This window comes from Acinetobacter sp. B-6 (genome assembly GCF_056930735.1).
Window position 1 is genome coordinate 1 of the sequence record NZ_JBXPBY010000010.1, and the last position, 57,671, is coordinate 57,671.

The 57,671-nt window shown below is 37.2% G+C and carries 44 protein-coding genes (1 of these 44 running past the window's edge); 36 read left to right on the top strand and 8 right to left on the bottom strand.

Features of this window, described 5'->3' with window-relative positions:
• Positions 1-127: 127 nt before the first annotated feature.
• From AC1Z3T_RS13055 to metG, 3 genes are all read right to left on the bottom strand, one after another.
• On the bottom strand, positions 128-1,105 hold the full coding sequence (locus tag AC1Z3T_RS13055; protein ID WP_262774175.1) for an MBL fold metallo-hydrolase: 978 nt from the start codon (positions 1,103-1,105) through the stop codon (positions 128-130).
• A gap of 136 nt (positions 1,106-1,241) precedes the next feature.
• On the bottom strand, positions 1,242-1,727 hold the full coding sequence (locus tag AC1Z3T_RS13060; protein WP_100884499.1) for a hypothetical protein: 486 nt from the start codon (positions 1,725-1,727) through the stop codon (positions 1,242-1,244).
• A gap of 87 nt (positions 1,728-1,814) precedes the next feature.
• Positions 1,815-3,872, bottom strand: a complete 2,058-nt coding sequence (gene metG, locus AC1Z3T_RS13065; RefSeq protein WP_100884500.1) for a methionine--tRNA ligase — start codon at positions 3,870-3,872, stop codon at positions 1,815-1,817.
• A gap of 179 nt (positions 3,873-4,051) precedes the next feature.
• On the opposite strand from metG, the gene AC1Z3T_RS13070 reads away from it, so the two are divergent.
• The 3 genes from AC1Z3T_RS13070 (at position 4,052) to AC1Z3T_RS13080 (ending at position 5,906) form a co-directional block, all read left to right on the top strand.
• The gene (locus AC1Z3T_RS13070; protein ID WP_483396695.1) at positions 4,052-4,852 is read left to right on the top strand and encodes a hypothetical protein; all 801 of its coding nucleotides are present in this window, start codon (positions 4,052-4,054) and stop codon (positions 4,850-4,852) included.
• Between the two features lie 102 nt (positions 4,853-4,954).
• A complete protein-coding gene (locus AC1Z3T_RS13075) occupies positions 4,955-5,416 on the top strand; it encodes a hypothetical protein (RefSeq protein ID WP_483396684.1) in 462 nt (153 codons plus the stop codon).
• A 193-nt stretch (positions 5,417-5,609) separates the two neighbouring features.
• Positions 5,610-5,906, top strand: a complete 297-nt coding sequence (locus AC1Z3T_RS13080) for a putative quinol monooxygenase (RefSeq protein WP_004827576.1) — start codon at positions 5,610-5,612, stop codon at positions 5,904-5,906.
• 16 nt (positions 5,907-5,922) lie between these two features.
• On the opposite strand, the gene AC1Z3T_RS13085 is transcribed toward AC1Z3T_RS13080, so the two are convergent.
• Complete coding sequence (locus tag AC1Z3T_RS13085) at positions 5,923-6,138, bottom strand: DUF6500 family protein (RefSeq protein WP_151752388.1); 216 nt, start codon at positions 6,136-6,138, stop codon at positions 5,923-5,925.
• A 195-nt stretch (positions 6,139-6,333) separates the two neighbouring features.
• Between AC1Z3T_RS13085 and AC1Z3T_RS13090 the strand changes: the two genes are divergently transcribed.
• A complete protein-coding gene (locus AC1Z3T_RS13090; RefSeq protein WP_004827580.1) occupies positions 6,334-6,531 on the top strand; it encodes a hypothetical protein in 198 nt (65 codons plus the stop codon).
• A gap of 45 nt (positions 6,532-6,576) precedes the next feature.
• Here AC1Z3T_RS13090 and AC1Z3T_RS13095 read toward each other — a convergent pair whose 3' ends face one another.
• Positions 6,577-6,876 carry a hypothetical protein gene (locus AC1Z3T_RS13095; protein WP_009583968.1) on the bottom strand — a complete coding sequence of 100 codons (300 nt, stop codon included), beginning with the start codon at positions 6,874-6,876 and terminating at the stop codon, positions 6,577-6,579.
• Positions 6,877-7,182: 306 nt separating this feature from the next.
• Between AC1Z3T_RS13095 and apbC the strand changes: the two genes are divergently transcribed.
• A complete protein-coding gene (gene apbC, locus AC1Z3T_RS13100; RefSeq protein WP_100884501.1) occupies positions 7,183-8,436 on the top strand; it encodes an iron-sulfur cluster carrier protein ApbC in 1,254 nt (417 codons plus the stop codon).
• A gap of 1,008 nt (positions 8,437-9,444) precedes the next feature.
• Positions 9,445-10,320: a 5'-methylthioadenosine/S-adenosylhomocysteine nucleosidase gene (locus AC1Z3T_RS13105; protein WP_100884503.1), complete on the top strand. Its 876-nt coding sequence runs from the start codon at positions 9,445-9,447 to the stop codon at positions 10,318-10,320.
• A gap of 24 nt (positions 10,321-10,344) precedes the next feature.
• On the opposite strand, the gene AC1Z3T_RS13110 is transcribed toward AC1Z3T_RS13105, so the two are convergent.
• A complete protein-coding gene (locus AC1Z3T_RS13110; RefSeq protein WP_100884504.1) occupies positions 10,345-10,890 on the bottom strand; it encodes a DUF2062 domain-containing protein in 546 nt (181 codons plus the stop codon).
• 455 nt (positions 10,891-11,345) lie between these two features.
• On the opposite strand from AC1Z3T_RS13110, the gene AC1Z3T_RS13115 reads away from it, so the two are divergent.
• The 10 genes from AC1Z3T_RS13115 (at position 11,346) to AC1Z3T_RS13160 (ending at position 26,884) form a co-directional block, all read left to right on the top strand.
• Positions 11,346-11,939 carry a LysE family translocator gene (locus AC1Z3T_RS13115; RefSeq protein ID WP_004827589.1) on the top strand — a complete coding sequence of 198 codons (594 nt, stop codon included), beginning with the start codon at positions 11,346-11,348 and terminating at the stop codon, positions 11,937-11,939.
• A gap of 134 nt (positions 11,940-12,073) precedes the next feature.
• Positions 12,074-12,643 (top strand): dCTP deaminase, encoded by a 570-nt coding sequence (dcd, locus tag AC1Z3T_RS13120; RefSeq protein ID WP_004827590.1) that lies wholly within the window; start codon positions 12,074-12,076, stop codon positions 12,641-12,643.
• Positions 12,644-12,992: 349 nt separating this feature from the next.
• Positions 12,993-14,372, top strand: coding sequence for a hypothetical protein (locus AC1Z3T_RS13125; RefSeq protein ID WP_004827592.1), 1,380 nt, complete (start codon positions 12,993-12,995; stop codon positions 14,370-14,372).
• A 574-nt stretch (positions 14,373-14,946) separates the two neighbouring features.
• Positions 14,947-16,410: a hypothetical protein gene (locus AC1Z3T_RS13130; protein WP_004827595.1), complete on the top strand. Its 1,464-nt coding sequence runs from the start codon at positions 14,947-14,949 to the stop codon at positions 16,408-16,410.
• A 570-nt stretch (positions 16,411-16,980) separates the two neighbouring features.
• Positions 16,981-18,435 (top strand): hypothetical protein, encoded by a 1,455-nt coding sequence (locus AC1Z3T_RS13135; RefSeq protein ID WP_004827597.1) that lies wholly within the window; start codon positions 16,981-16,983, stop codon positions 18,433-18,435.
• Between the two features lie 930 nt (positions 18,436-19,365).
• The gene (locus AC1Z3T_RS13140) at positions 19,366-20,763 is read left to right on the top strand and encodes a hypothetical protein (protein ID WP_100884506.1); all 1,398 of its coding nucleotides are present in this window, start codon (positions 19,366-19,368) and stop codon (positions 20,761-20,763) included.
• 252 nt (positions 20,764-21,015) lie between these two features.
• Entirely contained in the window at positions 21,016-22,572 is a 1,557-nt protein-coding gene (locus AC1Z3T_RS13145) for a hypothetical protein (RefSeq protein ID WP_100884507.1), read from the top strand.
• A 16-nt stretch (positions 22,573-22,588) separates the two neighbouring features.
• Positions 22,589-23,341: a DUF6160 family protein gene (locus AC1Z3T_RS13150; RefSeq protein ID WP_005031094.1), complete on the top strand. Its 753-nt coding sequence runs from the start codon at positions 22,589-22,591 to the stop codon at positions 23,339-23,341.
• Between the two features lie 25 nt (positions 23,342-23,366).
• Positions 23,367-25,829, top strand: a complete 2,463-nt coding sequence (locus tag AC1Z3T_RS13155; RefSeq protein WP_005031092.1) for a DUF6160 family protein — start codon at positions 23,367-23,369, stop codon at positions 25,827-25,829.
• A 95-nt stretch (positions 25,830-25,924) separates the two neighbouring features.
• Positions 25,925-26,884 carry a DUF6160 family protein gene (locus AC1Z3T_RS13160; RefSeq protein WP_005031091.1) on the top strand — a complete coding sequence of 320 codons (960 nt, stop codon included), beginning with the start codon at positions 25,925-25,927 and terminating at the stop codon, positions 26,882-26,884.
• 70 nt (positions 26,885-26,954) lie between these two features.
• Here the strand turns inward: AC1Z3T_RS13160 and AC1Z3T_RS13165 are convergent, their stop codons facing one another.
• Positions 26,955-28,670, bottom strand: a complete 1,716-nt coding sequence (locus AC1Z3T_RS13165) for a proline--tRNA ligase (protein ID WP_058967259.1) — start codon at positions 28,668-28,670, stop codon at positions 26,955-26,957.
• 248 nt (positions 28,671-28,918) lie between these two features.
• Positions 28,919-29,560 (bottom strand): hypothetical protein, encoded by a 642-nt coding sequence (locus AC1Z3T_RS13170; RefSeq protein WP_051070708.1) that lies wholly within the window; start codon positions 29,558-29,560, stop codon positions 28,919-28,921.
• A 284-nt stretch (positions 29,561-29,844) separates the two neighbouring features.
• Here AC1Z3T_RS13170 and pilG point away from each other — a divergent pair, with 284 nt between their 5' ends.
• From pilG to AC1Z3T_RS13270, 20 genes are all read left to right on the top strand, one after another.
• Entirely contained in the window at positions 29,845-30,228 is a 384-nt protein-coding gene (gene pilG, locus AC1Z3T_RS13175) for a twitching motility response regulator PilG (protein WP_004827613.1), read from the top strand.
• A gap of 20 nt (positions 30,229-30,248) precedes the next feature.
• A complete protein-coding gene (locus AC1Z3T_RS13180; protein WP_004827615.1) occupies positions 30,249-30,617 on the top strand; it encodes a response regulator in 369 nt (122 codons plus the stop codon).
• A gap of 3 nt (positions 30,618-30,620) precedes the next feature.
• Positions 30,621-31,157 carry a chemotaxis protein CheW gene (locus tag AC1Z3T_RS13185; protein WP_100884508.1) on the top strand — a complete coding sequence of 179 codons (537 nt, stop codon included), beginning with the start codon at positions 30,621-30,623 and terminating at the stop codon, positions 31,155-31,157.
• A 42-nt stretch (positions 31,158-31,199) separates the two neighbouring features.
• The gene (locus AC1Z3T_RS13190; protein ID WP_004827618.1) at positions 31,200-33,269 is read left to right on the top strand and encodes a methyl-accepting chemotaxis protein; all 2,070 of its coding nucleotides are present in this window, start codon (positions 31,200-31,202) and stop codon (positions 33,267-33,269) included.
• A gap of 144 nt (positions 33,270-33,413) precedes the next feature.
• Entirely contained in the window at positions 33,414-37,907 is a 4,494-nt protein-coding gene (locus tag AC1Z3T_RS13195) for an Hpt domain-containing protein (protein WP_100884509.1), read from the top strand.
• Between the two features lie 8 nt (positions 37,908-37,915).
• Complete coding sequence (locus tag AC1Z3T_RS13200; protein ID WP_009586246.1) at positions 37,916-38,383, top strand: hypothetical protein; 468 nt, start codon at positions 37,916-37,918, stop codon at positions 38,381-38,383.
• A gap of 954 nt (positions 38,384-39,337) precedes the next feature.
• Entirely contained in the window at positions 39,338-41,401 is a 2,064-nt protein-coding gene (locus tag AC1Z3T_RS13205) for a bifunctional diguanylate cyclase/phosphodiesterase (protein ID WP_010591326.1), read from the top strand.
• A gap of 397 nt (positions 41,402-41,798) precedes the next feature.
• Positions 41,799-42,335 carry a type 1 fimbrial major subunit FimA gene (gene fimA, locus AC1Z3T_RS13210; RefSeq protein ID WP_005031083.1) on the top strand — a complete coding sequence of 179 codons (537 nt, stop codon included), beginning with the start codon at positions 41,799-41,801 and terminating at the stop codon, positions 42,333-42,335.
• A gap of 53 nt (positions 42,336-42,388) precedes the next feature.
• The gene (locus AC1Z3T_RS13215) at positions 42,389-42,886 is read left to right on the top strand and encodes a hypothetical protein (RefSeq protein WP_100884510.1); all 498 of its coding nucleotides are present in this window, start codon (positions 42,389-42,391) and stop codon (positions 42,884-42,886) included.
• A gap of 19 nt (positions 42,887-42,905) precedes the next feature.
• Positions 42,906-43,607: a fimbria/pilus periplasmic chaperone gene (locus AC1Z3T_RS13220; protein WP_009585712.1), complete on the top strand. Its 702-nt coding sequence runs from the start codon at positions 42,906-42,908 to the stop codon at positions 43,605-43,607.
• A gap of 28 nt (positions 43,608-43,635) precedes the next feature.
• Entirely contained in the window at positions 43,636-46,248 is a 2,613-nt protein-coding gene (locus tag AC1Z3T_RS13225; RefSeq protein WP_005031079.1) for an outer membrane usher protein, read from the top strand.
• A 13-nt stretch (positions 46,249-46,261) separates the two neighbouring features.
• Positions 46,262-47,287, top strand: a complete 1,026-nt coding sequence (locus AC1Z3T_RS13230) for a fimbrial protein (RefSeq protein ID WP_005031078.1) — start codon at positions 46,262-46,264, stop codon at positions 47,285-47,287.
• Between the two features lie 9 nt (positions 47,288-47,296).
• A complete protein-coding gene (locus tag AC1Z3T_RS13235) occupies positions 47,297-47,872 on the top strand; it encodes a fimbrial protein (protein WP_005031077.1) in 576 nt (191 codons plus the stop codon).
• A gap of 557 nt (positions 47,873-48,429) precedes the next feature.
• Positions 48,430-49,044 carry a MarC family protein gene (locus tag AC1Z3T_RS13240; RefSeq protein ID WP_005031076.1) on the top strand — a complete coding sequence of 205 codons (615 nt, stop codon included), beginning with the start codon at positions 48,430-48,432 and terminating at the stop codon, positions 49,042-49,044.
• 317 nt (positions 49,045-49,361) lie between these two features.
• Positions 49,362-50,951, top strand: coding sequence for a peptide chain release factor 3 (locus tag AC1Z3T_RS13245; protein WP_004827642.1), 1,590 nt, complete (start codon positions 49,362-49,364; stop codon positions 50,949-50,951).
• A gap of 122 nt (positions 50,952-51,073) precedes the next feature.
• Positions 51,074-51,859 (top strand): hypothetical protein, encoded by a 786-nt coding sequence (locus AC1Z3T_RS13250; protein ID WP_373866537.1) that lies wholly within the window; start codon positions 51,074-51,076, stop codon positions 51,857-51,859.
• 229 nt (positions 51,860-52,088) lie between these two features.
• Positions 52,089-53,057, top strand: a complete 969-nt coding sequence (locus AC1Z3T_RS13255) for an RsiV family protein (RefSeq protein WP_100884511.1) — start codon at positions 52,089-52,091, stop codon at positions 53,055-53,057.
• Positions 53,057-53,881, top strand: coding sequence for a TatD family hydrolase (locus AC1Z3T_RS13260; protein ID WP_100884512.1), 825 nt, complete (start codon positions 53,057-53,059; stop codon positions 53,879-53,881). The genes AC1Z3T_RS13255 and AC1Z3T_RS13260 overlap by 1 nt, the downstream gene beginning before the upstream one ends.
• A gap of 214 nt (positions 53,882-54,095) precedes the next feature.
• Entirely contained in the window at positions 54,096-56,852 is a 2,757-nt protein-coding gene (acnA, locus tag AC1Z3T_RS13265) for an aconitate hydratase AcnA (protein ID WP_100884513.1), read from the top strand.
• 133 nt (positions 56,853-56,985) lie between these two features.
• Positions 56,986-57,671, top strand: partial view of a tRNA threonylcarbamoyladenosine dehydratase gene (locus AC1Z3T_RS13270; protein ID WP_046761446.1) — the 5' portion only. Its footprint extends 85 nt past the window's final position; the window shows 686 of its 771 coding nt (coding positions 1-686); its start codon is at positions 56,986-56,988; its stop codon lies beyond the right edge, outside the window.

Genomic DNA, 57,671 nt, shown 5'->3' on the forward strand with positions numbered 1-57,671 from the left:
AACGTTGAGGGTGTTTTTTTATGCGTGAAGAAAAGAAAAAGATAGAAATGATAAGAAGTTAAGAAGAAAAATAAAAGCGCTACCTTGTGGTAGAGCTTATATCAATTGCGGTTAAAGCAAAAATAAGTCAGTCTTTAAAGTGGATTGGAATCCATTGATAGCTTTTCCCATCTGCTGAGTAGATATGACCAATGCCTGGAAAAGGTAAGTGAGGTGCTGCTATAGTTTGTCCATTTTTAGCATAGTCTGCAAATTGTTTTAAACGTGTTTGTACAGCCATTTTAGGATCAATATCATATTCGATCGCTGTTTCTGGTCTATCGAATTGAACAGTGTGAGAATGCACAATATCACCAATAAAGATAACATCTTCATCTGTGGTTTTGAGTTTATAGCTAAAATGACCAGGTGTATGACCTGCAGTGTTGATCACTTCAAAGCCATTGATATTATCACCGAGTTTAAAGGTTTTAAATTGCTGTTTCGCTTGATAAGGTGCAAGAGCAGCTTTAATTTTCTCTACAGTTGCCACATAATTTTGGCGCTTATCCTGTGCTATTTTTTCAGCTTGTTTCGGATTTAGCCAATAACTCGCTTCTCTTTCTGAGACATAAATGGTGGCATTGGGGAAATTAGCGATACCATTTTTACTGACACCACAGGAATGATCAGGATGCAAATGCGTGAGTAAGATGGTATTAACTTGTTCTGGTTGATAGCCTGAAGCTTTCAGATTTTTCAGTACAGAGCCTAAGTGAGTACCAAAACAATCCGCAGTACCACTATCAACTAAAACTAAAGACTTTCCAGTATTAACTAGAAAAGCATTGACTGAGGTTTGTACACCTTTTACTTGATCAGCGTGGTACTTTTTTAAAATCTCTTGAACTTTGTCTGATGAAATATCTTTAAAGAGTGTAGGCGACATAAAATTTGTGCCATCAAGTAAGGCTGTAATTTGTGTATCACCAACTTGATGTTGGTAAAAACCAGAAACTTGCGGCTGTTGCTCAATAATCGGTAAAGTTTTTTGAACATCTGCCTTTGATGCAAGTGGAAATAAACAAACGCAGAGTACTGACAAAGATTGGACAATATTTTTCATTGGGTATGTTCAATATTAATTTAATGAATTATTTTGTAGCATGGATTGATCTGTCACTGAGCTTTTTATTGATGAAAAAAACTCTGCTTTTGTAAACGAATTTTTTATGATTCTCAAAAGTGTTGGTGTGAGTGCTTCAGTTGATTTGCCTTTTGTTTTGGATTCTTTTCCATTCAATAACAGTACAAATTAAGGTTGTGGGGAGGATGAGAACAAATTGCAAATAACTAAATGTGAATATAGGTGATGGAGTGAGTATGGAAAGAACAAGGATAAAGGGTGAAAGCATTAATCCTAAAATTGCGCCATAGATTATGCATCGCATTAAGCGTATTTGAGCGAGCTTTTCGGCAAAGAAATGTTGGAATAATAATTGAATGATTATTGCAGGAATAATGCCAAGTAAATAACCAAACGGTGTAATTAAGAATAATCCTCCAATCATTGGAAATATGATCGAGGGCGTAATGAGACCTTTTAAAAATCGTATTGGATCACCGAACATAATATGGCTATGAAATGTGATTGCAATAATCAAAGTTCCAATAAATGGTCCCCAAATGACAAATGCTGAACTTTGCCATTTAGCTTTTTGTGAAAGGCTGGTTTTTGTAATTGCCATATTATGAGCTTTATCTTGATTTTATTCTTGAACATAACATAAAAAAAGGCTTCCGAAGAAGCCTTTCAAAAATCATTTGATTGCTAATTATGAGACTTTGTCACCAGCTTTTGCACCAGATTCAGGTGAAATGACCCAAACACCTTCACCATTTCCAGCAGCAAGCACCATTCCATTGGAAATACCAAAGCGCATTTTACGTGGAGCGAGGTTAGCAACCATCACGACCAATTTACCTTTTAAATCTCCTGGTGCATAGAATTCACGGATTCCACTGAATACATTACGTGGTTCTGCTTCGCCAACATTTAAGGTCAGTTGAAGTAATTTATCTGATCCTTCAACATGGGCAGCGTCTACAACTTCTGCGACACGGAGATCAACTTTGATAAAGTCCTCAATACCAATAATTTCAGCTTCACCCACTTTAGGTTCAGGCTTTTTCTCAGCTTTCTTTTCTTTTTTCTTTTCAACTTTTGCTGGTTCAGCTGCAGAAGCCAAAGAGTCTTTAGATGCATCAACCATAGCAGCTACTGCTTTAGGGTCTACACGTTGCATCAATGGTTGGAATTGCGAAATTTCATGTACTGTTAAGATATTTTGACGTGAAGCAAAATCAAAACGATCCAGTTTTAAGAAATCTTGGACTTGTTGAGCAAGCGTTGGCAAAACAGGTGCGAGATAAACAGCTAATTGGCGGAACAGGTTAATACCCACTGAACAGACATCATGAACTTGTTGTTCTTCACCTTCGATTTTTGCCAAAGCCCAAGGTTTTTTCTCATCAATATACTGATTTGCACGATCAGCAAGTGCCATGATTTCACGAATGGCAGTAGAAAATTCACGTGCTTCATAAGCTTTGGCAATTGAATCACCAGCATCGATAAAGCTTTGAACTAAAGCAGACTCTGTACAGGTCTTTGATAAGGTATTGTCAAATTTGGTGTTAATGAATTTTGCACAACGACTGGCAATATTGACTACTTTGCCGACCAAATCTGAGTTCACTTTCTGTACGAAATCATCAAGATTTAAGTCAGAATCTTCAACCTTATCAGACAGTTTGGAAGCAAAGTAATAACGTAAATATTCGGGATTCAAATGCTGTAAATAGGTTTCAGCTTTGATGAAGGTACCGCGAGACTTTGACATCTTCTGACCATTCACAGTCAAGAAACCATTTACGAATAGACCTGTAGGAGTGCGGTAATTTGCACCTTCAAGCATTGCAGGCCAGAACAGCGCATGGAAATAAACAATATCTTTACCGATGAAGTGATACACCTCATTTTTAGAATCTTTTTTCCAAAATGCATCAAAATTTAATTCTGGTCGCTTGGTTTTGATGTAATTTTCAAAACTCGACATATAGCCAATTGGTGCATCAACCCATACATAGAAGTATTTATTAGGTGCATCGGGTATTTCAAAACCGAAATATGGAGCGTCACGAGAAATATCCCAGTCGTTTAAACCATTATCAAACCATTCATCTAATTTATTTGCGATAGATACAGGTAGACGACCTTCGTCACGCGTCCATTTTTGTAAATATTCTGCAAAATTAGGCAGTTTGAAAAAGTAATGATCAGATGATTTTTCAACAGGTGTCGCACCACTTAAAGTTGAGCGTGGATTCAACAATTCTGTTGCATTGTATGTGGTTCCGCAGACTTCACATGAGTCGCCATACTGATCTTCAGCTTTACATTTTGGGCATGTGCCTTTAATAAATCGATCTGAAAGAAACATGCTTTTTTCAGGATCAAATAATTGTGTTACAGGACGAATCGCGATATTTCCTGCTTCACGGTTTTTGATATAAATTTCTTCAGAGCGAGCCTTATTTTCATCACTATTGGTTGAATCATAGTGATCAAAATGCACACCAAAACCATCGAAATCACGAATATGTTCTTTCTGAACATTGGCAATTTGTTCTTCAGGGGTAATTCCATTCGCCTCAGCGCGAAGCATAATGGCTGTACCATGAGCATCATCCGCACATACATAAGTCACATCATGACCCATTGCACGCATGGCACGAACCCAGATATCTGCTTGGATGTAGCCGAGTAGATGACCCATATGAATAGGACCATTTGCGTATGGAAGGGCGTTAGTGACTAAGATATTTCGCACGGATATAACTCTCTTTCTCAAAGTTAAGGCAAGGGTATTGATTTTAACGTAATTGCTATCAAGATGCACAACTGAATAGGTGAATTCTTTTCAAATGTGGATTTTTAATCATATTCATATACCCAACGATTTATTATTATAGAATCAACGATTGAAGCATGCTCATGAGTAATAAAGTAATGATTGATGAAGATTATTTTGATGATGATCAACCTGTAATTCGTATTGCACAAAATCAAAAAACCAAAGCACAGTTTGAAAAAAATATTTTAAAACAAGCACAACAGTATCTAGACGATATTTCTGAGGATGAGCATCAGTTTTTAATTCAGACGCTCAGAGATATGGCGCAAGAAGAAAAATATTTCGATGTACTTGCAGATCAATTAGATCAACCTGTGGATGCGAAGGTTGCTAATGATGCATTAAACCTTTTGTATTTTTGGCAACTCATTCATGAGGCTAAAGAGATTTCAGAATTTAATCTTTTGGATGTGATCAATACTGAGTTTTTTCAAAGCAGCTTGCTAGATGCTTTTGAGCTATTAGATATTGGTGAGTCAAAAGCTCAATACAAAGCTGTATTAGCACAAAGTTTTAAACTCTATGAATTAGAACTTTATGCAGGATGTATACCTTTGCTATATGCACAATTAGAAGGTTTACTGACAGCAGTTTTACTTCAAAATGGGTATTTGAAACAACAGGACACTAAATTTATTGATGTTTATAAAATTGTGCCAGGTTTAAAAGGTCATGAGATCAAGAGTTTATGGCATAAGGTCAAAATTGCCAATGAATTGAATCATTATTTCTTAGAGCTTGCTGCATATAAAATGGACAATAGTTCAACCGTGAGTATGACACGCCACAATATTTTGCATGGTACAGAGTTGAGCCATTTTAATCAGGGGCGTAGCTTTGTATTGTTTATTTGGTTATTTAGCGTTGTAAGTTTTATGAGCTCATTAAAATCCTAAGCAAGGAAAATATCAAAAACTTCACTTAAATTTCACCGAAGAATCAAATATTTTACATTTATGTTTTAGACACTGATGCCAAGATCGGAAAAGGAGAACAGGATGCGATCTTGGTATTTATATATGGTTTCCGCTGCTCCCAGTCTTAGCGCTGTTTTGAGCTTAGTTGTTCCATTCAGCATGTCATTATATTTTTATCAGGGCGATTTTCTTGGCATCGCTTCTGAGCGAAACCCAAGTCGTGGTATGGAAGTGTTTTTCTATTTCACACCATTGCTATTTTTATTGGCATTCTTTAGCTACCTTCTGATTTTTAGCATTCTAAAAAAGCCTAAAGCAGTGATTGAAATTGCTCAAATGCTTAAAGTGACAGGCTTCATTTTTTTGTTCATTTTGAGCTGTCTCTTTCTAATTTTATGTTTAGAGGGAACTCTATATCGTTTTCTCGAAATGTTGCCATATTTATGTATTGCTTATGCCTTGTTGTTAATTCCTATTTTTATAGGCTTAATGGCTGGAAATACATTATATTTATATTTGTCTAGAATATATCTAAAAAGGTAGTGCTTAATCAAGATAAAATCATTTGAAGAAATATCTGTGCTAAAAAATAAATTTTTTTGACCTTTATTATTCATGTTGTTGAATTTTTTTAAATGTTTTTTTATAAAATTAGAAAGATGGTCAATCATCATTGTCCATTCAGTTTGTTTTCTATGCTATGTTGCAAGTCATTATTGTCATTTAGAACTGATTGATGCTTAAACTCATTGCTGAAGACTTTATTCAAATAGATAAAATTGATCTTGTTTTGCCTTTATATCAAGAATTAATTGACAAGACGAAACAAGAACAGGGCTGTATTGCTTATGACTTGTACCATGATTTACGTAATACAGGTCATTTTGTTTTTATTGAAGAATGGGTAGATCGAGCTGCATTAGATGCTCATGTCCAATCAGCACATTTTCAGAGATTAGTGCCTTTGATTGACCAATATGCAAGACAAGAAGGTATTTTTACGCATATGCAGCATTACCAAGAACTATTTTAAAATGCTAAAGCACCTATTATTCGTTTTCTATCATTTGTTTAATTTTGCTCGCTTTTTCAAAGTGATCAAGCTGATGGGTTTTAATCCACCATTCTGCGACTTGCATTAATGTTTCTGGATCATCATTTTTATTCGCGAAAAAAGCATAAAAGGATAGTCCGACTTGATCACCCTTTTTGGCAATTTTTTCATTACATACTCGAATAATTTTTTCTTTGATGGCTTGTTGCATAAATAATCTCGATGTATCCATTAGATTGAATTCTTTATATGGATTTAGCTGTTGTGACTATTTTATTCATTTTGAAACAAAAAGATACATCGCTACATTCTGTGGGTGAATTGTTTCTGAAATGCAGTTTTTGACGTTTTATCTCGATTCTGTTGCTATAACTGTTAAGTAACTTAATCAAAATAGGAACGACAGATGACTAACTTAGACGATTTAAAGAATAAAGCTTCTGAAGTAATTGATGATGTAAAGTTAAAGGCAAAAGAAGCAAAATTGGGTGCGGAAAAGGTCGCTGATGATTTAAAACATAAAGCCAAAGAAACCTTATTAAAAGGTGAGCAAAAGGTCAATGATTTAAAACATAAAAAAGATGACGAGAGTGATAAGAGTTAAGTAAAAAAAGCCTTTGAGGAAAATTTTCTTCAGAGGCTTTTCCTATTATAGGTCTTTACGTGTCCATTCAATATGGCGAATGTGATTTTCAATAACTGTAAATGTATAATAAATCTGATCAATTTCATAAATATAATTTGAGACAGTGACTGTCGTTTTCCCTTCTTTCTTTTCGTAGGTGTGCATTGAGATTGGAGACTGAGCAATCCGTGTGCTCATATCTGCATAACTATCACCTATAGAAATGAGTTGCCCAGAAATGGTCCTTACAGTATTGGTAGATGTTCCCGCAATCACAGAACCAGAAATAAATAAAGATAGCATCAAAGCATGGCGAAGTTTCATTAACGGTAAGCCTTGTTATTATTAAAATCAGAAGCATCACTATAGCCGTTTTTTTACGCATTTTGTATGAAAATGATCTATTAAAAACGATACCAATTTAGATTGATGAGATTGCACTGACCATTAAAGATTATAAAAGTGCTGAATATAGGTTAGAAATGAAGTTTTACCAATAAATTCCGACTAAATCAGTAGGATTAATAAAGACATTCAAAAAGCTGAATAGAACTTTGCTTACCCTCAGCTCAATTTACAGTTAAACTATAGTTTCAGTATTTGTTGTATTTGCAAACTTGGAGCAAATCTATGTCTTGGCTTTCTTCACTTAAATCAGTTTTTTCTCCCGCGCAGGAGGTGAAAGAGGAAGAAGTCCAATCCGTTTTGCAAAATTATATGTTGCCAAACTCGAACAACGCTTTAAAGGATCGTATTACTCAAGTGAATGTTGTTGGACGAGTATTACAGCTTACGATCAATACATATCCCAATGAAGCGGATGACTTGCAAAAAATCCATGATGATCTTGCCGATGCTTTAGAAAAATGTGGTATTCAAGAATTAAACATGCATGTGATTCAGCAAAAAATTCAGCATGACTCAAGCTGCTCAAGCGAACAACATGGAAAAGCAGGGCATAGTTGTTCTAGCCAACCCAAAGCAGAAAGTCATACATTACCGCCTGTTGTCGATGCTTCACCAAAGCCTGCCCCAGCAGAAGTTGATCCTAATAATCCACCGATTCAGAAAGCTGCACCACAACAACGGGACATTCCTAAACATCCACGTATACAAAATGTCATTTTGATCTCATCGGGTAAAGGTGGCGTAGGAAAATCGACAACTACTGTAAATATTGCGCTCGCACTCAACAAATTAGGATTAAAAGTGGGTATTTTAGATGCTGATATTTATGGTCCAAGTATTCCAACGATGTTGGGCAATGCTGGACAAACGCCCAAAATTGAAGGTGAAAACTTCGTTCCACTTGAAGCGCACGGGATGGCAGTTCTTTCAATCGGGCATTTAATTGGTAAGGAAAATACCCCCGTTGCATGGCGTGGTGCGAAAGCTACAGGGGCATTGATGCAACTTTTTAATCAAGCCTTATGGCCTGACCTTGATGTACTTGTGATTGATATGCCACCTGGTACAGGTGATATCCAATTGACCCTTGCACAGCGTATTCCTGTGACAGGTGCGGTGATTGTAACAACACCACAAAATGTAGCTTTAATGGATGCAGTAAAGGGCATTGAACTCTTTAATAAAGTTCAAATCCCTGTGATGGGTGTGATTGAAAATATGTCGACACACATTTGTTCGAATTGTGGTCATGAAGAGCAAATTTTTGGTGCAGGTGGGGGTGATCGTTTGTCTGAGCAATATGCTATTCCATTGCTTGGTCGATTACCTTTAAATGTACAAATTCGAGAAAATGCCGATGCTGGTCATCCTTCTGTTATTGCGGGAGATGCAGCAGCAGAGAGTTATATGTTGATTGCGGAAAAAATTGCCAAGGCTTTGCCTCGAGTAGAAAAAGATCCACATCGAATTTTCTAAATTTATTCTATACGATCGCCTTTCTTGATATTTACCATTTAATTCAAGAAAGGCGAATGAGGATAAGTCAATGAAATATTTTAACTTACTCGATAATAAGGTTTTTGTTAGTCTCGCCAATAGTGCCAATGGTGATGTTAATAGTGCTACTCGTTTTTATTATTCCCAAAAAAGATTAGGTGATTACTGCCAAGAATGGGGGAGAGTGGTACAAATTAGCAAGATGCTGGAAAGATACTTTCAGATTTTGAATCTGTAATTAACCTGAGTTCGATGTAATTAAATATTCAACTCATTGAAAAATAATAAATCTCTATGGAGTCTTGCTGCGTTTTCATCAAATTTTAGGATGAGGAGCGGAGCTCCTCAAGCGCAACTATCAATAGCATTTCATTTCTCTTGATCAATAAAATGAAAGCAATCAATAGATTGTTTGATGATCTAAAGCTTGCACTGCCACGCTTTACTTCTAAAGTTTAAATTGTTTTGCGTAGGCGATGCCTCACTTTTCAGAGATGAAAAGTGACAAAAATCTTTCGTTGAGCGAGGGGTACATCCTCATACCCCCGCTCAACATGGCGACATCCATGTCGCCTCACGATAGCAAGACCATCTATGATTCAAAAGTACAAAATAAATGAATCATCCAAATCACTTGTATGAATAATCAGGCGGTTTGGCTATATCATCTTTCATCAAGGATTTTTATCGAACTCAGGTTAATTAACATTTCACTATCACTGGTGAACTTAGATTTTGGCAATGTAAAACCAAAATTGAATTGTTAGATAAAGATGTCACTAAATTAATTGATGATTGGTAAGGGGAAAGTGCTGATTTATCTTCAGATCATTCTGAATTGATTAAAATCGTGCTGAATTAACTTCAATCATAGCCAACATATTCAAATCATATATACTTTAGTTTTGATATAAAAAAATGAAATTTGTGGAATTGGTATATTCATTGCTTAAATATCCAGTTCTTATTTAAGCTGTTGAGCAAATGATGCAATTCAAAAAAATAATCCATGTTATTGGCATGTGCGGTTCCCTGCTATTGGCAGCGTGTAATAATGATTCACACAATACAAGTCAAAATAGCGATACTCAGAAAGCTTTACAACCCATTGTAATTCAAGGCGCATTACCTGTTGAGTCTGAGCAAATGGCAGCAAAATTGACCAATGCGACTGTTGAAACTGTGGGGGGATGGAAGTTTTGGAAAGGGACTTATCAAGGCTATCCCGTGATTATCTCTAAAACCCGAATGGGAATGAGTAATGCGGCAGCTGCAACTGCAATCGCAATTGAGCGGTATAAGCCTATTGCGATTATTAACCAAGGGACATCGGGCGGGCATGATCCAGAGCTCAAAGTTTATGATATTGTTTTGGGACGATATACAACAAATATTGGTGCTTTCAGGACCCCTAAAAAAGCGTTGGGAGAAGGTTCAAACGCTTTAGAATGGAACGAAGCCTTTGATGTACTACCTGATGATGAATCTGATCCAGAGCCGATTGCGATTCGGAAGTTCGAAGCGGATGCTGAGCTTTTAACAGCAGCTCATCGTGCTCAGAATAATTATACACAGGGTAATGTTGTTGAAGGTACTATCGGTTCAGCTGATGTGTGGAATAATGAATTAGATCGAATTGCATTTTTCCATAAAAACTATGCTACATCGGTTGAAGAAATGGAAGCTGCATCTGTTGCACAAATTGCCAGTCAATTTAAAGTCCCTTTTTTGGGTATTCGAGTGCTATCAAATAACATTACCAATGGTGGCGCATATGATGCAGGCACAGGTGAAGCATGCCAGCACTATGTTTTAGATGTCGTGGTTGAATATATGAAAGCAAAACAAGTGGCTTTGAAATAACAATCAATCCTGTCGGACGCGGTTTTAAAGTGGATGATTCTTACGATCATTCCATTTTTTAACCACACTCCAACGCCAGTAAATACGTGTCACAATAAAAAGTAAAGATGCACAGACCAATGCTTCAATAAAAAGCCCTGTGGCTAAAATTTTTGTCAAACTAAAATCAATATGACCATGCCCAAAGTTTTTAATCCAATGGATGATTTGATGGAAAACGCCCAGTAGCATCTCTTTGTTGATCATATGCACATGATAAATTTTAGAGCCAATCCAAAATGCAAAAATCAAAATGGGAACAATAGTGATTGGATTCATAATCCAAGCCAAAATTAAACCAATTGGAAGATTGGCTTCAAACAATAACACAGAAAAAATGATCAACAATGTATGAAACGGAATGGGTAAAATTCCCCAGAATGTACCAATAAACATTGCCTTAGAAATTGACTTTCGATTGACGTACCAAAGCTGGGGACTTAAGGCTTTATCACCAAAAATCTTCATAAATTTCAAATTATTGACCCGCTCGGGGGAGGGAAGCCAAGACTGAAAAAAATGCTTTGCCATAAAATTAAAAAATGAAAGAAAGGCTACTATTGTGCATCAATGTAGAGAAAAACAACAACCTTTCGGACAAAATACCTAAAATAGTGAAGGGAGGTTTTGATTGAATAATAGACATTAAAGCTGAAAATTTGCTTAAAATCAGTCATATTCGGTCAAGACATTCACTGCGCTCCATTTTAATAAGCTATTTTGTGAACTGGTTCACTTTATTTTATGGAACATACTGATTTAAAAGATAATATTTGGAATATAATAATGAAAATATGATTATTAAAGGAACAACTAATGATGAAATGACTTAACAGTCTTTTGGTGATATAATGTTATAATATATTGAAAATAAAAGATATTTGTGTATTTTGCTATCCATATTCATATGTTCTCTTACAATTCTTTTTTTGCCAATCTGAATCAAAAGATTTAATCTGCGGTCAATTGATAGATGAGGTCATTTAATGATTTCATGGTTTTTTATCGGTCTGGTGGTGACGATTCTTTTAACCCCAGGACCAACCAATACGCTTTTAGCATCTTCTGGAATCCAAGTTGGAATTCGAAAATCTCTCCCTTTAATTCCAGCAGAAGCGCTAGGATATTTTATCTCCATTTCTGTTTGGGGATTAATCATTGGAACTGTATCTAAGCAGTTCCCAAGTGTGCCCGTTATTCTGAAATTATTCAGTGCTGGTTATATCTTATTTCTAGCTTTAAAGTTATGGCGTACAGCGAATCAAGACGAAGACTTTAGTCAAGCAACAATTCGTGCGCGGGAGCTATTTGTAGCAACGCTGTTAAATCCTAAAGCCTTACTTTTTGCTTCAGCAATTTTTCCAACTTATGTCTGGCAGAACACTTCAGCTTATACCTCTCATATGCTGGTATTTTTATTGTTGATTATCCCGATTGCATTCTTTTGGACATTTATTGGTTCAGTGATCTGTAGTAATAAAGTCACTTGGTTAAATCAACGTAATATGCAAAGAACAGCTTCTTTGGTTTTAGTCAGCTTCACCGTACCACTCAGTTATTCTGCTCTTTTAAGTTTATAAGGTCGTTCCTCGTGAAAGGCTGTGGATTTTGCTTACAGACTGAAGCAAAGCTATTTCGCAAGAAACATTCCTTTCAAAAGCAATTTCAGTTAAAGTACAGCGCAGTAAACAGCACAGTTTTGGGATAGAAATAAATGGCCATTAAGTCTGATCGTTGGATTCGCGAAATGAGCGAAAAACACGGTATGATTGAACCGTATGCAGAAAACCAAGTTCGTTATGATGAACAGGGTGAGAAGCTAATTTCTTATGGCGTTTCAAGCTATGGTTATGATGTCCGCTGTGCACGTGAATTTAAAGTCTTTACAAATGTACATTCTGCAATTGTAGACCCTAAAAATTTCGATGATCGTAGTTTTATCGATATTGAATCTGATGTTTGTATTATTCCACCAAACTCTTTTGCTTTAGCACGTACAGTCGAATATTTCCGAATTCCTCGCAATGTTTTAACTGTTTGTTTAGGAAAATCAACTTACGCTCGCTGTGGGATTATTGTCAACGTCACACCGCTTGAACCTGAGTGGGAAGGTCACGTGACATTAGAATTTTCCAATACAACCAATTTACCAGCTCGTATTTATGCAGGTGAAGGTGTTGCTCAGATGTTATTCTTCGAATCGGATGAAGTTTGTGAAACATCTTATAAAGACCGTGGTGGTAAATACCAAGGTCAAACAGGGGTCACTTTACCTAAGACCTAAAAGAGAATCAGTTTAAAAAGCAAGTGAAACACTTGCTTTTTTATGTTTAAAATGATCAATATAATAAATGTAATGTGATATATAATTTTATTTAAATCTTCGATTTTTAATAATTAAAATACAAAGTTAAGAATAATTTAAATGTCTATTAAATTATTTTAAAATAATGATTTTTATCGGAATATACAAATATTTTATCGGTATAAACTTTGATCTGTGCTACAAATGAAATCATTAAATATATGCTAAATATAATGTGATTTATATTGTGTTATTCATATCGGATTTGAATGATTATTTAGCGTAGTAATAACAAATAAGGTCAAGCTTTGCTCAGGATGGAAGCGCTATGTCCCAGTTTAAATATCTCAATGTTGCATTACTTGCATTCAGTGTCTTAACCATGGCTTCAAGTGATGCTGCAACTCTACAGCCACTTACAGATCAACAGTTGTCAGAAACGACCGGTCAGGCGTTGATGAGTCTAACTTACACGGCACCAACAGATGCGAATAATTTAGAATCTAAACGCGATGGTGGTGTAAAAAATATTGGATTTTATAAGCTGGGTTTAGAAGCAGATCTTGAACTCAATGCAAATATTAAGAAACTCCAATTAGGTTGTGGAGGAGTAAACGGGGCAGGGAATTGTGATATTGATATTGATAATTTAAGTTTAAGTGGATTAGGTAATTCAGCAACGTCAAATACGAATAGTGATTCTGATCGAGCTGCACGTGTAGGCTCAAGTGCAGTTTTAACCAATCCCTTTATTCAGTTCGCCGTTAAAAATCCAAACAGCGCATCCACACGTGAAATTGTAGGAATCAATTTAAGTTCGGAAAAAGCAATTGGTTTGTTAACGTTTGGACAAGAAAATAGTAACACTAAAAATGGTATTAATTCTTTAAGTGGCTATATGAGAGTTGCTGCAACTACAGGGACGGCTTTAGTTAATGGTTTTGGAACAAGTCTCGTCTCTGGAGAGGCAGAAAGAACACAATTAAAACAATCAGATGGTTATAACGCAATTAATGGTCAGGCTTGCTGTGTTTTATTTGGTGGAACATTGGGCTTTACTACGAATTCTTATAATTTGAATTTAAGAGATAAAGCTACAGGCAGTAATATTTTAAAGGGTGATTTAGTTTTACTTGAGCAGCCTATTACAGGAAAACGTATTAATAGTGCGCAACTGACAGCGAGTGCAAAAGTTCGAGAGATTGATTTAACAGGAAATATTGTTGCTAATGTAATTGGTTTGAATCTCAATAAAGAGACATATGGGACAATTCAAAACTTAACGGTAGATGTGAGTATTAATGAAGATTTGGGCTATTTTCATAAGGCGAGTTTAAATGGAACACCTGCTTCATTATCTTTGCAATCTCAAGACATACAATGGACTGCAAATAAATCAGTATCTCAAAAAGGATGGTGGTTAGAATTTTCTAATCCAATTGATATTGGGCAAATTGACCCAACTGATCGGGTTGACATTCCTAAAGCGACCTTGAATGAAGTCATGACTCAGGTGAGCAGTTATTTAAATAAGAAACCAGTACAGTGTGGTCCGGTTCTACTTTTAAATTGTCTTTTAGGGGACTCCGTTCCTGTGGGTACTGTTGATTTAAAAGATGCACCTAATCCAAGTATGACATTAACGAACTTGCAATTATCAAAACAAGATTTCACTCCAAACTGTTATGGGAATTTGAAATTCTGTTAACCGTAGGCTCCTTTAAATTTGTTTAGGGGAGTGTATTCTTCTAATTTTAAGAAAGTTTAAAAAATTAAATGTCTACTGATGCCTTTAGGATCATTTAGATAATAAAATTTGAATTGACTTAATTTATAGCGTTTTTTATTGTCATTTTTAAGAGAGTTTTGTTCAGTATGATGACTGTAGTGTTTAGAAAAAATAACAAATATTTTTTATTATAGTAAATCACTAAGATATGAATTTAGAGTTTTTTTTGATACTGTTTAGTGATATTTTTATGAAAATAATAAATAAAATAAATGCTGTTTTTATTAGATTTAATTGTTAATAATTTAAAAAAGTTCTTTGTTTTACGATAAGAATTTATATCTTAAACAATCAATGTCTATAGGCTTTCAAAAAAATTACATTTTTTTAATTCTTAATATTTACTAAATAAAAATATGATAGCTTAAATTAATTAGCAGAGCTCTGAGTTAAATCAATTTTAATGAGATCGAAATATTGATTTTATTTAAAATGATACTGAATTGTTAAAAGTTAGAGCTGAATAATTTTGGACATCATCTAAGGACAGAAAATGTTCACGTTTAAGCCTTTGTACTTTACTCTTTTTTCTTTCAGTGTTTTTAGTACATCTATTTTATATGCCGAATCTTTGTCTTTATACCGTTTGACTGATGAGCAGTTGGGTGAGACAACGGGGCAGGCATTGATGAGTTTGTCTTATATAGCACCAAACGACTCAACCAATCTGATGAATAAATATAGTAGTGGTTCCAATATTGGGTTTTACAAGCTTGGGCTTGAAGTTGATATGGATTTAAATGCAAATATCAGAAATTTGCAACTCGGTTGTGGTGGAATAAATGGCGCAGGACAATGCGATATAGATATAAAGAATCTTTCACTCAGCGGATTACCAGCAAATTATAATCCATCAAGTGGTAACCCTCCAGATTTTGGGGCAGCTGGTCGAGCTTCTACAAGTGCTCAATTGACTAATCCATTTATGGAGTTTGCTGTAAAAAACTCAAATTCAGCATCGACTCGTGAAATAGTTGGTTTACGTTTTAGTGCGGAAAAAATTACAGGACTTCTGACTGCAGGTTTAATCAATGGAATTACTCCAACTTCCACAGATGGGATTCAGTCACTGAGTGGTTTTATGCGTATTGCAGCAACTTCAGGTGAAGCTTCGACAAAAGCAACTGTGTTCGGGAATCAGGCAAATCATCAGATTCAAGGTTTGCTCAGTGCATTGGGAAGTAACAGAACATTTACTTCGCAACCCAATAGCCCAGATACTCAGGGCATTACTCTCCCTTCATTGAAAGCAGCATTTTCAATACCTGAGTTTCAGGTTAATGGAAGTCGATTGGATAATGCAAGTGTTAAGGGAATTTCAACAAAAATTGATTCAATCGCATTGGATAGTGGTCCACTGAATCAACTCAAAGTTAATTTCCCTTCGATATGTGTTTTTATATTTTGTGCTTCACAGTCTAAAATTAAATTGGCAAATGGATCGGCTGTACAAAATTTAAATATGGATATTACTTTTAATCAAGCATTAAGCATGTTTCATAATATACCGCTCACAGGTTCTGGTGGATATCTAAGTTTACAACAGCAAGCCATACTTTGGCCTGGAAATTATGTAGATTCAAATGATATGACTGGTAAAACAATTGCAGAGATGCTTAACAGTGATGTTGCAAAAAAAGGATGGTGGATGTCTTTCGCAGAACCAGTGCAATTAGGTTATTTAAAAGCAACTCAAGAAGTAGATATTACAAATGTGTTACCGCAGGTAGCTGGTTTAATGACTACAGAATTATTAAAAGAAGAAAATAGGGTAAAGGTTCCTGCAGGTGCTGCTATTGGTGCAATTGTTGGTCTAACATTGACAACGCCTAAACCAATCGTGGTTGACTTGAATAATGCAACGCTTGCTAATCCAGTAAAACTGACCTTAGCCAATCTGCAGTTAGCAAATCAAAATTTGACGCCGAATTGCTATGGCTCATTAAAATTTTGTTAAATTAATTTTAGCAACAATAGCTTAACTGTTGTGTTATGACTTTAAGGTGATGATTTGTGTTTTTTATTTTTTATAAGTTGTTGATTTTAATATTATTTAATTTATGGTGTGCGTAAAATAACTAAAATTAACGACTTATATTTTGTGCAGTAAAACTGTTCAGAATTACACCGTATCCAGGGTGTTTGGAAGTGCTTTACCAGTTTTAACTCTTTTAAAGTTAAGTAAATATATAGAATAAATTTAAAATGAGTGTAATTTGAAAGGATTACTGTTAAGTTTAAGTATTTTGTGTTTATTATTGATTTTTAATTTAATTTTCTCATGGTTGATGGGATTATGCGCTTTTTAAAATCAATTAAATTTAAATTATTTCCCTATTTTTAAATTACATTTTTGTTATTTTGTTAAGATTAATTAAATAATTGTTATAATAACGCTAATAAACAATATAGCTCTGCATATACATTTCTAAGCTAAAAGTTTAATTTTATTAATTTTTAAGATTAGGTTTTGCTTTAAATAAAAAAAGGGCTCAAGAAGTTTTGAACATAGTTTAAGGATGAAGAAATGTTCACGTTTAAGCCTTTGTACATCACGTTTTTTTCTTTAAGTGTTTTTAGCATGCCTGCTGTATATGCAGAGTCTACGACGCTGCAGCATATGTCTGATGCACAATTGGCTGAAACAACAGGACAAGCACTCATGAGTTTATCTTATATAGGACCTACTGATGTCACTAATCTTGAATCAAAAAGGTTGGGCGGAGATAAAAATATTGGATTTTATAAATTAGGTTTAGAGGCTGAACTAGAGCTTAATGCAAACATTAAAAAACTCCAATTGGGTTGTGGTGGCGTAAATGGTGCAGGTGGATGCGATATTGATATTGATAACCTAAGTTTGAGTGGTATAGCCGATACTCGGATAGGTAGAACTTCTTCAAGTGCTAAATTAACTAACCCGTTTATTGAGTTTGCTATAAAAAATCCACAATCTGCATCACAAAGAGAAATTGTTGGTTTACGTTTAAGTGCTGAAAGGGCTGTTGGGTTATTAACAGCTGGGCTGGAAAATTCTAATCAAGCAAATGGAATAAATAGTTTAAGTGGTTATATGAAAGTTCAGTCGGGAATAGGTGATTCAGTGGCTGAACAAAGTAAAGTCAAAGGATATGCAAATACAGCAGCACAATACATGGATTTATCCAAATATCAAATAAAAGGAAATCTTGTAGCGTTAGGATTAGCTAATGCTAGTTTTATTACAAATGGGGGAGGATTTAGTATACCAGAAATGAATAAATTACCTTTTGAAACTCAACAATTAATAGTTGTGGGGAATCGTAAAACATCGGCAGAACTTTCAGCAGAAGTGAGTATCCCAACAATTAATTTAGGAACTGGTGCAAATTTTCCACCAGCAGGTAGGGTAGAAAGTAATATCTTTGGTACAACAACAGCTGTTTATACCGCTGGTTCACCAGTAAATGCTGCTGTAACAGGTTGTCAAAATTTAACATTCCTTCCGACCTGTATAATCGCATGGAATGGGCGTCAATTTTCAAATATTCGTATGTCTGGAACTGTGAGCGGTGCTAAGGCTAAAGTTAACTTTTCTGAAAGCTTAGGTTTTATACATAATCTAAAAATTGATTCGCCTGTTTCATTGAGTTTGCAACAAATAAAAATACTATGGCCAGGTTCTGAAAGTGCAAACTTGGCTGAGCGCGGTTGGTGGTTAGCATTGCAAGATCCAGTTTCAATTGGTGTGGTAGAGCCTACAGATAGATTATCCATTGAGCCACTTCTAGGGCAATTTGCGCAAAAGGCAGGGAGCTACTTACAATCAAACCCTGCAACGACCTCTGATCTATTAGGTGTTTTAATTGGTAATGGAATCAGTGCGAATCTAGGAAATGTAAATTTGTCTGGAGTTTCTCCTTTACAGATGAATCTTTCAAATTTAAGGCTAAAGGGGCAAGATTTTGTACCAAATTGCTATGGTTCACTAAAATTTTGCTAAGTTTCTGTGGATACGCATTTATAAAGATAATTGAATAGATCCATAGGTCTCTATCATGTTGTTTAACTTTCTTTTATGAATTGAGCTTAGATAACTAAACAGGTCAAAATATATTTTGATCTTTAAATTTTTGTCATTGATTTTTATCATTTTATAGGTGGTATATCAAATATAAAAGTATGTTGTGATTTTAAAAACTAAGAATTTTATTTGATATTTTTGATCTAATATTCCTGTATTTATCCATAATAAGAAAAACTATTTTTGATTATTAAATTTCTAATTTTGGCTTTATCAAATCTTCCAATGTTTAATAGCTTATGTTGATATGAATAAAATACTGAGTAGGTAGGTGCATGCCTTGGTTAAATATTCTTATAAGTATTAAGTTTTTATTTGAATTTTTGAAAATCAATAAAAAGTGAAAATTGAATCATAGTGAAATTGAAAAAGTTCTTTCTTACCCTTCATGTTGCTAGAGTGAAGTGAATTTTAAGACTAAATGATAATTTAATTGAGAACTTTATAAAAATATTATTGTAAAGATAATATAAAAAATCATGTATTTTGCTGAAAAATTGAGTAAGTCATAATTCTTTAGAGTGTTTAATGTATAGATTAAATCATTTTATTTAAGGTTTTAACTTTAAACTTTTGTTTTATATTGATAAGAAATAATTTTTTCTTGGTTTTAATTGTTGTTTACATGTGGGAAGCTTATTTTAAAAGCATTAGCATTTTGTCGGAAATATAGCTTAATTTTAAATAATTGTGATAATTTACACAAAATGTGATTTTCAATTGAAAACTAAAAAACTTTTTAATGTGCTAAGGGATTTAAATTTATAAAGTTTTTCTTAAATAAAACTTGGCTAATTAAAAAATAGAGTGTGACAATTCTGAGCATAATCTAAGGATAAGGAGATGTTCATGTTTAAAATAAAAATCTTATGTTTGACATTTCTGTCTCTTGGTATGGCGACCACTCATGCTGACTTTACTCATTTGCAAAGTATGTCAGATGAACAGCTCTCTGAAACTACTGGACAAGCATTGATGAGCTTGACTTATATTGCACCCACTGATGCAACTAATCTTGAAGCGAAGCGTAAAGATGTTGCTGGAAATATAATAGGGGCAAAAAATATTGGTTTTTATAAATTAGGTTTAGAGGCTGAGTTAGAATTAAATGCCAATATAAAGAAACTGCAATTGGGGTGTGGTGGGGCTAATGGTGCGGGTAACTGTGATATTGATATTGATAATTTAAGCCTAAGTGGTTTAGGGAATTCTGCAAGCTCAAATACAGGTAGTACAGCTGATCGAGCTGCACGTGTAGGATCAAGTGCTGTCTTAACAAATCCCTTTATGCAGTTCGCAGTTAAAAACCCTAATAGTGCTTCGACGCGTGAAGTTGTGGGGATTAATTTAAGCTCAGAAAAAGCCATCGGATTATTGACATTTGGTCAAGAGAATAGCAGTGCCAGAAATGGTATTAATTCTTTAAGTGGTTATATGAAAGTTGCCGCAACTACAGGAACTGCTTTAGTAAACGGTTTTGGCACAAGTTTGGTATCAGGTGAGGCTGCTAGAAGGCAATTAATACAATCCGATGGTTATAATGCAATTAATGGACAAGCTTGTTGTGCTGCTTTTATATTTCCTGTCGGTTTTACCACAACTGCATATAATTTAAATTTACGTGATAAAGCGACTGGGAGTAATATTCTAAAAGGCGATTTGTCTTTATTAGAGCAAGAGATTACTGGAAAACGTATTAACAGCGCAACTTTGAAGGCTAGTGCTTTGGTACGGGATATTGATTTAAGTGGCAATATTATTGCAAGAGCGCTTGGTTTTATTAATTTGGACAAAGAAACTAGTGGTACAATTAAAAACTTGAATGTAGATGTGACTATTAATGAAGATTTAGGGTATTTTCATAAAGCAAGCTTAAACGGAACTCCTGCATCATTATCATTACAGGGACAAGATATACAATGGCCAGGAAATAAATCTACGGCTTCAAAAGGTTGGTGGTTGGAGTTTTCTAATCCAATTGATATTGGAAAAATTGATCCAACTGATCAGGTAGATATTCCTAAAGCTACTTTAAATGAAGTGATGAATCAAGTAAGTGATTATTTGCAAGATAAACCAGTACAATGTGGGGGGCTAGCACTAGAAAATTGTCTTTTTGGTAGTACGATTCCTTTAAAAGAAGTCGATTTAAAAGATGCAACTAGACCTAATATGACATTAAATAATTTACAATTAGCAAAACAGGATTTCACCCCAAACTGTTACGGTTCTTTAAAATTCTGTTAGTTAAATTATTTAGCTGATTAAAAGCAACAGTATGGAAGTTTACTGTTGCTTTTTTATTTTAAACGTTTATCGGAAAGTCATATATTTTACATAAAAGTCTTTGGCATAATAAAAAATATTGCATAAGATAAAGTGTGATATAGATAACAAAACTGTATAGACAAGGAAAGACTATTTTATACAGTGTCGTAGGGATTACAGAAATAAAATAAAATATGGTGCGGAGCATCGTATAACACAGGAAGGTCATAGATGACTACACTCAATTATACGGCAAAATTTCATAAAACTGTTTTGGCAGCTTTTATTGGCTTAGTCATCGCCCAATCTAGCTTCGCTTTGGAAGCAATGTCTGATGAAAAATTAAGTGATACGACAGGTGAAGGCATCGCTTTATTACCTACAAATGCTTATATGGTGTTTCAGGGAGCTGGAGCAAACCAGTTACAAGATACAATTCTGACTAATCGTAGTCTGGATACTGGTTATATCTATTATGTGCCAGTAGGTCCATTGTCATCTCTTGTGCAAGATACAAATAAAGATGGTACTGTGAACTCAAGTGATCACTCTGTTGGTAAAGCTGATTTATATTTATATGGCTTAGCATTGTCTAGAAATGCAACCAATAATGCCAACCTTCGCTTAGATTCAGGACAAACCAATGGTGTGGCAAATGCAGCGATTCGAAGTTGGGGAACGGCAACAAACCCATGGATATTTAACGTAAAAACAGATTCAAATATTCCTGATTTTGGTACCAGTAGTGGCTCTGTAACCTATTTGAATTTTGAAGCGCCGTTGTATGAAAATATATATACATTTGCTTCGGATAACAAAACCGTAACGACGAATGCCTTTGTAAATGATGCAGGTGGAGAAGACGCATATAATCTTAAACTTGCTTTATGGGCAGATGCTTTTGTACGTGATCAAAGTAAACCAGATCAGGATGCGAACCAATTTAACTTAGGTGAAGGGTTTAGTAGCACAACAACAGGTCGGGCAAATCGTATTCGATTACAAGGTGTATTTAACGGTTTTGGACTGAATGGAAGTAAAATTCAATTATTCCAGACACTCGGTGGTGCAACCAATACTGGGGGAATGAGTGCCTTCTATAACAATACCTTAGGGGTGGCTGGAGTTATACGCTTAAATAGCGGGGATGGTTCTAAATTGTTAGGAACATCTGCAGCAAATTCTTGGACAATGCCTGCGAATTTGATGAACCGAGTTTTGAGATTAAGCACGCAAGAGTGTGGCGTTGGAAATTTGAATGGTTGTACCACAGGTACAGCCCAAGATATTTTATCGACTCCAGCGATCAATGGTGGACTGGCTCCAACTTTCTCAGATAAGGAAGGTATTTATATTTATAACCTGAATACGAATTTAGTATTAGGTTCATTATATCAGCCTTTAATTCTTGGTTCTGATGGTACAAACTTTAGTTTAGAGCTGGCACGAATACCAAATAAAGAATCAATTTATAAACAAATATATACAGACTATACAGGTGCTGATTCGTCTTATAAAGGCTCTACATGTAATGTTTATAATTGTGGTTCAAGCTCAATTTCAGGTTATCAAGGAAGTTCAGCGACACATAGCAGTATCAGTATTGGGACGGTCTATAGTCCAGATGCTGGAAAAACTTTGCTTGCTGACAAAAGTGCGGGTGCTGTCGGAATTTCATTTAACCAATTGAGTAATGCATCAACTTCAAATGCCCAAAATAATTTAGGTTCCGCAGTCATTGATGGTATGCTGATTCAACATATGAAAATAACAACCAAAGGCTTATAAAATAAGGAGAAATATGATGAAGAAAAGTGTACTTCTTATTTTAACCAGTATGTTGAGTGTTTATGCTGTGGCAATGGAACCTTTATCTGACTCGGACTTGCAACACGTTGAAGGTCAGGCTGGGGCAGACTTATCACTCAAGCTAGTACTGAATCAGATCAATGCCAACGATTCATATTATCAAACAAATAATGCCTATAAGTTTGATAATGGTGTTGGTGGAATTTGTGCAAATTTAGAGTTTTGTCGTTTAGCACTTTCAGTCAATAACCGTTATGTAGATTCAGGTGGTGCTGCAAGTAGTGTCAGTGGAAATAAACTTTGGGTGGTATTTAAGGGTATTCAAGGAACGATTAATATCCAGAAGTTAGGTTTAGATGGTGCGGATTTGGTCTATAAGAATATTGCAAACCAACAAATGATAAAACCTGCGTTTCAATTATCTTTTGATGCAGATAAACCCATTCAAATTCGTAATTTTGGATTTAATTCACTTTCCATAGAAAAGGATGCATTTACCAGTATAACCAATCCAGATGGAACAGTTACTGAAAACTCATTGGGTGCAACCGCAGCTCAATATGGTTATCTAAAACTGAATAAATATGCTGCTAAAGCCCAAACAACAGGTCCAAATGGTTCTACTGCGAACAATTATGATACAGGGCGTGAAACTGGGTTTATGGGTATGCAGATGAATGGCAATCTTGCACTTCAGGGAAAGTTAATGATGTTTAGCTGTGATTCAAGTATGAACAAGCGTTGCTAAGTGAAATAAGTCTGAGGGTTTAGGGATGAAAATAAAACAAGAACAGCGAAAAGGATTTATTTTAAATACATTGGCATTCAGCTTATTGGCAATGCATGTACCTGCTTATGCACTTCAAGCTTTGGATGATGGTGATCTGCGAAATGTGAATGGTCAAGATGGTGTGAATATAGAAGCCACATTAAAAGAAGCCAACATTCAAACACTATATTGGACAGATCAGGCTGGGCGAGCTGAAACAGATGCGACAAGTCAAGCCCTTACAGCAACCGCAGATACGGTTAAGATTCAGCAAAGTAATACTTCTACAGACCCATTAAAAGCCAATGTAAAACTCAATATGGGCACAGTGAGTGGTAAAACAGGCGTGAATCTAGATGTATCACTTTCACCTATGTTATTAACAGTAGACTCTTTCCGAGTGTGTGATAGTGATCCAAGTGGAGCACGCTGTAGTGCAAAGATTGGTACATTAGCTGTTCAAACAGCATCGAATACCAGTATTGGATTAAAAACAACCAATGGATTGCTTGGTAAAAATGACCAAGGTACGCTGGCTTTAGGTTTGCAAAATGCCAATATCTATTTGGGTCAAACCAGTGCAATAAATCAATTAAATCAGCTAATTTTAAAGAATTTTAATTTTAATTTTAATGCAAATGGTTTTATGTTTATTGATGCTGCTGAAGGCTTTAAATTACAAACCAATTCGGGATCAAACATTGCTGGAAGTACTCAAACACCAGATGCAACTTATGGTTATGCCGATTTAGGTCGCGTTGTTGATCCTGCTTCGACTAAGTCGGGATTTATGAATACAGGTTCATATGGAAATGGTACAACAACATCCAATGCAGGTCTAAATCTTGAGATTATGTTGAATAATAAGGGAGCCAACCCTTCAGCAACATCTGTTTATGCAGTGGATCAGTATAATACTCCCTCAGGTGCAAAAGGTTTAATTCGTGTTGGTGCCAGTGGGCGGATGGTTAACAGTTCACTTCAGTTCCGTGGTGTACAAAATGCAAGCAGCTTAATAGGCTCTGCTGTGAATTCATCAGGTATAGATACTGGAAAAGATATTGTTGGCGGTTCTGGCATTGCATTTCGTATGAAAACTGATTTCACTAAAGATGGTGATAGCATGCTTTCAGGTGGTGCTGATGCGACAACTTTAGAAATAGGTGGTGCTGGACTAAATAGCTATGGATTTGAATTTGGAAATCTAACTGGTTTACAAAAAGGAAGTCGTGCATCTTTTGACACTGGAAGTGTATTTTTAAATCTTATGGATTCTAAACAAGTCACTTTGCCCGTTAACTCTACATTCCAATCTTCAAGTTTTGGTAACGGTCAGTCATTAACCAGCTTGAATGACTATAAGCAAGATGTTTATACAACATTAACTGCTGGGAATCGTCCTTATAGCGTGATGACCTCAATTCGAAATGCGGCATTTCAATCTTTTTCTAGAAGAGGGCGATTTACTACAAGTGCTGGTGTAGCGGCAAATAATTTATTTACCGACAATGGGCTGAATAACCAATGGGGATTGGCACTACCATTTTATAATCTAAATGCAAACTTAGCGATGTATGGCACTACTGTGGATGCAGATAAAGTTTATTCTTATTCAGTTGATGGTACACAAAATAAAATAGCAGGTTCTGGTCAAACCGCTCGGCTTGGTTTTTCATTAGGGTTAACAACGGAAGGTGTAGATAAAAATGGCGCGAATAAGATCGGTAACAATACTACTTCAATATTGGTCATTGATGGTGGACTGAGAAATGGTCAACCTACAGACTATTATATGGGGCTTAGAAATATCGATATGCTACTCAAGGGAAATGGTAGCGTTGGTGTAGAAAATGGAAGTTTAAACCTAAGCTTAAAAAATATGCTGGTGGTGATGGCAGCAGAAGTTGCTGGTGGATATTTGCCTGGAACTACATATAAATCCTGTGCACTAGGCTTAGCTACAACCTCGGTTGCATGTGGTAATAAAAGTGTTTCAGATACCAATAATTTTGCGAAAAGCGATGATGTGCTCTTCGGTTTGAAACTTCGCTTTGGTGGAGATATGGATTTATCTTTGATTCCGAATAGTGAGATCAAAGATGATGGTACTGGGAACCGTCTGAATGTAGTGGGTGATTTGAAGTTAGCCAATACCAATAACACTATTCAGATCAGTGATCCTGTCAACGGTTCTTCATTGGGCTTAGATAATTTGACAGGAGATATTCGTTTTAATAATGCGATTGTGATCAGTAAGAATTCAAATACGGGAACAGGGCAGGTTGGATTTAATACCAGTCTGCAATTTAATCCAACACAGTCTGTAAATGGTGTATTTAGAGCAAGAGATTTAAACTTTTATCCTCCAGCAGCTTCAGGTGCCTTGGTTTCAGGCGCACGTCTAGGTGAAATCGCCTTAACAGGTGGTCGATTAAGTAGTGAGCTGAATATTATTCCTCGAAATTGATCGGTTATTGGTCGGGTTATTCTTCCATCACCAAAAATTTCAAACTAAACTGTGATGTGGTCGGCAATATATAAAGTTTCCTAAGGATTAGGATAATGAAGAAAAACAACAAGCTAGGGTGTATATCATTATTGGTATTGAGTCCAGTTGCAATGGCAATGCAGCCACTGGATGATCAAGGTCTTTCTCAAACAACGGGTCAGGCAGGGATTGATGTTGGTATAAATATTAGCAAAGTCCAAGTGAATCAACTGTCTATTATTGATCGTGATGGCTTAGGTACAACTGTGAATGATGCAAATAAAGCATCGCTTGTTGTTGCAGGTAAAAGTGCTGGTACACTTGCAGATCAGAGCATGAATGTAAGCTTCTTAGGTGCTTCTAATTCGTCAACGATGAATGTTGTGATGGATACTGATGGAAGTGCGATCAGTGGTTCAACAGGTAAGCCTTTTGCCAATATTGGTCTCAGTTTTGGAAGTAATATTACAGGGATAAAGGTTTCACCTTTTGCGCTTTACTTGGCAGGTGCAAATTCATCTTCGGGTCCAGCAAGCTATCAATCTATTTTCACAGGTACTTCAGAAAAGAGCGATGTCATTAAAATATTAAAAATGGACAGTGGCATTGACATTAATTTTGCAGCATCAAAACCAACGATGAATTTACAGCTCGGCAATGCGCCTCAAGGTCGTATGATTGCTTTTGGTGGAGCAATTCAGTCGATTTGTGGTACAGGAACTGGTTGTGCCATTGCACTTTTATCGGATGATAGTGATGTAGGTGCAAATTTTAATTTTCAACTGACAGGCACAGACAAAACCAATGGTTTTTCGTTAAATGGTTTCTATGCGGGTGTGGAGTCAAGTGGCTTTGTATTTGGCAATACGGGTGAGTCGAGTAAATTTGATCTTGGAATCAATCAGATGATCATGGGAACGAGCGGTGCAAGTGCAGCGACTGTTTTTAATGGCCTTCAGAATGGTTCGATGGGGAACTTTGGTGCGATTGGGACATCTGTTACAGATTTAAAAGTGAAAATTAATGGCTTATAGCGATGAGTTAAAACATGATTAAATAAAAAACCCGCATTATAATTTGCGGGTTTTTTTATTGCTGGTCAAATTACTTCGCTAATTTAGCCAACAGGTCTGCTTTGCTTAAATCAACAGATTCAGCATCTCTACGACCTTTATATTCGAAAGTACCAGCATCCAAACCTTTCTCACCAATTACGATACGATGAGGGATACCAGTCAGCTCTAAATCAGAGAATTTAACACCAGGGCGTTCATTGCGATCATCAAGCAATACATCATAACCTGCTGTTTGCAATTCATTGTACAGTGCTTCAGCAGCTTCAAGTGTACGTGGTGATTTTTGAGCATTCATTGGAACAATAGCAACTTCAAAAGGTGCGATCGCCGTAGGCCAAATGATCCCTTTGTCATCAAAGTTTTGCTCTATTGCAGAGGCAACTACACGTGTTACGCCAATACCATAACATCCCATAGTCACCACTAATGGTTTGCCATCATCACCGAGAACTTTACAGCCCAAAGCTTCAGAATATTTTTTGCCTAATTGGAAAATATGACCAACTTCAATACCACGTTTGATCATGATGGTGCCATGACCATCTGGAGAAGGATCACCTTCTACAACATTGCGTAAGTCAAACACTTCAGTAAACTGAGCATCACGTTCCCAGTTTACACCAATAGCATGTTTATCAACTTCGTTTGCACCAGCAACAAAGTCAGAAAGCACTGAAGCGGCACGATCAGCAATGACTACTATGCCTTTTTCCACCAATCCTTGAGGACCGCAGAATCCAGCTGTCAAATCTAATGCTTTTAATTGTTCGTCAGTCGCAAAAGTCAATGGTGCAGCAATCAGAGGGTGCTTTTCAGCTTTGATTTCATTGAGCTCATGATCGCCACGTAAGAACAATGCAACTACTGGAACATGACCTTTTTCATCTGCAACGCCTTGTACCAATAAAGCTTTAACAGAATGGGCTGGATCTGTATTTAAAAAGGCAGAAACATCTGCAATGGTTTTTTGATTCGGCGTATCGACAATCGTAAATTGTTGTTTTGGTGCAGCACGTTCACCGACCAAGATTGCTTCAGCCATTTCAACATTGGCTGCGAAATCTGATTCGGTAGAGAATGCGATATCATCCTCACCACTTGATGCAAGTACATGGAACTCATGTGAGCCAGAACCACCAATCGAGCCAGTATCCGCTTGAACAGGACGGAAATTTAAGCCCAAGCGTGTAAAGATTCGGCAGTATGTGTCATACATGACATCATATGTTTCTTGTAGTGACGCTTGGTCGACATGAAAAGAATATGCATCTTTCATAATAAATTCACGTGAACGCATCACACCAAAACGAGGGCGAATTTCATCACGGAATTTGGTTTGAATTTGGTAGAAATTCATCGGAAGTTGCTTATAACTTTTTAGCTCATTGCGCGCTAAATCAGTAATCACTTCTTCATGAGTTGGACCGAGCACAAAATCGTTGGTATGACGATCTTTAAACCGTAAAAGTTCAGGACCATATTGCACATATCGACCTGATTCTTCCCAAAGTGAAGCAGGTTGTGTTACGGGCATGAGCGTTTCCAATGAGCCTGCGCGATTCATTTCCTCGCGTACAATTGCTTCAACTTTATTGAGTACTCGTACACCCATCGGCAGCCAAGTGTATAAACCTGAAGCCAACTTACGAATCATCCCCGCACGTAACATCAACTGATGTGAAATGACCTCAGCATCGTTTGGGGTTTCTCTCAACGTAGCAAACAAAAAGCGACTCGCGCGCATGGAAACTGTCCTAAAATTTTTAGATTTAAAGGGAAGATTATACGATAAAATAATACGATAAAAAATTAGCTGAAGGTTTTTAATGCCCGATTGGGCTGAAATACAAAGATCAGATGATATGCGATGTGTTATTCATGGTTATTGTATGAGGTTCAAACTTAAAAAGTTGAGTGAAAATATAAATAGCTTTGGTCTTTGTTGAGATTTTTTCAATAGAGGACATGAATTTTTTTTGATTTAAAAGTTGATTATTCAAGTTTTTTGAGCCGATTAATAACATCGTCATACTTGCTTTGTGTACTGCGATAATTATTTTGTAAATTTTCAATGTAGCCTTTTGTTTTATCTATATTTTCTGCATTGTATTTGATTCGATCTTTAAGCGTAGACGGTACGGTGTTGCCTTTTCTATAATATTCCATTTCCTGTCTTTTTAATATGATTCGATCACTTTGTAATTGCTTAAGATTTTGATTTTGTAATGCTATTTGCTGTTTTAAGTTGTTGAGAAGCTCATTGCGTTTATTGGTGGCAACGGATGAGTTTCCATAAGCACGCTTAAGACGGGCATCTTGTTCTAATTTACGCACTTCAGAGGCACGTAAGGTCGACTGTTGCAGATCCTTTTCAACGTTGTAGGCTTGATTGCGTCTAATCACCTGCATATTGCGATCAAGTGCTTCATAGCCATTTTTGATGTGTGCAGGCGTGACAGAGGTACTAATATTTGCGACCCCATTTTTATCATAATATCGATACCAAGCCGCTCTAGGTTGCGATACATCTGCATATGCCAAAGCACTACAGGTGATCAAACTCATTGCCAAGGTCAAACAGCGTATTTTTTTTGTTTTTGAGTCTGTATTTTGGTAATAGATTATTCTATCCATTCGAAGTCTGCCATCCCCAAAAAATAAAGTCAGTTATATGATTTTAAAAACGATCTTTGATCATTTTATGTGGTTACAAAATTTTAATAAACAATTAAGTTCTAAAAAAATACAGAATATTTTTTTTTATGTGAGCTTTACTGTGTTTTTCTATTTGAAGTGAGATTTATGACAAGAAATGTTCATTGATAAAGTGAGTTAATATATGTTAAAAAACCATGATTAATTGTAAAAATAAATCTGTACAGCACAATTCATTCCAAGCTTACGGAAAGGGGCATTAAATGGACGATAAATTTCAAAATCTTAAAGTCATGGTGATCGATGATTCTAAAACCATTCGTCGTACTGCTGAAACATTATTACAAAGAGAAGGTTGTGAAGTAGTAACTGCGGTAGATGGTTTTGAAGCCTTGTCTAAGATTGCTGAAGCTAATCCAGATATCGTTTTTGTTGATATTATGATGCCTCGTTTGGATGGTTATCAAACCTGTGCATTGATTAAAAATTCTCAAAATTACCAAAATATTCCAGTCATTATGCTATCAAGCAAAGATGGCTTATTTGATCAAGCAAAGGGTCGCGTTGTCGGTTCTGATGAATATTTAACCAAACCATTTAGTAAAGATGAATTATTGAATGCAATTCGCAACCATGTGAGTGCATAACGGTTAATTTGGGGGAAAGAATGACAAAAATTTTAATCGTTGATGATTCACCAACTGAAATGTTTAGATTTAAAGAAATTTTGGCTAAACATGGATTTGAGGTGATTGAAGCAACCAACGGTGCAGATGGGATAACCATCGCACAAGCCGAGTTACCAGATCTTGTATTGATGGATGTGGTCATGCCTGGGGTCAATGGCTTCCAAGCAACTCGTCAAATTGCTCGTGGTGCAACAACGAAGCATATTCCAATTGTGATTGTAAGTACCAAAGATCAAGAAACTGACCGTGTGTGGGGCAAACGTCAGGGTGCTTGTGATTATCTAACAAAACCAATTGATGAAAATCAGCTGATCAGCACAATCAAGCAGCATCTGCAAGCAGGATAATGTATGGCAGCAAATGGATTTATCGAATTACTTCGATTGTCTAAGCGAGGAAATAAAAATTACGCTGACAATGAAAGTGAAGTAAACCGATGGTCAGGCATTGCATTTGAAATGATGGGGCAATATTTTGTTGCTCCATTGGGGGAAGTTTCGGAAGTTATTTATCCGCCAAAATATACACCAGTTCCCAATGTTCAGGGCTGGATAAAAGGTTTAGCGAATATTCGCGGACGGTTATTGTCGGTTTCCGATTTGGCTTTTTATTTAACGGGGCAAAGAAGCCAATTTCTACCTACTCAAAAAGTCTTATGTATTAGTCATAATGACCATTATGTTGGTCTGGTCGTAGATCAGGTTTTGGGGATTCAACATTTTAATAAAAAAAGCTTTTTTTCTAAAAATAATCAACTGGAAGAAAAGCTTCAAACTTATTGTCAAGGATATTTCCAACAGCATAACCAAGCTTGGAACATATTCTTATTCAGTCGTTTGTTGAATGATCCTCAATACATGAACGCATCAGAAAAATTTATAAACTAGCTTTGACGCCTAATTAGAGTTAAGCGAATCGGGAGAAGCTGAATGGGCTTTAAACTAAAAAAGAAAAATACAGGGGATACTGCTCAAAAAAGTAGTCCGGGCGTATTAACAAAAACCAAATCGAAAATTGATGAGTTTGCAAAGTTATTTGGGGAAAGTGACAAATCAAAACCATTTATTCAAATGGCGATTGTCAGCATCATCGTTGCGATTATTTTACTTTTGGTTTTATTCTATACAGTTCCTCGAAATAACGACTTAACTCGTAGTTTGGGTGAATTAAAACTTTTATCTCAAACATTATCGCGTCAAGCAACAGAAGCAACAGCTTCAGGGTCAAAAGAATCGATCAATGCTTTAGTGGCATCACAAAAGAAATTTAAAGAAAACTTGGATATTGTGAAAGATATTCATGCATCTTCAAAAGCAGTTGAAGGGGTTGAAAAAACCTGGAATCAGGTTTCTGCTGATATTGACATGATTGCGACCCATCAAAAAATCATTAACCAGTTATATGACACCAATATCGCCGTTGCAGATGTGATTCCTGGCATGCAGGCTGAATATAACTTAATGGTTGACCAAATGGCACGTGATAACATGCCAAGTACACAGGTTGTAATCGCGAAAAACCAAGTATTCCTTGCAGAACGTATTTTACGTTCAATTGGTTCAGTACTCGGCGGTTCAGATAATACGCGTGCTTCTGCAGAAGACTTTAATGCCGATACTGAAACTTTCGGAACATACTTAAATGCGCAATTAAATGGTAATGCAGATTTGGGGGTAACTCGTATTGACAAGCCTGAATTGCGTGAATCTTTAGAAAGTATCAAATCAGATTATAATGAAATTGTGCAATTGGCATCGACTTCAGTATTGAAGAACTCTGATCAAATTTTTAAAGTTCGCCAAGCTTCATCAAATATCTTTGCAGAATCTGATAATTTATTAAAAGGCTTAGATCGACTTTCAGTAAATACAGGTGTAGGTACAATTTTACCCGCCTTAATCTTATTGTTTGCTTTAGGCGCATTCTTATTTGCTGTATTTAAATTGATTGGTTTACGTAGTGAGTCAGATAAAGTACGTGTAATGCGTTTACAAGACGAATATGACCGTAACCAAAATGCGATTTTACGTTTATTGGATGAAATTGCCGATTTGGCAGATGGTGACTTGAGTTCGTATGCAACGGTATCTGAAGACTTTACAGGTGCAATTGCCGATTCGATTAACTTTGCGATTGACCAATTACGTGATCTTGTATCGCGAATCAATGAGACTTCTCAAGAAGTTGCACAATATACCCAGAATACTCAACAAATTACCAACCAGTTGGCTGAGGCATCTGAACATCAGGCGCAAGAGATTGCGGGTGCATCGACAGCGATTAATGAAATTGCACAATCAATTGACCACGTATCTGCCAATGCTGCCGAATCAGCAGAGGTAGCACAACGTTCAGTACAAATCGCGTCAAATGGTGCAGATGTTGTAAACCGTTCAATTGAGGGGATGGATACGATTCGTGAGCAGATTCAAGAAACATCAAAGCGTATCAAACGTTTGGGTGAATCTTCTCAAGAGATTGGTAACATTGTCTCGCTGATTAACGATATTGCTGACCAAACCAACATCTTGGCATTAAACGCTGCAATTCAGGCATCTATGGCAGGTGAAGCAGGTCGTGGTTTCGCCGTGGTAGCGGATGAGGTACAACGTCTTGCAGAACGTTCAGCATCAGCGACCAAGCAGATTGAAACATTGGTAAAAACCATTCAGACCGATACCAACGAAGCCGTAATTTCAATGGAACAAACCACTTCTGAGGTTGTGCGTGGTGCGAACCTTGCAAAAGATGCGGGTGTTGCCTTGGGTGAAATTCAAACAGTATCGAGTAACTTGGCAGGTTTGATTGAAAGTATTTCTGAATCAGCGAAATTGCAGTCTGCATCAGCAGGTCATATTGCCAATACGATGAATGTTGTACAAGAAATTACTTCGCAAACTACGGGTGCAACGTTTGATACAGCACGTTCGGTATCTGAATTGGCAAGTATGGCGGATTCATTACGTCAATCAGTTTCTGACTTTAAATTACCAGACTAAAACGATTGAGACTTGATATGCGCAATTTCTACACTAAAACGGTAGTGATTGCGCACAGTGAAAAGCCTTCTAAAGCCATTCAGCTTGACTGTATTTTGAAAGGTTTTAGTCCCAAAATCGGGAACTAACATAGAAGCCTGAGCTATGAAAGAAATATTAAAACATTTAGTTGAACACGTCACTTTACCTGAAGATGCTTATCTTGATCAGGATGATGAGATTTTAGAAATTTTTGTAGAAGAACTTGAAGAAATTTTTGAACAGTTGCAAGCTTCTCTTGATCAATGGCTAAATGATGAGTCCAAAGATAAGGAATTGGTGAATGTACGTCGCTATTTCCATACCCTTAAAGGCTCTGGACGTATGGTGGGGGCAAAGCGTTCAGGTGAGTTGGCTTGGACTGTTGAAGATACATTAAATCGTGTAATTGCAAAAAACTTGGAATTAAGTACTGAAATTCAACAATATGTCAGTGCTGTATTTAATGTGTATAAGTTCAAATTGTATGCTGAGTTTTTAAATAAACAACCACATCATTTAGATTTGGCACCATTGGTGTATTTGGGGCAACAATTACAGCAAAAACAGAGTTTAGAACCTGCATTGGCGGATCTACTGTCACTTGCGCATACCCTCAATCATGAGAATGTGCTGACGGGTTTAGAAATTGCTGATAGCGAGCCACTTGTAGAGCATATAGAAACAGTAGCAGCTATGGCAAACCACGAAAATGCCGAAGAGCATGCAGTGGCAGACCCGATTCAAATTGATGAATCTGCAGCGGAAACAACGCCGACTTCGGATGAAAGTTTAATCTCTGAAACCCTGACGATTTTTGTTGAAGAGTCGGAAGAACATTTGGCAACGATCAAAGACTTTTTGCATTTAGAGCAACATACACCTGAACAATATAATCGCTTGATTCGGGCATTACATACTTTGCGCGGAAGTTCTTCTATGGCGCATATTCAGGATGTATTTGAGGCAAGCGGTAAAGTTGAGCATTTGTTTAAGGTGTTGGTCCAAGAAGATACGGAGTCTTCTAAAAATGAAAACGCCTTATTGACTTATTATGCTGAATTCGTCAGTGATTATTTGCATGTGCTCAAACAAACCGGTGATCAAGATACGCAATTAGCCCAGATTTATCAAAAATTTAATGATGCTTGGGAACGTTATGATTTCCAACATCAATATCAACAAGACCATCAGTCACAAGCGGGCTTAGTGACTCAATTGGTCGATTTGGAAATTGATCTATTGTTGGATGCTGAATTTGAGTTTGATAAACGCGCTCAAGTTGAATATCCAGAATATTTCCAACAACTGATTCACCAGGCTCAGATCCTCGTCGATCATACTGACAATCGTGCGTCACAAGGTATTCATGATTTCAGTCTTGCACTCAAAGACGGATATACACAGATTATTGCCAAGCCTGATTTGCTGAATACGGATTATGCTTTCGAAATATTCTCTAAAGCACATCAAGAATTCATTCATTTATTTGATACCTTGGCATCTGGTCAGCGTGTCAGTTTGAGTGGTGCAACTCAGGCGATTTTGGATGAGCTTCATGATTATGTACATCAAGAAATTGATGTAGATCAGATTCAAATTGCTGAACCAAGCATTGAGCCAGCAGTTCAACATGAGGCAGTAGCTGTATCTGATATTAACGCTGTTGAGACAGGTAATCATTATGTCTTAACTCAAATTAATCTCGATAAGCAAAATATAGATTCTGCGCAAAGTCAGCGTGAGTTTGATGCTGACGTTCTTGATATTTTTATTGAGGAGGCCGATGAGTTGTTGGTAGGTATGGATCATGACCTAAATACATGGTCAAGTCATCCAGATGATACCACTGCACTCAATAATTTAATGCGCTATTTGCACACTTTAAAAGGTGGCGCAAATATGGTTCAGGCGACGCATATTGGTTTAATTGCTCATGAACTCGAAACAATTTATGAGCGCGTGATTAAAGGTCAGCTCAAAGCTGGACCACAAGTTATTCAATCTATTCGTTTGATTCAAGATGATGTCGCAGATCGTATTCAGTTGATTCGTGAAAAATCTATTGATTATCCTGCAACACACATTCTTGAGGTTTTACAGCATATTGATCAACAGCAATTCTTGCATGATACGAATGTTGAGATAGCTGAAAAAGCCCAAGATGAGATTGTTTTAGTTGACGAGTCTGTTACTCCAGAATTTGATGTTATTTCTGCTGATCAGCAGCAAGCAACGCTTGAACAAGCGGAGCCATTCGTTGAACAGATTCAAGTAGATGACTTGGATGACGCTGAGCGTGTTGCTCAAGAAACCTTCATTGAGGAAGCTCGTGAGCTGATTGATGATGGGTTAAATATCTTAAGTCAATGGTTTGATCAACGAAGTAACCGTAGTTTACTACTTCAATTGCAACGTATTGCACACAGCTTAAAAGGCGGTGCAAAAATGGTGAAATTGGAAGGTGTTGCGGATATTGCTTATGAGCTTGAAAATGCATTTGAACAATTTGGTCAGCACAACTTTAATTCCAATGTGTATGACGGTTTATTGGAAAGTGCTTTTCACTGGTTAGATGCAGCAATTTTCAAACAGAGTTACGATAATTTTGATGGTTTGAAGTTAAATTTAAACCGTATGCAATATGTCGATGTTTCTGCTCAGCTTCCAGAAAAATTATCTCGAACCAATTTGATTTTTGAACAGACCAATAATGAGTTTGTTCAAGGAGATGGAACTGAACCACCTTCTATGTTGGGTGAATGGGATCTTTCTGAGAAAACTGAAACCAATAATGAGATGATTCGTATCTCTGCGGATTTGGTTGAGAAGATGATTGATCTTTCTGGTGAAAATGCCATTAACCGCTCGCGTATTGAAATGGATTTGGGTCAATTGGGAAATACATTGACCGATATGGAGCTTGCGATTCAACGATTGGCAGATCAGCTTCGTCGAATGGAAGGCGAGTTGGAAAGTCAAATTATTGCTAAACATGGGGATTTAAGTGCGCGCTATGCGGACTTTGACCCATTGGAAATGGACCAATATTCATCCTTGAATCAATTGTCTAAATCGCTTGCTGAATCTGCATCCGACTTGGTGGACTTTAAAACCACCTTAGCGGAGAAAATTCGTGATACTGAAGGCTTATTATTGCAACAGTCACGTATTCAAGCTGAAATTCAAGAAAGCCTGATGCGTACCCGACTTGTTCCTTTCTCTCGTTTATTACCACGATTACAGCGTTTGGTACGCCAAACAGCCTCAGCGGTCAATAAGCCTACCGAACTGTTGGTGAATAATACGGAAGGTGAATTAGATCGTAATATTTTGGAGAAATTAGTATCTCCATTAGAGCATATGTTGCGTAATGCCATCGACCACGGGATTGAAGATACAGAGCAGCGACAAAAAGCTGGCAAGCCATTGACTGGTCGAATCGACTTGAATATTAGTCGCCAAGGTACCGATGTTTTGGTGTCCTTTAAAGATGATGGTAAAGGAATCAATCCTGCAATTATCCGCGATAAAGCTATTGAAAAAGGTTTGATTAAATCAGATCAGCATTTAGAGCCAGAAGAAATTTTACAATTTATTTTCCATCCTGGTTTTAGTACAGCACAACAAGTCACCCAGATTTCTGGACGTGGTGTTGGGCTGGATGTGGTTCAAAGTGAAATTAAATCGCTAGGTGGGCAGGTCAGTGTAAGTTCTGAACTGGGTCATGGCTCTACTTTTACCATCCGTGTACCAACAACAGTTGCTGTGAGTGATGCATTGATGGTGAAAGTCGGTGATCAACAGTTTGCTGTGCCATTATCGCAAATTGATCGTATTGTGCGAATTTCCCCAGCCGCTCTGGAAGAGTATTTCGAAACTCAAAATGACTATTTCGATATAGATTACCAAAGTTATAAATTGCGTTATCTTGGTGAATTTACAGCCAATCAGGTGACGCCACGTTTACATGGCTTTGCACATTCATTACCTGTGTTATTGATTAAAGGGAGCTTAGGTCAATCTGTCGCGATTCTGGTTGATCAGTTAATTGGTTCACGTTCTCAAATTGTAGTAAAACCGATTGGGAAGCAATTTGCGGCAATTAATGCGATTGCCGGTGCAACGATTCTCGGTGATGGTCAAGTTTGTTTGATTCTTGATGGGCAAAATATTGCGCGACAAGTTCAGGGTTCAAGTCGTGGTGGTGCAGAATATTTACAACAAGATAAACAACGTCATCGCGATCAACGTCGTCTGATTATGATTGTGGATGACTCGGTGACAGTGCGTAAAGTAACGTCACGTTTATTGGAACGTCAAGGTTTTGATGTGATTACGGCTAAAGACGGTGTTGATGCGATTGAACAACTTGAAAATGTCAAACCAGATCTGATGTTGCTCGATATTGAAATGCCACGAATGGATGGATTTGAGGTGACCAATTTGGTTCGCCATCATGAAATTCATCGTGACTTGCCAATTATTATGATTACCTCACGAACAGGTGAAAAACATCGCGAACGTGCATTCAGCTTGGGTGTGACAAACTATATGGGTAAACCATTCCAAGAGGCTGATTTATTAGCCAATATTGATGCTTTGTTGACGGTTAAATAGGAGCGCTCATGGCAGGAAATATCGAAAAATCTGCGCTTGATAAAATCAGTACGCAGGAACTGCAACATCTGATTACGGTGTCTACAGGGTTTATTGATGCTTATATTATTAATTGTTATGGCAAAGACCCGATGTTGTTGCCACAGAATGTGGTGCTGTCTGCGCAGAACAGTCCAATTCACGTGCCTGTAGTGGAATGGCATGAAAAGAAATTACCCACCTTTAGTGTCAGTGATCCCCGAAAGGCTTTGGGAGTTGCTTTGATTATTGAGGGTGAAGAGGCGGATGATCGTTTTGCTTTAATGTGCAATGAAATGCCGAACTCTATTCGTTTACGTATTTCTGAGGTGGTGGATGTTGAAGACGCTGTTGAAGACAAAACCATTTTTCAATATGTCAAAATAGGTAATGTTCGTTACCATGTTCCAGACTTAGATCAAATTCAGCTAGAGGTTGGGTTAAAAAAAGCTGAGTGACTTACTGAAATGTTGCATGCTAAAAGTTAACGCTATTTCATTTAAAACCGAGCGATATGTGTTGCTCGGTTTTCTCTTTTTATATATTTATTTTTCAACAGATTTGACTGTATTAACCTGAGTTCGATGTAGTTAAATCTTCAACTCATTGAAAAATAATAAATCTCTATGGAGTCTTGCTGCGTTTTCATCAAATTTTAGGATGAGGAGCGGAGCTCCGCAAGCGCAACCATCAATAGCGTTTCATTTCTCTTGATCAATAAAATGAAAGCGAACAATAGATTGTTTGATGATCTAAAGCTTGCACTGCCACGCTTTACTTCTAAAGTTTAAATTGTTTTGCGTAGGCGATGCTTCACTTTTCAGAGATGAAAAGTGACAAAAATCTTTCGTTGAGCGAGGGGTACATCCTCATACCCCCGCTCAACATGGCGACATCCATGTCGCCTCACGATAGCAAGACCATCTATGATTCAAAAGTACAAAATAAATGAATCATCCAAATCACTTGTATGAATAATCAGGCGGTTTGGCTATATCATCTTTCATCAAGGATTTTTATAGAACTCAGGTTATATTAGCGCAAGTCAAATTTAAATTTGGATAATAACAAGTCAATATATACAGCTTCTACGATCCATTGACCTGATTTGTGAATTTTAAGAGGTTTTTTCATCGTTACTCTAATTTTTTCGTTTAAAAAGGGGAGGCTAATCACACTAAACTGTTTTAATTCTTTGATCTTTCTTTAATTCCACAAAATAAGCTCTAACTTAATCAACTATTTCAAAATTAGCTTGATAATTTTAAGAAAAATAACTTGACCTTCAATAGGATAGTGATATTTTAAGAAATATTAGAGTTCTTAAAAAGTGAACCTTTTTGCCATTATACGTCGTAAAACATTGGGGTTTCTTATAACAATAATAGGTTGACTACTGGAAGAAAAAATTTATGAGTTATATGAGTTATGATAGTAGTCTCGTAATAGGTTCTGCGTGCATTGCAGTGATTATCTGTTACATTGCTATTTCATTAGAACAACTCATTTTTACACCTCATGCGGCGCGTATTCAAAAAGTAATTATCTGTTTAAGTGGTATGGCACTTGGATTTGCCATTTGGGCGATGCATTTTGTCGGAATGTTGGCTTGCCATTTACCAGAAAATCACACTTTTGATCTAACACTCACTGTAATCTCTTATATTATTGCAACATTGGCTTCAATATTTGCAGTTTGGTTAACAACACAGGACACATTACCTCTTCCGCGTTTAATTTTAGGCGCTTTACTGATGGGATTGGGGATTGCCGGCATGCATTATGTCGGCATGATGGGGTTGGAAATTCCAAACCAGCAAATTTATTATCATCCAATTTTAGTCATACTCTCTGTGACGATTGCAATCAGTGGTTCGGGATTATCGTTTTGGCTGGCATTTAAGTATAAAAATACCTTTAGTCATAAGCTGTTGTATAAAGCCGCCGTATCCATCATGATTGCACTGAGCATTGTAGGGATGCACTATACGGGTATGGCGGCGGCAACGTTTTCGTCAACGCATGTCAATCATTTTGAAAATCAGTTGAACGAAGGGCAAGGTGTTTTGTTGTTCACTATTATTTTTGTGGCAAGTTTAATTCTTGTTTCTGCCTTTTGTGTGGCAATTTTAGAACGAAGATTAGAAGAACGCAGTTTACAATTAATACAAGCCAATAAAGAGCTTGAAGGATTGGCATTACAAGATAATCTCACCAAGTTACCTAATCGTCTTTTTTTAGTTGAATATACGGATGCATTATTTCTAGATTATAAGGAAACAGCAACAAAAATTGCCTTTGTTTATATTGATCTTGATCGTTTTAAGTCTGTGAATGATGCCTTTGGTCATCATATTGGCGATGAACTGCTGGTGAAGTTTGCTCAACGTTTATATCCATTATTGACTGAAGGACAAAAGTTGATTCGTATTGGTGGTGATGAATTTATCCTGATTCTTGAAGATTCAAGCCGTATTCAAGCCGAGCATATTGCTGAATTATTCTTACAAAAAATCCAGGATAGTTTTCAAATTTCGGGTAAAGAAATCAATATTTCAGCAAGCATAGGAATCGTCTTTTTTCCAGATCATGGGCAAAATTTACAAGATTTATTGATTAATGCGGATTCCGCAATGATGCAATCCAAAGAACAGGGGCGAAATACCTATAGTGTGTATAGCTGCTCTTTGGACCAGCAGCATCACAATCGAAGTCAATCTAAATTGATTAATGATTTATATAAAGCAGTTGAAGAACAACAATTTATCCTATTTTATCAACCAAAGTTTACCGCTGATTATCGTATTTGTGGTGTTGAAGCACTGATTCGTTGGAAACATCCAAGTTTAGGATTATTAGCACCCAGTATGTTTATTGGTGGCGCTGAACAGACAGGCTTAATTATTCGTATGGGCTATTGGGCTTTAGAACAAGCCTGTATGCAGATTCAACAGTGGGAACAAAAGAATTATGCCTTTTGTCCTGTTGCCGTTAATTTATCCGCGGTGCAATTTGAACATAAGCATCTGATTGGAAATTTAGAAAAGTTAATTCAGAAATATCATGTCAAGCATGGAAATTTAATTATCGAAATTACTGAATCAACAGCGATGCATCATATCGATGATAGTATTCAAACTTTTGAAAAACTTAGAAATTTAGGAATTAAACTGGCGATTGATGACTTTGGAACAGGGCATTCCAGTTTTTTATATTTAAAAGATTTACCTGTAGATGAATTAAAAATAGATCGTGAATTTATTCGAAATCTGTGTGAAGGTTCAAAAGAACAAATTATTTTAGAAAGTATTATTCATCTGGCAATCCGTTTAGGCTTGGTCGTCACCGCAGAAGGTGTCGAAACTGAACAACAAGCGCAAATTCTTAAACGTCTAGGTTGTCAACAATTACAAGGCTATCTTTTAGGAATGCCATTGCCTGTCGATCGTTTAGAAGCCAATTATCACTCTCCATAAATAGCCAACAGTGGTTGTTTCTGCGTTATTCACATCACCATTTTATTTCGCAAAAAATCAAATTAAATATTTAAATTGATAAAGTTAAGTATTTTTGATCAAAAAATAACAAATGTAATGTGTTGAAAAAAATAACTTTTTATATATCTATGCAAAAAACTCAGCAATCATCTTGAGTAAAAATCATTTTTCTTAATAGTAACTCAACGTCTACAATCTGCTTAGTTTATGTGATGACTGTCTCATAATTTTATTAAAACAAGATATATCTCAATTTGTTTAGATAAAATAAATGAAATTTTAATCAAAGCTAGATGATTGAAGTTAAAAGAATATGTATCAGTAATCACAATAAACCTTAAACATAATTTGTTTTCTCTTTTGAAAGGGTTATTTCATGAAAAAATTAGGTCTTCTTGCTGCTGCTTGTGTTATGTCATCTGCATCTTTTGCAGCACCAGTAAACGGTGGAACAGTTCATTTTGTGGGTGAATTAGTAAATGCTGCATGTGCAGTAAGTACAGATACAGCGGATCAAACTGTAGATTTGGGTCAACACCGTACTGCGCGTTTAGCTGTAGCTGGTGACAAATCAGGTCCAGTTCCATTCAACATTCAATTGGTTGACTGTGATGCTTCACTTGTAACTAACGGTGTTTCTTTTGCATTCAATGGTCAAACTGTAAGCACAAACAATAAATTATTGGCTGTAAACGGTGGTGGCGGTAACGCACCTGCTGCAACAAATGTTGGTATCGAAATCACAGATTATGCATCTAAAATTTTGGCTGTAGATGGTTCTGATTTCTCTACAGAAAAAGCAATTATTGATGGTACAAACACTTTCCCATTTACAGCACGTTATGTAGCGACTGGTGCATCTACACCAGGTAAAGCAAATGCTGATGCAACTTTTGTTGTGAACTATAACTAAGGATTCATTCAAATCTTGATTTGAATAAATCACACTGAATGGGCTGATTTCATATGAACAAATATTTAACTGTACTGGTTGGGATGTTTTTATTTCAAAGTGCTTTTGCAGACAGTTATGTATTTGGTGGAAGAGCCCATTTTAGTGGTTCCTTAGTGAATCCAAGCTGTTTATTTGCCCAGAAAAGCAACTTCAAGTTTGGTGAAAATCGTGAAACTGAGTCTCATTTAGAATTGAATGTTTCAAATTGCTCTTCAACGGTTTATTACAACCTCGCCATTGCTTTGAAAGATGCCAACAACAGTCATCTTATCTCTGACTCATTGGCGTTGCCTGAACAAACATTTTATTTGATGCCTAGCATGAATTTGCATCATTCAAATGTATATCAACGATCAACATTGTCTCAGGTCGCTCACGAAGTCACAAATATGACTCAAGAGCCTGAACTAACAAATATTGATGAAACAGTTGTATTGCCTTTATCGAAGCTCAATGGTCAGTCGACTGAAAATAGTAAAAATATTTTGATTTCTGTTTTTTATCCATAAGTTGTTTTGGAATATTGATATGAATTTAAGCATGTTTAAAAACGGTGTATTGGGTGTGGCTTTATCATGCCTAGCTTCCTTTTCATATGCTGAAGGTAAGGCGATTGGTGGGGTATCTTTAGGTGCAACACGTGTGATTTATCCGATGGAAGCCAAGCAAGTTTCTCTATCTGTGATCAACCACAGTAAAAAAGATCGCTATCTGATTAACTCATGGGTTGAAAATAAAAAAGAAGAAAAAGTTAAAAACTTTTTGGTGACGCCACCTTTATTTGTGGCAGAGCCAGCAACAGAAAATACTTTGAGAATTGTGAGCTTAGTAAAAGATCTGCCACAAGATCGTGAGTCAGTTTTTTGGTTAAATGTAAAATCAATTCCATCTGTAGACAAAGAAGTTCTTGCGGAAAAGAACATTTTACAGCTTGCTGTACTGTCACGAATCAAGCTGTTTGTTCGTCCAGAAAAATTAAAGATTGCGCCTGAAGACGCAATAACAAAAGTCAAATTTGTAAAAACTGCGGAAGGTGTAGAGGTGGATAACCAATCTCCTTATCACATCTCATTTGTCAATTTGGTGCTGAATGAGACCAAGTTAGATAGCGTGATGGCTGCACCATTTGAAAAAACAAAAATTTCAAAAACCTCAGGGAACAAGCTGAGTTATCAAACTGTGAATGACTATGGTGGTGTGACACCAAAAGTAGAAATAAACCTAAATTAATAATATGTGTTGTATAGGTACTTGAGTGATGATGCCGAATAAACCGATGTATGCAAAAATGAAAGTATTGCCAATGTGTATTGCATCGGCGATGGCGGTCAGTGCTGCATGCGTAGAAAACGCGCATGCAGAGCAAGTATTTAATACTGCCTTTTTAACTGATGGTTTGTCGAATGCGCAAATTGCAGACTTGACCAAATTACAAAGTTCACCACAACAATTACCAGGCGTTTATCGGGTTGAGATTTATGCCAATGATGAATATGTGGTTACTCGTGATATTCAGTTTGTGGAAAAACAAAATACTGCAGATGCAACAGGGTTAATGCCTTGTTTAGACCTTAAACTATTAGAAAGTTTTGGGGTAAATATGGCGGCTTATCCTGAGCTATTGGCATCGTCAAATCCACAATGTTTAGACATCAGTCAATTGATCAATGGTGCAAATAGTCGCTTTCAGTTTAGTAAGCAAAAACTCTATATTGATTTACCACAAATCTCGTTAAAAAATCAGGTGCGCGGATATATTCCACCAGAACAATGGGATGAAGGCATTAATGCGATGTTTTTAAATTACCGGATGTCAGGATATAACAACTCTGGTTCAGTTACTGCAGGAAATGGTCTATATATCAGTGTAGACAGTGGCATGAATTTAGGTTCATGGCAATTACGTCATTCTGGCAGTTTTAATTACAGTTCTAATAATAACTTGAGTACGCATGAGTGGACCAATCTCAATACTTATGTGCAAAAAACACTGATTCCAATCAAAAGCCAACTTAGAATTGGTGATGGTGCGAGCGAAGGCAGTATTTTTGATAGCTTCAGTTATCGTGGTGCCGAGTTATCTACTGCCGATGCCATGTATCCTGATAGCCAACAGGGTTATGCACCGAATGTGCGTGGGGTTGCTAAAACCAATGCCAAAGTTGTGATTCGACAAAATAATAATATTGTTTACCAAATCAATGTCGCTCCTGGTCCTTTCTTAATTCAGGACTTGAACCCTGCTTTTGGTAGTGGTGACTTACAGGTATCCATTGAAGAAAGTGATGGTTCAATCCAAAGTTACCTTGTGCCGTATTCAAGTTTACCGATTTTACAACGCGAAGGGCGTACACGTTATAGTGTTTTAGCGGGTGAATTCCGCAATGGTTCTCGTAACAACAGAGAAAATGAAAATGTTGTGCAAGCGACTGTTGTACATGGATTACCAAAAGGGCTTTCGATTTATGGCGGGACTCAACTGTCCTCGAACTATCAAAGCACTTTACTCGGCTTTGGCAGTAACATGGGGCAGTTTGGCGCTTTTTCTTTCGATTTAACGCATGCAAACAGTGAGTTGGTCGATGGTTCCAAGCACCGTGGTCAATCGATGCGTTTCCTCTACTCTAAATCTTTACTGCGCTCAGGAACAAGTTTTCAGCTTTTGGGTTATCGCTATTCAACGCGTGGCTTCTATACACTCAATGATGTCTTTTACGGGCAAATGAGTGAAAACTATAGTGAGGCTGAAACTCAGGACGGCAATTTGGCAAATGTAGGTATCATTGCCAATGGCTATGATCTGAACCATGCTAAAAAAGGTCGTTTGCAAGCCAACATTTCGCACTCAATGGGGCGTTATGGTTCACTTTACTTTGCAGCAAACCAGCAAAGTTATTGGGGAACTGCCAAAAAAGATGAATGGATACAGGCTGGCTACAATGGTGCATGGAATGGCATAAGCTATTCGCTCGGTGTCAGCCGCAACATGTTTTCACAACTGGACAAAGTAAATACACTTTATACCGCTAATGCATCTTTTCCGCTCGGTCGTCTGCGTTCTAAAGCGAATTTCCGTGATAACCCTTGGGCGAATACCTATGCAACAGTATCGACCACACAAAATTCAGATGGCAATAATTCTTATCAGACTGGAATTAGCGGCACTTTATTGAAAGACCGCAATTTGAGTTATAGCATTCGCCAAGGTTATGTCACTGAACAAGGTTCAGCAGGCGCCATTAATGTGGGCTATAACGGAACTTATGGCAATGTAGGTGCAGGTTATAGCTATGATGGAAACAATAATCGCTTTAGCTATAGTGCAAGTGGTGGCATGTTGCTGCATAAAGATGGATTGACCTTTGGTCAGATTCTTGGTGATACCAGTATTTTAGTCAAAGCTCCTGGTGCTAAAGGAGTCAAAGTTGAAAACTATAATGGGGTTAAAACCGATTGGCGTGGTTATGCAATCTTGCCGTATGCCTCTGAATATCGTTTAAATCGTGTGGCATTGGATTCAAACAGTTTTGATTCAAATTTAGAAATCAACAGCAATGTCAATAATGTTGTGCCAATTCGTGGTGCGATTAGCCGCGCAACATTTGATACCAGTATTGGTGTACGTGCTTTGATCGATCTCAAATATCAAGGGCAACCGATCCCTTATGCCAGTAATGTGACGGTCACTGCGAGTAAAACTGTAGGTATGGCGGCAGAGTCAGGGCAAGTTTATATGACTGGCTTACCGCTTAAAGGTGTGCTTGAAGTAACTTGGGGCGACGCAAACGAACAAAAATGTGTTGCAGATTATGATATTAGCACTGCTGACTTAAGCCTTGCAGTACAACAGTTTGATGTTGAATGTAAGTAACCGGAGAATATTGATGAAAAACCAATTACTTGCTTCAACTCTATTAATTCTGACTGCGATGGATGTTTCAGCAGGCTGGTGGCGTGAAGAACACAACAAAAATTTATATGCGGACTTTGGTACCTATACGTTTACCGATCCTGCCGATAATACGGCAGGAAAGACCTTTGATTCAGTCCTGACAGTCAGTGTAAATGGTGATCCTTGGACGACCCATTGTGATAACGGTACGACGCTCACTGGCGCTTCTATTCCTATTTATATGACTGCCTACTACACAGGACCTCGAGTCATCATTGGCGGAAAAAGCTATATGCAAGTGAATGACTACTTACAAGCCTCTGTTCGATATACCTATAATGGAACCAATATTAACGTACCCGCTCAAAATGGGCGCTTTGGTTTTCCATCTGAACGCTGTGGAACTTCTACACACACTGGAAATACACAATATACAGTGACCATGAGGATTTCTAAACCTTTTGTTGGATTTACGGATATTGACATTCCATTGGCTGACTTCTATGTCGGTGATAATGCTGCTCCGTATGGTTCTGCACTCATTAATGGTGCAAAACAAACCTTACATCTAAGAGGACGAGTGATTGTTCCTCAAAACTGTATTATTAATGATGATGTTGAATCAATTGTTGATTTTGGAAATATCCCAACTTATAACTTTAAAAGTGCGGGTATAGGCAACAAAATTAACGGTATTCCGAAAGCCAATATGCCGTTGTCAATAAAATGTAATAGTTTTATTAGCGATAATGCACCACTAACGCTACGGGTCCAAACAGACAAAGTTGGTGGACCTGCCAATGACATCATTGTGTCCAATAATCCTGATATTGGTTTTAAAATGTCAGACCAAAATGACAATGTACTGATTCCTAATAATATCAACAGTAAAATTCATTTCAACAATACCAATCCTGCCAATATCGTGGTGAAAGCATGGCCTGTTAGTGTCACTGGAAACCAGCCTACACCAGGTCCTTTTCAGGCGCGTGGCTATTTCAGAATAGATTTTGACTAGGGGTTGATGATGAATATATTAAAGCAAAATCTTTATCGTACGGCTTGTTTGCTTATGGTGAGTATGGGTCTGTACAGTTATGCACACGCTGATTTGGGAACCTATAACTTTACTTTAAAAGGCAATGCGACAAATTCAACCTGTGGTGTTGAGGAGAGTCAGGCGCATAAAATAGTCGATATGGGATTAAATTCTACACGTCAATTAAAAACACCCGGAGATAAAGGTCCACGTGTCGCGATTCCATTTAATTTGGTTCAATGCCCTGCGGGAGCAGAAGTCAGGTTTACGTTTATGGGTGAACAGAACCCTGTGAATAATCAACTTTTGGCTTTAAGTAATCCTAATGCAACATCAACTGCACAGCACGTTGCGATCGAGTTAACAGATTCTAATCGTAATCGCGTTCCAATTACTAAAACAAATAGATTTCCAAATGATGTTTCTAGTAAAAGTCGTCCTTTTTTAGTGGATGCGAATGGCAATGCCTCAGTAGTATTTTATGCCAATTATATTGCAACGGATGCGCCTGCAACGCCAGGTTTTGCCAATGCCTATGCTGAATTTTGGATAGACTATCAATAAAAAAAGCACAGTAAAATATTTGATTCTTCAATGTTTTTTAGGGGGCAATAAACAGTATAGCCATCAAATGTTTTACTTACTCAGATAACTGATTTGGATCAACATGCTCATTCAAAATAAGTTGATCTTTTGCTATAAACATTTACACCTAGATTGACGATCTTGCTGATCGTCTATGAGAGAAAGTTTTGATCGATAACTAAATTCTAAAAGTTATTAGATTAGATGTTATTGTAATTTTGATGAGTTTAAGATTTAGCATAACTACGCTTAAAAAATAAATAAAATCATAATGTTGAAACTTTTTAAAGGTAAGGCATCTCAGCGCTACTTGGTTCGTTTTGAATTGTCCGTTTTGATCATGCTAAACGAAAACCAATCTGATGACTGAAACCAGTACCTGCATAGTTACAATTTTTTATCATTTTATGTTTTATAAGTGAATGAATCCTAGATAAGTTTACAATTTTAAATAATGAGTCCGACAAAATTTATGAAGATCGGGCATTACACTTTATTTAGTCATAAATTGATAAACTTTTTTGTGGAAAGTTCTTATGTTTTCAAACTATATCCATTCTTTTGCTTTATTTTTTTCCTTGCTCAATCCTTTTTTAATGAGCATCTATATGATTGGAATGATTCGACATACTGAAACGAAGGTGTTTAATAAAAGTTTAGCCCAAGGGGCATTGATTGCTTATGTGGTTTTTTTACTGTTCGCATGGGGTGGCGAAGCAATCTTTAGTTCTTATTTAAATGTTCGTTTTGAATCCTTTCAGATTTTTGGTGGACTGATTTTCTTGGTGATCGGTTATCGTTTTGTTTTCCAAGGTGCGGATACGATTGGAGAGATGAGAGGAACGCCAGCACATTTGGCAAGTACGATGGCGATGCCTTTCATGATTGGTCCAGGTACAATTAGTGCGGCTGTGGTCACTGGTGTCAGTATGTCTTTAGTCGAATCAGCACTCTTGATTGCATTCACTTTATTTATCAGCTGTGGCATTTTAATGATTATGAAATTTGGTCATGATCATCTGCGCTATAGTCATGCCAAATATATTGATCGTTATTTTGATATTGTTGGGCGTTTATCCGCACTTTTAATAGGCACCATCGCAATTGATATGATTGCCAATGGAATCATTGGATTGATGAATAAATATTAGTTAAAAAATCTTCTATTCAATCTATTTTAAACACGGATCAGATTCTCTTGATGAAAAGAGGCTAAAGCAGTTTTAACCGCAGATTGGTTTTTGAGTATAGTATGCAAGGTTGATTATTTTTCAAATCTCATTCGCGTTCTTATTTTAATCTCGATGAGACTTTTAACGGCTATGTACAGATAAATTAAGCCTGATTAACAGGCGTTAAAATAGCAATGAAATCTGATACAATATTGCCAATTTTTGATTTCTCATTTTTCAGTTCAAGTACATATTTCTCAATGTGTACGTAACTGTGCACCTATTGTAGATTTTTTATGTTTAAAGAACAGTTGGCTACAGAAGTAGCAGCGCGTAGGACTTTCGCGATTATTTCCCACCCCGATGCTGGTAAAACCACAATGACAGAAAAACTGTTGTTATGGGGTAAAGCAATTCAGGTTGCAGGAATGGTAAAAAGCCGTAAATCAGACCGTGCTGCGACATCGGACTGGATGGAAATGGAAAAAGAACGTGGGATTTCGATTACCACGTCTGTGATGCAGTTTCCTTATAAAAAGCATGTCATTAACTTGCTGGATACCCCAGGGCATGAAGACTTCTCGGAAGATACATACCGTACTTTAACTGCGGTTGACTCTGCATTGATGGTGATTGACGGTGCAAAAGGTGTCGAAGAACGTACCATTAAATTAATGGAAGTGTGTCGTATGCGCGACACACCGATTATTTCATTCGTCAACAAAATGGACCGTGAAATTCGTGAACCATTAGAACTACTTGATGAAATTGAAAATGTTCTCAAAATCCGTTGTGTGCCAATCACTTGGCCTTTGGGTATGGGTCGTGATTTTGCGGGTGTCTACAATATTCTCGAAGATAAGCTTTATCTTTATAAAGCTGGCTTTGGTTCAACCATTACAGATATTGAAATTCGTGATGGCTATGACTATCCAGATATTCGTGACAAAGTTGGTGACTTGGCATTTGCATCTTTTGAAGAATCTCTAGAGTTAGTCAAAATGGCGAATGATCCGCTTGATCCAGCAGAGTTTTTGGCAGGACGACAAACCCCTGTATTATTTGGTACAGCTTTAGGAAACTTTGCCGTTGATCATGTGCTTGATGCATTTATTCAATGGGCACCCGAACCGAAAGCACATCCAACACATGAACGTACTGTTGAAGCAACAGAGGAAGGCTTCAGTGGTTTTGTTTTTAAAATTCAAGCCAATATGGATCCGAAGCATCGTGACCGAATTGCATTTATGCGAATCTGCTCAGGAAAATATGAGAAAGGTTTGAAAATGAATCATGTGCGTATTGGCAAAGATGTACGAATCAGTGATGCTTTAACCTTTCTTGCCGGTGAGCGTGAGCAACTTGAAGAGGCATGGCCAGGTGATATCATTGGTCTGCATAACCACGGTACGATTCAAATCGGTGATACCTTTACCTCAGGCGAAAACCTTCATTTCACGGGTATTCCGCACTTTGCACCAGAAATGTTCCGCCGTGTACGTTTAAAAGATCCATTAAAATCTAAACAGCTTCAAAAAGGTTTGAAAGAACTTTCTGAAGAAGGCGCAACACAAGTGTTTATGCCCCAAATCAATAATGATTTGATTGTAGGTGCTGTGGGAGTGCTTCAGTTTGATGTGGTTGCATATCGATTGAAAGAAGAATACAAAGTGGATTGTATTTATGAACCTGTGAATATCAATACCGTGCGTTGGGTTTCATGTGATGATGAAAAGAAATTCAATGAATTTAAGAAAAAAGCACATGACCAGCTTTCAGTTGATGGTGGTGGTCATTTAACTTATCTTGCACCTAGTCGTGTGAATTTACAGCTGATGCAAGAGCGTTATCCTGACATTCAGTTCCGTGCAACGCGTGAACATTAAGTTCAGCTAACTTATTGCAAAATGTAAAAACAGCTTCCTAGTGAAGCTGTTTTTGTATCAAAATACAATGCTTTTTGTCCAAAGGGATTTATGCGGTGCAATATTCAAAAAAAATAATCACGATGTTTTGTTTAAGTACCTTGGTTTTGATGGCATGTGATTCAAAAAAAGATCAAGATAAAGACGGTTCAGTATTACAACCTAAACAAGAAGCCGCTGAAGTTTTACCTTATTTAAATATTCAAGAAACCAAAGCAGATTATGCTTTGCCGTTTTGTGAGAAAAAGAATTGCATCGAAATCGACATTCAAACGATTAAAACTCAAGATGCTTGGTTAAACCAATGGATTAGCAATAATCAGGCGACTGTGATTCAAGCACAAATTGATTTAAAACAGAACATGACTTTACAACAAGCGATCAATGCTTTTGTCAAAAAATCAGATGCATGGCAAGAAGAGTTTCCGAAAAACAAAGCGTTTGAATTACACATGCAGACCCGAATGGCATCACAACGTAATCAATATGTTTTACTGCAAGTTGCAGTCAATTCACTACAAGCAGATGTTAGTATTCAAGAACGTCAATACTTTTTCGTTGCAGACCGTAAGTTGAAAAAAAGTTTAAGTATTTTGGATGTCATTCAAGCAGATCAACAAAATCAGCTGAATCGTTGGGTGCAAGAAAAATATGCAGCATGGTTAGAAAAGCAAAATACGGATGTGAAAAAACATGCGCCGAAAAAGCTGTATTGGGGGCAGGCAGATTGGTTCTTTGATGGAGAAGGCGTGGGCTTACATTATCGCGCCAATGAGATTGTAGAAGATGGCACTCAGTTAGATATTTATTTAAGCAAAGAACAAACCCAAAAAATACTGAAAGCTGAAGTATTTCAACGCATGTTTTAGATTTGATCTAGTCAGTACAACTCATCAAGATATGATTTATATGTCCTATCGCTCTGACAACGATTAATGATTGAGGGCTTGATCGCTACCTTAAACTAACGATGAAGAAGATGTTAATAAGGCTTCAATTTTGATACAAATTTTGATTGAGGATTGAGACAGAGAAGAATAGGCTATCTTCTATAGAGATAGAAAAATCTTGGCTTGGATCGTTGGATAGGTTTGTGAAATGTTGAATCAAAAAAATACCTTAGCACTTTCAATTGTGTTAATCACCTTGGGATTAACAGCGTGTCAAAAACCAGACTCTAAAAAAGTAGAGTCAGCTGTCGATCAAACTGCTGCGTCTCAAGTTCCAGACACGTCACTGTTATTGCAAGGCGATCGAGCCAAATTAAAATTAAACTTACCTGAGTGTGATGGAAATACATGCCCTGAATTTTCAATTGAACGATTGCAAAGTAACCAGCCCTTTGTAGATAAAGTGATTGATCAAGCGATTTTGGATAATCTGGATAAAATGTTGGATATTGCACAGTTGAGTAAAAAAGTTGCGGATCAACAGCAAGCCAGTTCACAAGCTTCAGCCAGTGAAGTCAACACAGACAAGACTCCAACGCAACAATTACAGGATCGTGTTCAACCTTATACAAACTCATTCTTGGCATTGGATAAAGAACTTAAGACATTGGGTGCAAGTGGTCAGATCACAATTAGTTTAAGCCCTAAAATATTAAATTCTGACAAGCCTTTAGCCACTGTTGTATTAAATAGCAGTAGCTACTTAGGTGGTGCGCATGGATCATCTGCACAAACTTATTTTAATTTTGATTTGGTCAGTAAAAAGCAAGTCAACTTGAATCAAATCATAGAAGCAAATCAAAAAGCAAAATTTGAAAAACTCGCTCATGATGCTTTTAAAGTTTGGGTTATCGATTCAAAACTTGCTGATAATGTGAATGAGTATGAACAAGCGTGGAAATTTCAATTATCTGATAATTTCTATTTAGGTAAACAAGGTCTAATTTTGCAATATGGTGAATATGATATTGGACCATATGTGGTGGGCTTGCCACGCTTAACCATTCCTTATGATCAATTAAAAGGTATATTAAAACCGCAATATTTTCCTGCAGAAATGCAAGTCGATCAACCGAATAGTTCTGCGCCAGTGGCAGACAACAAAACGAAATCATAATGTCTTTGAGACTGTTTGATACCCATACCCATTTCGATGTTCCTGATTTTGATCAGGATCGAGAGGCGTTGGCGTACCAAGCAAAACTGGCTGGGGTTGAACATCTGGTTTTAATTGGTTTTTTACAGTCTCGTTTTCAAGATTTGATCCAAACTCAACATGCGCTAAACCAGTTAAAGAATGCACCCCGTAGCCATCTAGCGCCCGGGTTGCATCCTTTTAATATTGAGCAACATGATTTAACTCATCTCAATGCACTCGAACAGATTCTTCAAACAGAACAGTGTATTGCTGTTGGAGAGATTGGTTTAGATACCTTTCTCAAACAACATAAACAGTCTGAAATTTTGGACAAGCAAAAAGCATTCTTTTCAGCACAGATTGAACTGGCCCAACAATTTGATTTGCCGATTCTTTTACATATTCGTAAATCACATGCGGATGTACTTACGATGTTGAAGCAACACCAGTTTCAAAATGGCGGAATTGCTCATGCTTTCAGTGGCGGCGTAGAAGAGGCCAAGGCATTGATCAAATTAGGATTTAAAATTGGGGTTACAGGGCAAATTACTCAGCCAAATGCCAAAAAGCTCCATGCTGTGGTACAGGCAGTAGGAGCTGAGCACCTTGTTTTAGAAACAGACTGTCCAGATATGACGCCTTTGTGTTGTCAGACATCTACAGAGCATCGAACCCGCAATACACCCGTCAATTTACCCTATGTTTTGGCAGGCTTAGCTGAGTCTTTAGCGATAGAGCCTGGACCATTGGCAGATATTTTGTGGAACAACACTTTGACATGCTTGAGGATGGAAAAGGTTTGATCATATGTTAAATTTGCCAAGGCTCGGTCTATATCCACTCAAAATATCTTGAGTAGATGGGGAGAGATCACTGGTCAATCGTTGTTGCATTTGATCGCATAAATTGAATAAAAATAACCAATTCACAACACCTAAAATAAATATTTGTCTTAGATTGAAAGAAGTACTCCAAGTAGCTCAATAAGAAATTAACGCCAAGCTGGAGGTTCACTCAATGGCAAAGTATGGTCGTATAAATAGTTTGAATTCGCTACAGAACTTAAATGTCGGGAATTCAACATATAAAATTTTTAGTTTGAAACAAGCCCAATCTGAATTAGGTGATCTTTCAAAACTACCGAAATCACTCAAAGTACTGTTGGAAAATTTACTGAGATTTGAAGATGATCTCACCGTAAAGCGAAGTGATATTCAGGCAATTGTAGATTGGCAGAAAGCGAAAACATCAGATCAAGAAATTCAGTATCGACCAGCACGGGTATTAATGCAGGATTTCACTGGTGTTCCTGCTGTTGTCGATTTAGCTGCAATGCGTGCTGCTGTTCAGGCGGCGCATAAAGATCCAAATATAATTAATCCTTTATCTCCTGTAGATTTGGTGATTGACCATTCGGTAATGGTGGATCATTTTGGAACAGACCAAGCCTTTGATGAGAATGTTGAAATTGAAATGCAACGTAATGGTGAGCGTTATCAATTTTTACGTTGGGGGCAGTCATCCTTTGATAATTTTAGTGTTGTTCCACCGGGCACTGGGATCTGCCATCAAGTTAATCTAGAGTATTTGGCGCAGGCTGTTTGGTTAGGTGACAGTGATGGTGAAAGCTATGCTTTTCCAGACACTTTGGTCGGGACTGACTCACATACCACCATGATCAATGGTTTAGGTGTATTGGGCTGGGGTGTTGGAGGCATCGAAGCTGAAGCAGCAATGTTGGGGCAACCGATTTCGATGCTGATTCCTGAAGTGATTGGTTTTAAATTAACAGGCAAGTTAAGAGAGGGAATCACAGCAACCGATTTGGTATTAACCATTACTCAAATGCTACGCAAAAAAGGCGTGGTTGGTAAATTTGTCGAATTTTACGGTGACGGTCTTGCAGATCTACCGCTTGCTGATCGAGCAACCATTGCCAATATGGCACCTGAATATGGAGCAACTTGTGGCTTTTTCCCCATTGATGAAATCACACTTGGCTATTTAAGATTAACAGGCCGACAAGATGATCGGATTGCACTGGTAGAAGCTTACTGTAAAGAACAAGGATTGTGGCGTAATACTGGAGATGAACCTGTATTTACCGATACTTTGGCATTGGACATGAATACAGTTGAAGCCAGTGTTGCAGGACCAAAACGTCCGCAGGATCGTGTCGTATTACCTGATATTCCAAAAACCTTTAGTGCATTGATGGAATTAGACCTTAAACCTGCCAAAATTGAGAAAGAACGCTTGGTGAATGAGGGTGGTGCTGGCACAGCCATTGATTCAAAACAATCTGCATTACAAAATGAAGAGCCGCATTGTGTCATTGATGGTAAACGTTATCCATTGACCGATGGTGATGTGGTGATTTCTGCAATTACGTCATGTACCAATACATCTAACCCAAGTGTAATGTTAGCAGCAGGCTTATTAGCCCAAAAGGCTATAGAGAAAGGCTTGCAACGTAAGCCGTGGGTTAAAAGTTCTTTAGCACCAGGCTCTAAAGTCGTAACGGATTATTTAGAGGCGGCAGGATTGCTGTCATATTTAGACCAGTTGGGCTATAACCTTGTGGGTTATGGTTGTACTACCTGTATTGGTAACTCAGGACCATTGCCTCAGCCGATCGAAGATGCAATTCAGTGCTATGACCTCAATGTGGCATCCGTACTTTCAGGCAACCGAAACTTTGAAGGACGTGTGCATCCATTGGTGAAAACCAACTGGTTGGCTTCTCCACCATTGGTTGTAGCGTTTGGGTTATTAGGCACGATACGCAGTGATATTACCAGCACAGCATTAGGGCACGATCAACAAGGTCAACCAGTATATCTCAAAGATATTTGGCCGAGTCAAATCGAGATTGATGAGGTGCTGGAAAAAGTGAATACGCAGATGTTCCATAAAGAATATGCGGCAGTTTTTGATGGTGATGAAAAATGGCAAGCAATTCAGATTCCTGATTCTGAAACCTATGAATGGGATGAACAATCGACCTATATCCGTCATCCTCCATTCTTTGAAGGCATTGATCAACCCGCGAAACCAATTCAAGATATTCTCAATGCCAATATCTTGGCCGTTCTTGGTGACTCAGTCACTACAGACCATATTTCTCCTGCGGGGAATATCAAGAAAGAAAGCCCAGCGGGGCGTTACCTAGAAGCGCAAGGTGTGGATCAAAAAGACTTCAATTCATATGGCTCACGTCGTGGTAATCATGAAGTTATGATGCGGGGAACATTTGCCAATATTCGTATTAAAAATGAAATGTTGAATGGTGAGGAAGGCGGCAACACACTGTATATCCCAACAGGCGAAAAATTGGCGATCTATGATGCTGCAATGAAATACCAACAGGATTCGACACCTTTGGTGATCATTGCAGGTAAGGAATATGGTACAGGTTCTTCACGAGACTGGGCAGCCAAAGGAACCAATCTTTTGGGGGTGAAAGCGGTAATTACCGAGAGTTTTGAACGGATTCATCGTTCAAATTTAGTCGGTATGGGGGTACTTCCTTTACAGTTTGTGGATGGGCAAACCCGTCAGTCGTTAAATTTAACAGGTCATGAGCAACTGTCGATTTATGGCTTATCGGATGATATACAACCGCATCAAAGCTTAGATGTGGAAGTTAAACGTGCAGATGGTTCACAAGATCGTTTCAAAGTGTTATGCCGTATTGATACCTTGAATGAAGTGGAATACTTTAAAGCAGGTGGTATCTTGCATTATGTATTACGAAACTTAATTGCTTCCTAGTTGAACGCTTCCACATAATTTTTCAGTTCTCCAAGCCCTGTATACGGTACAGGGCTTTTTTTATTGCATCTAGGCAAGACACATTGTCGAGAAATGAGTAAAATAATGCGGTATTTTTGAGTTGATGCTGAACATGACTGACCATTCTACTGATGATGAATATGAACGCCGTTTTGCTGGTGTTGCCAAGATTTATGGAGACGATGCGTTTAGTCATTATGAAAAAAGTCATGTGATGGTGATTGGCATAGGTGGGGTTGGTTCATGGGCTGTGGAAGCCTTAGCCAGAACGGGTGTTGGAGAGCTAACACTGGTCGATATGGATTCAGTCGCTGCTTCAAATATCAACCGCCAATTGCCCGCGATGAGTTCAACTTTAGGGATGGAAAAGATTGAAGTCATGGCTGAACGTTGCCGTTCGATCAATCCACGAATCAAGATCAATTTGATAGATGATTATCTCAGCCCTGAAAATGTCAAAGAAATTTTAGAAAAGACTCCTGATATTATTTTAGACTGCATCGATGATGTAAAAGCAAAATTTGCACTGATGTTGCATTGTCGTTTTAATAAAATTCCCCTGATTGTTTCAGGTGGGGCAGGTGGTAAGTTAGACCCTTTAAAAATCCGTGTTGCTGACTTATCTAAAACAGAACAAGATCCTATGCTTGCAAAATTACGTAGTCAGTTACGTGCCAAAGGTATTTGTAAAAAGCCAAAAGAAAAGTTCGGTATTACATGTGTTTATTCGATAGATAATCCATTTTCCAGTGCAGATGTATGTGCAAGTGCAGGTTTGCGCTGTGGTGGTTATGGCTC

Excerpts from the sequence above, each read along its gene's own strand:
- AC1Z3T_RS13055 (WP_262774175.1), bottom strand. The coding sequence starts at position 1,105 with ATGAAAAATATTGTCCAATCTTTGTCAGTACTCTGCGTTTGTTTATTT.
- AC1Z3T_RS13060 (WP_100884499.1), bottom strand. The coding sequence starts at position 1,727 with ATGGCAATTACAAAAACCAGCCTTTCACAAAAAGCTAAATGGCAAAGT.
- AC1Z3T_RS13070 (WP_483396695.1), top strand. The coding sequence starts at position 4,052 with ATGATTGATGAAGATTATTTTGATGATGATCAACCTGTAATTCGTATT.
- AC1Z3T_RS13075 (WP_483396684.1), top strand. The coding sequence starts at position 4,955 with ATGCGATCTTGGTATTTATATATGGTTTCCGCTGCTCCCAGTCTTAGC.
- AC1Z3T_RS13080 (WP_004827576.1), top strand. The coding sequence starts at position 5,610 with ATGCTTAAACTCATTGCTGAAGACTTTATTCAAATAGATAAAATTGAT.
- AC1Z3T_RS13085 (WP_151752388.1), bottom strand. The coding sequence starts at position 6,138 with ATGCAACAAGCCATCAAAGAAAAAATTATTCGAGTATGTAATGAAAAA.
- AC1Z3T_RS13090 (WP_004827580.1), top strand. The coding sequence starts at position 6,334 with ATGACTAACTTAGACGATTTAAAGAATAAAGCTTCTGAAGTAATTGAT.
- AC1Z3T_RS13095 (WP_009583968.1), bottom strand. The coding sequence starts at position 6,876 with ATGAAACTTCGCCATGCTTTGATGCTATCTTTATTTATTTCTGGTTCT.
- apbC (WP_100884501.1), top strand. The coding sequence starts at position 7,183 with ATGTCTTGGCTTTCTTCACTTAAATCAGTTTTTTCTCCCGCGCAGGAG.
- AC1Z3T_RS13105 (WP_100884503.1), top strand. The coding sequence starts at position 9,445 with ATGCAATTCAAAAAAATAATCCATGTTATTGGCATGTGCGGTTCCCTG.
- AC1Z3T_RS13110 (WP_100884504.1), bottom strand. The coding sequence starts at position 10,890 with ATGGCAAAGCATTTTTTTCAGTCTTGGCTTCCCTCCCCCGAGCGGGTC.
- AC1Z3T_RS13115 (WP_004827589.1), top strand. The coding sequence starts at position 11,346 with ATGATTTCATGGTTTTTTATCGGTCTGGTGGTGACGATTCTTTTAACC.
- dcd (WP_004827590.1), top strand. The coding sequence starts at position 12,074 with ATGGCCATTAAGTCTGATCGTTGGATTCGCGAAATGAGCGAAAAACAC.
- AC1Z3T_RS13125 (WP_004827592.1), top strand. The coding sequence starts at position 12,993 with ATGTCCCAGTTTAAATATCTCAATGTTGCATTACTTGCATTCAGTGTC.
- AC1Z3T_RS13130 (WP_004827595.1), top strand. The coding sequence starts at position 14,947 with ATGTTCACGTTTAAGCCTTTGTACTTTACTCTTTTTTCTTTCAGTGTT.
- AC1Z3T_RS13135 (WP_004827597.1), top strand. The coding sequence starts at position 16,981 with ATGTTCACGTTTAAGCCTTTGTACATCACGTTTTTTTCTTTAAGTGTT.
- AC1Z3T_RS13140 (WP_100884506.1), top strand. The coding sequence starts at position 19,366 with ATGTTTAAAATAAAAATCTTATGTTTGACATTTCTGTCTCTTGGTATG.
- AC1Z3T_RS13145 (WP_100884507.1), top strand. The coding sequence starts at position 21,016 with ATGACTACACTCAATTATACGGCAAAATTTCATAAAACTGTTTTGGCA.
- AC1Z3T_RS13150 (WP_005031094.1), top strand. The coding sequence starts at position 22,589 with ATGAAGAAAAGTGTACTTCTTATTTTAACCAGTATGTTGAGTGTTTAT.
- AC1Z3T_RS13155 (WP_005031092.1), top strand. The coding sequence starts at position 23,367 with ATGAAAATAAAACAAGAACAGCGAAAAGGATTTATTTTAAATACATTG.
- AC1Z3T_RS13160 (WP_005031091.1), top strand. The coding sequence starts at position 25,925 with ATGAAGAAAAACAACAAGCTAGGGTGTATATCATTATTGGTATTGAGT.
- AC1Z3T_RS13165 (WP_058967259.1), bottom strand. The coding sequence starts at position 28,670 with ATGCGCGCGAGTCGCTTTTTGTTTGCTACGTTGAGAGAAACCCCAAAC.
- AC1Z3T_RS13170 (WP_051070708.1), bottom strand. The coding sequence starts at position 29,560 with ATGGATAGAATAATCTATTACCAAAATACAGACTCAAAAACAAAAAAA.
- pilG (WP_004827613.1), top strand. The coding sequence starts at position 29,845 with ATGGACGATAAATTTCAAAATCTTAAAGTCATGGTGATCGATGATTCT.
- AC1Z3T_RS13180 (WP_004827615.1), top strand. The coding sequence starts at position 30,249 with ATGACAAAAATTTTAATCGTTGATGATTCACCAACTGAAATGTTTAGA.
- AC1Z3T_RS13185 (WP_100884508.1), top strand. The coding sequence starts at position 30,621 with ATGGCAGCAAATGGATTTATCGAATTACTTCGATTGTCTAAGCGAGGA.
- AC1Z3T_RS13190 (WP_004827618.1), top strand. The coding sequence starts at position 31,200 with ATGGGCTTTAAACTAAAAAAGAAAAATACAGGGGATACTGCTCAAAAA.
- AC1Z3T_RS13195 (WP_100884509.1), top strand. The coding sequence starts at position 33,414 with ATGAAAGAAATATTAAAACATTTAGTTGAACACGTCACTTTACCTGAA.
- AC1Z3T_RS13200 (WP_009586246.1), top strand. The coding sequence starts at position 37,916 with ATGGCAGGAAATATCGAAAAATCTGCGCTTGATAAAATCAGTACGCAG.
- AC1Z3T_RS13205 (WP_010591326.1), top strand. The coding sequence starts at position 39,338 with ATGAGTTATATGAGTTATGATAGTAGTCTCGTAATAGGTTCTGCGTGC.
- fimA (WP_005031083.1), top strand. The coding sequence starts at position 41,799 with ATGAAAAAATTAGGTCTTCTTGCTGCTGCTTGTGTTATGTCATCTGCA.
- AC1Z3T_RS13215 (WP_100884510.1), top strand. The coding sequence starts at position 42,389 with ATGAACAAATATTTAACTGTACTGGTTGGGATGTTTTTATTTCAAAGT.
- AC1Z3T_RS13220 (WP_009585712.1), top strand. The coding sequence starts at position 42,906 with ATGAATTTAAGCATGTTTAAAAACGGTGTATTGGGTGTGGCTTTATCA.
- AC1Z3T_RS13225 (WP_005031079.1), top strand. The coding sequence starts at position 43,636 with ATGATGCCGAATAAACCGATGTATGCAAAAATGAAAGTATTGCCAATG.
- AC1Z3T_RS13230 (WP_005031078.1), top strand. The coding sequence starts at position 46,262 with ATGAAAAACCAATTACTTGCTTCAACTCTATTAATTCTGACTGCGATG.
- AC1Z3T_RS13235 (WP_005031077.1), top strand. The coding sequence starts at position 47,297 with ATGAATATATTAAAGCAAAATCTTTATCGTACGGCTTGTTTGCTTATG.
- AC1Z3T_RS13240 (WP_005031076.1), top strand. The coding sequence starts at position 48,430 with ATGTTTTCAAACTATATCCATTCTTTTGCTTTATTTTTTTCCTTGCTC.
- AC1Z3T_RS13245 (WP_004827642.1), top strand. The coding sequence starts at position 49,362 with ATGTTTAAAGAACAGTTGGCTACAGAAGTAGCAGCGCGTAGGACTTTC.
- AC1Z3T_RS13250 (WP_373866537.1), top strand. The coding sequence starts at position 51,074 with ATGTTTTGTTTAAGTACCTTGGTTTTGATGGCATGTGATTCAAAAAAA.
- AC1Z3T_RS13255 (WP_100884511.1), top strand. The coding sequence starts at position 52,089 with ATGTTGAATCAAAAAAATACCTTAGCACTTTCAATTGTGTTAATCACC.
- AC1Z3T_RS13260 (WP_100884512.1), top strand. The coding sequence starts at position 53,057 with ATGTCTTTGAGACTGTTTGATACCCATACCCATTTCGATGTTCCTGAT.
- acnA (WP_100884513.1), top strand. The coding sequence starts at position 54,096 with ATGGCAAAGTATGGTCGTATAAATAGTTTGAATTCGCTACAGAACTTA.